Raw genomic sequence first — 57,671 nt, forward strand, 5'->3', positions numbered from 1 at the left:
GACCGCCTTGTAATCTTTCCATGATACGTATTTCAAGCTGTTACGCAGCATATGGATAATGCACAGCTGGATATGGGTTTGCGGGTATACGCTGTTAATGGCATCAGGAAAGCCTTTTAGTCCATCCACACAGGCGATCAGAATATCCTGCAACCCTCGGTTTTTAAGCTCAGTCAGGACATTCAGCCAGAACTTTGCACCTTCATTCTCAGCCATCCACATGCCGAGCAGTTCTTTCTGTCCATCAAGATTAATGCCTAAGGCAAGGAATACAGCCTTGTTGATAACACTGCCATTATGACGGACTTTAACTACAATACAGTCCATATAGACGATGGGATAGAGTGCATCCAGCGGACGGTTTTGCCATTCAGCGACTTGCTCCTTAACAGCATCAGTCACCTTGGAAATAAGCGTTGGCGATACATCAGCATCGTACATTTCTTTGAAAGTAGCCACGATTTCACGGGTAGTCATGCCTGTTAGCGGCAGTGTAAAAATGACCCCCTAATGGCATTTAAAAACTGACCCCCTTGGTTAATATAGCGGTCATTTTGGACTGCTCAACATGTTAACTTTGGAGCAAGCAGTGACAATCCAAATACTTCATCAACAAGGTAAATCTATTAAAGCCATTAGTCGTGAACTGGGGGTGTCCAGAAATACCGTACGTAAATATTTACGGCAAAACACCACACCTCAGTATCAGCGTATACAGCCTAGAATAAGTATCCTTGACCCATATAAACCCTATTTACTCCAACGTGTAAACGCAGCTCATCCTGAATGGATTCCTGCTGTTGTGCTCTACCAGGAAATTTTAAGGTTGGGATATCCAGGAAAGATCAGGATCTTGAGGGAATATCTTGCAACATTAAAACCAGTTGCTCAACCGGAACCGATCATTCGTTTTGAAACCCAACCTGGCCAACAAATGCAGGTGGATTTCACCACAATTCGACGCAACAACACGCCTTTAAAAGCCTTTGTCGCAACATTAGGGTATTCCAGAGCGACTTTCGTGAAATTTTATGATCATGAACGTACGGATGCATGGATCGATGGTCTGGAAAATGCATTTCAGTTCTTTGCAGGAGTACCTCAAGAAATCCTGTTTGATAACGCTAAAACGATCATGATTGAACGGGATGCCTATCAGGAGGGGCAGCATAAATGGAACCCCAAACTGCTCGACTGCGCCAAGAAATACAGCTTTCGTCCTCGCGTATGTAAGCCCTACCGTGCACAGACCAAAGGCAAAGTTGAACGCTTTAATGGATACCTCAAATCAAGCTTTATTGTGCCATTGAAAGCAAGCCTGAAGACTTCGGGTTTACTGTTAGATGTTGATGTCGCCAATGCCCACATTGGCCGGTGGCTGCATGAAACCGCCAATCAGCGGATTCATGCCACCACGCAAGAAAAACCGGCTGTTCGACTGCAACAGGAGCAGCAAAAATTTACGCCATTACCGCAATCAGATACAGGTTCCAGCACTGTACCTGTTGCAGCAGCACAGCATGTCATGCCCTACGAGAGTTTGCAGCATCCCTTATCTGTATATGACCAGTTGCTGGGAGTTTCCTGATGAATCTGCAATACGACCGTATAGAGCAGCTTTGCCAAAAGCTCAATCTGCCTGCCATCGCATCACAATGGTCACATCATGCACAACAAACATTAGGTCAGGATGGAAGTTATGCCGACTTTGTTGAAGCGATCTTGACGCATGAATATGCTGCCAGGCAACAGCGCAGCCAGCAGGTACTGATGAAACTCTCAGGCCTGCCTCAAGTCAAAACCCTGGAAGACTATGATTTTAATTATGCCCTAGGGGCCCCTAAATCACAGGTGATTGAACTGTTCAATCTGAGCTTTATTGCTAGAGCAGAAAATGTGGTGTTTCTCGGGGCTAGCGGAGTAGGAAAAACGCATTTATCTATGGCATTAGGCTATAAGGCCATCATGAACAATGTCAAAACCAAGTTTATTACCGCCGCCGATCTCATGCTGCAACTAAGTACAGCCTACCAGCAAGGTAAATTGAAAACCTATATGCAACGTGCGGTACTGGGACCAAAGTTACTGATTATCGATGAAATTGGTTATTTACCGTTTGGACGTGAAGAAGCGAATCTGTTCTTTAACGTGATTGCCAAGCGTTATGAAAAAGGCAGTACGATATTGACGAGTAACTTACCCTTTAGCCAATGGTCTAAGTCGTTTGCGGATGATGTTACGTTGACCGCTGCGATGTTAGATCGGCTATTACATCACTGTCATGTGGTACAGATATCGGGTGAGAGTTATCGTTTGAAGGATAAAAAAAGAATAGGGATTCAGCCTCAGGTTGAAATTTAATACGAGATCAAAGGGGTCAATTTTACTTTGCCATTTGTAAGGTGAAAGGGGTCAATTTTAGAATGCCGTTGACAGCGGTTCTGCAAGACGTTCGAGATCATCGTATTACCCAAGTCCGTGCTGCTGAAATCCTGAATCTTTCCACCCGTCAAATTACCCGGTTATCCGCATTGAAAGATTGAAAGGATCAAACGATGAAATTACGCAGCCTGACCTTCCGCTCGTTTTTGACTGCGGACCTGATGATTGGCTTGGTGCCTGTCGTGAGTGCAGCCGACCCGGTGAATGAACGCATCGAGGGCTTAAAAGTGAAACAATGAAAAGTTATCATTCGATAAATCTCGTTTAGTCTCACTTTTGAGCCAATAACGAACAAAACCATCTCACTAAGTTATCCTTTAAGCCCTAATTTGGTTCCCACTAAAAACAAGTGGGGACTTAATCTATGTACAAGATCCTCAAGTGAGTACTAAAAGGTGCGATCAAATACCCTATCATTTTGAACTGGAAAGCTCTTCAGCCAACTGCTCAGCCTGTTCCAATACAGTTTCTGTTGCCAATAAAGCCATATCAGGTGGATAGCCATACTTCTTCAGTAATCGCTTTACAATCACTCGTAGTTTAGCTCTCGCAGCTTCCTTGATCGTCCAATCCAAAGTGACATTCTTACGAATGGAATCAGTGAGTACGACTGCAAGCTCTCTCAATATGTCTTTCTGCATCAATTCTCGAGCACTGTCATTGTCTGCTACTGCTGAGTAGAACGCATATTCGTATTCAGTCAGGTTGAGTTCTTCAGCCAGTTTGTCTGACTCCTGAATTGTCTTAGCTAACTTGATCAGTTCATCAATGACTTCTGCTGCAGTAAGCACCTTGTTCTGATAACCCTTAATTGCTGAACTCAACATATCCATAAGCTTCTTACCTTGGGTGACACTGCGCTGCTCTCGCATCTTGATCTCATCACCAAGAAGTTTCTTCAGTGTCTCAAGGGCAATGTTCTTGTGCTTGTAGCCTTTCATTTCCTGCATGAACTCATCAGAGAGAATGGAAATGTCAGGCTTCTGGATTCCTGCTGCATMAAAGATGTCTACCACCTGTTCAGTGACAAGTGCCTGGTCAATGGTTTGTTTGACCTTGGTTTCTAATTCAGCATTGCTTAGGCCTGAGATCTTGCCCGATCCATCACTAAACTTTGCAAGTCGTGCTTTGATTGCTTGAAAGAAAGCAACCAATGGTGCAACTTCCATCGCATGTGGGTGTGGTACAGCTAATGCGAATGCCTGTGACATCGCTGTGACTGCTGTCAGGAAGCGAGTCTTCCCTTCTCCTTGATCTACACCAAGGATATGCTCTTCCGCTTCTAAAATGATGTTGAGCTTACGAGAAGTATCTGCAGTGAAGTACTCTTGGTAGTTGAAGCCATGCAAAATGCCATCAAGCACTTCTAGCTTTTCTTGCAGGATCGTTGCAGCTTCATCCTGCACCAATGCAGGATCACCTTTACCACCTGCTTCTGAGTAAAACGATAAGGCTTCTTTCAAGTCAGATGCGATACCAAGATAGTCCACAACCAAGCCACCAGCCTTGTCTTTGTAGACACGGTTGACTCGTGCAATCGCTTGCATGAGGTTGTGACCTTTCATTGGTTTGTCGATGTAAAGGGTGTGCATACTTGGGGCATCGAAACCAGTCAGCCACATATCACGAACAATAACGAGTTTGAGCTTATCATCATTGTCTTTCATACGATCTGCTAAGCGTTGGCGCTGTTGCTTGGTAGTGTGATGTTTAGCAATCACCTCACCATCTGAAGCTGAGGCAGTCATCACAACTTTGATTACACCATCATTCAGATCATCACTGTGCCACTCTGGTTTGATCTTTACAATCTCGTTGTAAAGGTCTACAGCGATCCTGCGAGACATGCTGACGATCATGCCTTTGCCTTGGTTTGCATTGGCTTTAAGACGCTGCTCAAAGTGTTCTACGATGTCCTTTGCAATGGCTTTGATACGTTCTTTACTGCCGATCAAACCTTCGACTCTTGCCCACTTCGCACGTTCTTTTTGAGTTTGGTTTAAGTCATCTTCAGTAAACTGGTCATCAAAGTCTTCAATCAGCTCTTTGCCTTCCTCACTGATGGCAATCTTAGCTAGGCGGCTTTCATAGAAGATACGAACAGTTGCACCATCCTCCACTGCTTGCGAGATGTCATAGATATCTACATAGTTCCCGAAGACTGCAGGTGTGTTTACATCCGTCTTCTCAATTGGTGTTCCTGTGAAACCAAGGTAAGTAGCATTAGGAAGTGCATCACGCATGTACTTGGCAAAACCATAGACAGTACGTTTACCGACAACCTTGCCATCTTCATCTTTGACATCGACTTCCTTGGCATTAAAGCCATACTGAGAACGATGTGCTTCATCTGCAATCACGACAATGTTGGTTCGGTCTGACAGTTGCTCGTAGACGCTAGTGCCATCATCCGGTTGGAACTTTTGGATGGTGGTGAAGATCACGCCACCTGAACCCACCTTGAGTAACTCTTTGAGTTCTTCTCGGCTGTCTGCTTGTCGTGGTGTTTGTCTAAGGAGTTGGCTTGATGCAGCGAATGTACCAAAGAGCTGATCATCTAGATCATTACGATCTGTGATCACAACGACTGTTGGATTATCCAAAGCCAAGACAATCTTGCCTGTGTAGAAAACCATAGACAAAGACTTACCTGAGCCTTGGGTATGCCATACCACACCGGCTTTCTTGTCACCGACTGCTTGTTGCTGTACCAATTCGAGCTTACTTCTACCTTGATGTTGCATGGCAACTTCTGCTGATTTCGAGTCCGAGTTCACTGCAGACGCACGAATAGTCGAGAGGACTGCTGCATTCACTGCATAGTACTGATGATATGCAGCCATCTTCTTGATGGTCTTAATGGTGATTAAGCCATTGGTATCCTCGTGCTTCGTTGATTCATAGACAATGAAGTGTCGAATCATGTCGAGTAGTGTGACTGGATTCAGTAAACCATGAATCAGGACTTCTAGCTGTGCTTGTGTCTTCTTGGCTTTGGTTTGACCATTGTTTGTCTTCCACGCCATGTAGCGACTGTAGTCTGCTGAGACAGTACCTGCTTTCGCCTCTAAACCATCAGAGATGACGTTGAAAGCATTGTAGGTAAACAAGCTAGGGATTTGGCTTTGATAGGTCTGTATTTGCTTGTATGCGCCATCTACAGTAGCATTTTCATCAGTAGCGTTCTTGAGTTCAATGACTACCAATGGTAAGCCATTCACATACAGGATCAGGTCTGGTCGTCTTGTCCAACGATCTTCTTTGATGGTGACTTGGTTGATGACTAGAAACTCGTTATTGGTTGGGTTGTCGAAGTCGATCAGCCAAGCATATTCACCTTGAGTGTTGCCATCTTTACTGACTTCAATGTTTACCCCTTCGGTCAACAAGCGATGAAATGCTTGGTTGTTACTGAGCATATCAGGGGAGTGCAGATTGGTGACTTGCTTCAGTGCTTCAAGGCATTTGTCTTCGCTCAAATGAGGATTTAGACGTTGTAATGCTTCAAGCACTTTGGCTTCTAAGATGACCTGCTTATAGCTTCGCAGAGGATTGCTTCCCTTGGATTCAATCTCAGGACCATACACATAGGTATAGCCCATTCCCTCCAGTTGCTCTATCGCCATCAGCTCAATGTCTGATTCGGTCATCTTAGTCACTTGATTATTTCCCCCTAAACTTATCCATATAACCTGGACTCATTAATTTTTTATATGATGTAAAGCTAAGAAACCTTATTCATCGTCCTGCACGTTATAGCCATACTTCTGCACAGCATTCTCAATAGCGCCCTCAAACTTATGGCAAACATATAGATAGAGTTCAGCATCTACCATCAGTACTCCAGGAACACCTAAACCATCATTGAGTGGAATCAGAGTCTTTTGTGAACCAATCTGAACTGTTGGTCGTTGGTATGAGCAATTCACAGTGACTTTATGTGGCGATCTATTCCAGTCAATTTTCTTGGCTTCCCACTCACGACTACCGCCCAGCAAGGTGACTTGAATCTTGGACTCAGTCGCTGTCTTATTCAGTTGTTTGTAAGAGACAAACTTGGCGACTGAACAAGGAGAGTGATAACAGGTTTCTATGACTTTACCTTTTTGTATGCCGCTATGATTGAATTTAGCCGGTGCTGCTTGAACGGTTGCAGCAAAGCTAACTACAGCAATCAAGCCAAATCCCATTTGAATCATGCGCTTTATCATTCTGTTTTTCCTCTTTGTTCTCTTTTACTTAATCCATTGGAACTACAATCTTGTTCACTTTCCAACTCAAACCATCACGAACCATTTTGACAGTGACGGCTTTGGAATCATTTGGATCTTGGATCACAACCTCAAAGTCACTGTATGAGGTATAGCGAGTTTTGTACTCTGCTTGATCTTCTTCTTTGGTTTCAGTTGCTGAAGTTCCCTGTGATGACTGTGCTGCATCCTTTAGGTCTTTGCCTTGCAACATCAAGGTCATCCCTTCAGGTGTGACAAAACCATCAATCATCTTGTCTACCATGGTAGATGCAAGCATGGCACCTAGTGCTGCGAAACCATCATCTTTATGGTTTGCCATCTCTTTCATCATCATGGCGTTCATTTGGTCTTTGAAGCTCTGACGCACACTTGGATAGTCGATGTACTTGGACACCTTTTCACTGTCACCCGCTTGTGCAGCATTCTTGATGTTATTGATGACAATGTATGGCGAAGCATACAAGTAGCCACAGATCACTACGACTAAGGCAATGATTGCCCCTATAATTTTTTTATTCAATTCAGCCCCCTGAATGTAAAAAAGGTGAAGCCATCAAATGACTTCACCTTAAATGTTATGCGACTTCTTCTGTTTGGTATTGGACTCTGACTTCGCCGCTCATCAGCTTAGGAAGCAAGGTGTCTCGTAGTTGTTCAAGTGTTTGGATTTGCTTTTGATTGGCAAAAATCTTTGCAAACTGTTGTCCAACTATTCGGTCAAACTCTTGCATTATCTCTAAAGGAGGTTGAGCAAAGTTAAAGGAACCAATGGTTGTTGGTGATGTATGCTTGACTGAAGTTCCAGTACAAGACCCTACAATAAACTGCTGATAAACGTCCTGTTTCATTAGCATGTAAAAGAAGAACTTACTTGCGTTAGTAGCATGAAATAGCACCTTACCTACACGTTGATTATGCAGGTACATAACTTCTTTAGGATCATGTAAAGGGATGAATGCAGGATACCCTAATGTATCGCCCTCTTTACTTAAGTCAGTCATTGTTACGACAAAATCAAGTTCATCAAAAATGTAATCCTCAGGAATTACATCACTAGAATAGTACTTAAATTTTGCTGACTTAAATCCACCACCGATCTCAAAATTACCTGGAGTCACAAGGCGATATTTAGTCTTTTCAGGTGTAATAGACTCACCTTTAAAAGCATAACCATGCTTAACCTTGAAGTAATCAGCTAAAGTAACTTCCTCCCAATCCTCTTTCGCTTCCTCAATAAACCATTGACGAAACAGTGTTTCAGCCATGGCTTCCAAGGTCTTGTTCTGACGATGCAGTAAGTCGATTTTGTCATCTAATGATGAGAGGACTGAGGCTATGGCTTTTTGTTCAGGTAGGGGTGGTAAGCTTAACTTGTATGACAGTATGGCTTCTTTGTCCCCACGAGGCATTTTAGCTCCTCTAGAGGTCAGTACTGTGTACTCAGTAAAATCTGGTTCACATAGCCTGTAATACAAATATTTAGGATCACATGTTTGCTTGGCTCTGAACACCAAGACATCAGCTGAGACAGTGCCACTAAACTCTGCAAACCACACTTTTTTGAAGTATGTTCTAATATTTGAAAAGAGAACATCATCTTGTAAGAATGCATTAACCATGCTTCCTGATGGTAATTTTTCAGCTTTAACTAATCCTCCAAAATTTGGAATCATATTTTCTGTTGAAACATAATTTTCCAAAGAGGCATTAACCATTGAAGTTTTTACACTTATGATATTACAAAGGTCACTAAGCTGTGATTCTACCCACTCACTCATACAACCACCTTTGCCAAGTTCTCAGTAATGGCTTGATTGAGCTTAGCTTCCTCAGCAAGCTGTGTCTCAAACTCAGTCTTTAATGCAGTGAAACGCTCTTTAAAGTCAAACTCATCTTCATCATCAGCTAAACCAACATAACGACCTGGGGTCAGTACATAATCAAGCTCAGCGACTTTCTCAAGAGGTACAGATGCACAGAAGCCTGCAACATCTTCATACTCACCACCTTTGTTACGCCAGTTGTGGTAAGTGTCTGTGATCAGCTTAATGTCTTCATCAGACAAAACTTTGGTTCTGCGGTTAATCAGATGACCTAGGTTACGCGCATCAATGAACAGAATCTGATTGCTACGATCTTGGTATTGGCTTGAGTTAGCACGGTCACGACGCATAAACCATAAAGCAGCAGGAATCTGTGTATTCAAGAACAGCTTGGCAGGTAGGTTCACAATACAGTCGATGACATTGGCTTCTGAAACCAAGGCTTTACGAATCTCACCTTCACCACTGGTCTTAGAGGTTAATGCACCTTTAGCAAGCACAACGCCTGCCTGACCTTTAGGACTCATGTGATACAAGAAGTGTTGCATCCATGCGAAGTTCGCATTGCCTGCAGGTGGTGTACCTAGAGACCAACGAGCATCACCCACTAACTGCTCACCGCTCCAATCAGAGACGTTGAATGGTGGATTAGCAATGATGTAATCCGCTTTCAGGTCTTTGTGTGCATCATTCAGGAATGAACCCTCAGAGTTCCATTTCACATGCTCTGAGTTAATGCCACGAATGGCTAAGTTCATCTTAGCGAGTCGCCAAGTCGTTTGGTTACTCTCTTGTCCATAGATGGAGATGTCATCCACTAAGCCCTGATGAGACTCTACAAACTTCTCAGACTGAACAAACATACCCCCTGAACCACAGCAAGGATCGAATACACGTCCTTTGTATGGTTCAAGCATATTGACCAACAGACTGACAATGGATTTAGGCGTGTAGAACTGTCCACCTTGTTTACCTTCAGCTAAAGCGAACTCACCAAGGAAGTACTCAAATACATGGCCTAGAACGTCAGCAGAGCGAGATTTCGCATCACCTAGTGCAATGTTACCAATCAGGTCAATCAGCTCTCCTAAGCTCGTAGGATCGAGATTCTGACGTGCATAGACCTTAGGAAGTACACCCTTCAATTGAGGGTTGTCATTCTCAATAGCTTCCATTGCATCATCGACCAACTTGCCAATGTTAGGTTGTTTTGCTTGGTTTAACAGGAATGACCAACGTGCGTTCTCAGGAACAAAGAAGACGTTGTATGCAGTGTATTCATCACGGTCTTCTGGGTCAGCTCCGGCAAACTCTCCTTCACCTTCTACCAGTAAGTTGTAGTGAGCTTCGAATGTGTCGCTGATGTATTTGAGGAAGATCAAACCAAGGACTACATGCTTGTACTCAGCAGCATCAATGTTCTTACGAAGTTTGTCTGCAGCTTTCCAAAGAATGACCTCAATGGGTTCTTGTTTGGTTTGCTTTGGAGTACGTGCCATGGAATTGTCCTGCAATGAATAGGTTATCTAGTTTTAGTTAAACCAATAGTACCCAATAATACGCTCGTGTGTAAGTATTGATACGTCATTTCTTGTCGTACAATTTAAGTATTAAAAAAGTGTAGCAAGTTGCTACACTTTTCAGACTAATCACAAACCCCACTTTAGCGATCGTTAAAGTGGGGGTATTTTCTAAACTTCTATCGCTTATTCATAGTGATTTATTTTTAAGCGTATTGATGGCTAAAAAATACAATAAAAATTAACTTCGATAAGTGCAAGGCGATTTTCTTCAAGTTTTGTGCTGTAACTGACAGTAAACATTGCTGCGTTACTTGCATAACAGAGACCCTGTAATTATTTTGCAACGGCAAAATTCGTTCAACAGTCTCCTTATCGGGACAATATAGATGCGCGACACGTTCATGAATGATATTTAGATCAATCGCTTTGTCTATTTTACGTATAAGATAATTTTTAGGAATAAACTCTTCTAGCGTAACCATATCAATTTCAGTTTGGGTGGTATAATTTTTCGCATGTGATAATTATAAAAAATTCTCACGTAAGTGTGAGAGTTTTATGAGCAAACTGAAAAGTGTAGCAAGTTGCTACACTTTTTCGCTTTTCTGAATAAGCTGTTTTAAAAAATCTTCTAGTTGTAAAAGACTAGCTTCATCAATTTCTGAAATTTTAAGAGAGATATTGAGCTGTTTTTGATTCAGTTTGATATTTCCAGCAACCTTACCATCATATTCGATTTTTCTTACCACTGATGTCGTGGTTACTTTTTCTGGATCTTGACTCAATAGTTTTTCAGCATAAGAAGTAACTTTGCTTTGCTCCAGTTTTTTTTCTTTTAATTTCTCCCAAGCACCGAGTAAAGCTGTTTCCGCCTCCGAAAGTTGCTCTATATGATCCGATAAAAATTTCTTGAACGCTGTTGCAGCAGTACGACCGACTAGACCTGGCTCCAAATCCAGGTCATTCAACATTGCTTTAGGCAGCTTTTCATACGATAGATATTTGTACATATCTTCGCGATTTAAACCCAATGAATTAGCTAAACGTTGCTTGTTCTTCTTCAACTTTTCATCAAGTGAGTTCAAACCAATAAAAATTTCATAATCTGTCAGATCTTGACGCTTTAAATTTTCAGCTAGGGTTAACAAAGATGCTTCTTCATCATTAGCATCAATGATAATGGCTTCAATCACCGACTTGCCGAGTAATTGATGCGCCCGTAAGCGTCGCTCGCCTGCAATCAGTTCATATTTCAGATTATCAAGTTTACGCACTGTAATGGGCTGCAAAAGGCCGATTTCATTAATAGAATCCGCCAGTTCTTTTAATTGAGAATCTTCAAATACTTTACGCGGTTGGTTGGGACTGCGACTGATATCCTCAATAGGAACATTACGTCTAAATTCTTTTAGCTCTTTAATATTGTCTTTCTGTGCTTGCTGATGTTTTTCTGTATTTTGTTTCAATTTTTGAGCTAAAAGCTCTTTAGTGCTTGCCATAATACTCTCAGGTTTAAACTTTCGCTACAATTTCATAAGCAAGGCTTTCAAAAGCCTTACGTACTTTTGAATTTTTTTCTACTTTCAAAAGTGGCTGTTGCAGAATCGCTGCTTGATTAACTTTAGTACTTTGAGGAATGGTAGTTTCTAAAATTTTGCCTACCTGTTTTAAAGCTTCATCCCGAATCAATTTACAAACATTCTGACGTTCATCATGTTTAATCAGTAAAGCGCCTAAAAGCTCTAAATTTGGATTAATACGTTTTATCTTTTCAAGATGGTTTAAAAGATCTGTTACCCCATACAGTCCATATTGTGATCCAGATTCGATAGGGATAATGACATGTGTTGATGATGCTAAGGCATTACTGGTTAATAGTTTAAGACTAGGTGGGCAATCAATTAATATGAAGTCGTAAAGATCTTTTAACAGTTCTAGCTTGATGCTTAATTCTTCTGAAGGACGAGGAGCTTCTTCTTTAAGCTGGTCTTCAGTTTTTCCTAAATTTAATGAGCCATAAATTAATGATACTTTTTCAAAATTTGTTTCTTCTTGTAATGCATCAGCTAATAATGAAATATCACCAACAAGTAATTCTGCTGAAGTAACAACAATTTCGCTTGGATGTTGGATCCCAATGTGTAAACTTGCGTTTGCTTGAGGATCTAAATCAATGACTAAAACTTTATTGCCAAGATTGGCAAGTTCAGAGGCTAGATGTACAACGGTCGTAGTTTTGCCACATCCACCTTTGTGGTTAGCAACCGTAATAATTTTTGCAGACATACGTGTCAGATGCTTCCGTATTTGAATGTTTAACAATATAAATAACTTTCACTCATCATACTATAGTTTTTAAATTTATAAATCTTATTTGTTTAGGTGTAAAACAACTTAAAAAACTAATTTTTAAATAAGCTAGCTTAATTAATAATTAGTATAATTATTTATTTAGCTAATTAATAATTAAGACTGTTTTTTTACTATATAAAACAAATGCTTATAAGTTTAAAAGTGGAGGGCTTGTCACCGTAAAGTGGAAGGTTTGTCACTCAAAGGTGGAAGGTCTGTCACTCAAAGGTGGAAGGTCTGTCACTCAAAGGTGGAGGGTCTGTCACCGTAAAGTGGAAGGTCTGTCACAAGAGTGGAAGGTTTGTCACTACTATTTTTAAAAAGGTTATATTTTTAAAAAAACCTTGCAAAAACAAATACTTAATTTGTTGATAAAGTTGGCTAAACAATCTTTAAGGGTGGAAGGTTTGTCACTATGTGTTAGCACCCTGTGGATAATTTTATTTTATTGGATATTTCCTGACGATTATCTATTCATTTATACCTTTCAAATCTAATGAAAGGTGGAAGCCTTGTCACATCTAGGTTTCTATCTGACATAGCATACCTAAATTTGGAAGAAATAAGTGAAAATAGGTATTTTGAACTGTTAGTTTAGGGCTAAAGGTGGAAGGTCTGTCATTATATGGTGGAAATAATATATTTTATTCCACTTTAATGACAATAAATCGTCAAAAATGCATATTTCTGATGACAAGCCTTCCACTCTTAGATTCTTGTGGTGAAAGTCTTGAAAGTTTTTCCACTTTTGTATATAAAAATAGAATTAAATATATAAATATCACGGTTATGACAGAATCAGAATCAGTGCAAGAAGAATTGAATCATATTCCTTACTGTATAGGCAATATTCGTCATAATGGCGTTGTTAGCACCAGTAACCGCTTAATTCGCCCAATTGAGTTATCAGCCAATGAATATAAGGCGCTCCTATATGCAATGGCTGTTGCAAATTATAGTGAGAAAAATAGGGTAAATGGTGAAATCACTGAACAAACCTATATTTATCTGTATAAGGATGATTTGGCAGATTTACTAGGATTGAATAAACGCAATTCGATTAATGTTGCAATAGACCGGATTTATAAAGAACTTTCATCTAGGGTGGCTCATTTTATTATTGAGGAACCTACTGATGATGGTAAGAGAAAGACTAAAAAAGTACATTCTGTCGTTCCTATTATCCGTGAGTTAAGATGGGAAGATGATTCTAAAAATGCCATTCAGATTCGTTTTACCAGTGAGGTGTTACCGTATTTCACGCAGTTGGCTGGGGGGAATTTCACCACCTATCAATTGAAACATCTGTTTGCCTTGGATTCTGTTGCTAGTATGAGTCTTTATACGTATTTCATTAAAAATGAATTCAAGTACGCAAGCCAAAAGAGTTATGAAGTCCCAATGCTTTTAGAAAACTTGAAAGCTCTGATTGATATTAATGAAACTAAATATGATCGCTGGGTAGATTTTAGACGCTATGTATTAGATAAAATAGTTGCAGAAATTAACGAAAATACAGATCTACAACTAGAGTATGAAACCATAAAAAAAGGGCGCCCAATTGTGGGTGTGAATTTTAAACTGCATCAGCGTATTACTGATAAAACACTAAATGAAACTGCTGTAATTGAAAAAATTTATCTTGATGTTCCATTTGAAGATAATGCATTAGTAAAAGAATTGGGGGCAAAATTCGATACGAATGTACGTTCCTGGTACATTTTTAATAATGATGAAAAGTATTCGCAGTTCAAGAAGTGGTTTAAAAAAATTGGTTGTCTCACTGACTCTCAAGCAAATATTGTTATTAATGACACTTTATTCCAAATGGATTTTGCTGAAGTTGGTATGAGCTTGAATGACTTTAAACGCAATATGAAGCATAAACTAAAAAATAATCCGGAATTTGTACAAAGTATTCGTGATAGACTGAATGATATTTTTGGTAAAGAGCTTGTCTAAGGAAATGTGTAGCAACTTGCTACACATTTTTTAATGTATCACTGAAGAATTCAAGTACTAAGCAAAATTGGATACAAAATATCTGTGGTGTATAGCTGAATGAAAAATATTAAAACGAATAGATTATTTTTTAGATTTTACATTTTGGTTGTTCCTCATATATTTTTGGAGAAAAAAGTTTTTCAGTGTTCAAAAAATGGTGTGGTTAAGGGGTAAAGATCAACTAAGTTTTAAGTATATAGTTGAATTTAGATAAAAAATTACTAAATACTTTTATAGCCTTTATATAAAGCGGCGGATCATGAATAATATTAAAATAGCCTAAGCTTATTAGCTTTGTTGTAAAAATTTACTCTGAGATACTTCTTGAGCTAGATATTTGATGCTGTTGCGTATAGCCACAAATGATAAGCTAAAGACCGTTTTAGCTAAAGATGATGACGATCAACTTGGCGATACCATTGATTTGTAAGTGTCCTCTAAACTCTATGCCAATCTTTTAATTTGGATCACTTTGTATGTCGGCAACTTTTGCAGTACACCATTTAAATAGGCATACAGATCTAGACCATTCAACTTTGCTGACTGGATCAATGTCATGATGTTAGCAACTCGCTGACCACTGCGCAGTGATCCAACATACAACCAGTTCTTACGACTTAAAGCCCAAGGGTGCATTTGGTTCTCCACCAAATCATTGTAAATAGATAGATTACCATCATCTGAATAGCGGCTTAAGGCTTGCCAGCGCTTTAGAGTGTAATTGATTGCCTTAGCGGTGGTAGAACTTGATGGCACCATCAGATGATGTTGGTTGAGCAATTCATATAGTTGTTGCATCACTGGTTGACTATGCCGTTGCCGGTATTCGCAGCGTTGTTGCGCTGTACCGTCGGTCTTGTGCCTTAACTCTGCTTCTATCGCATACAATTTCTGAATCAGCACCAGTGCCTGTTCAGCAATCTGACTTTTCCCAGTGATATGCAGTTCATGGAATTTACGACATGCATGTGCCATGCAACCTACTTCAATGATCTGACCTGATTTGAAATGTGCTTTATAACCACTGTAATCATCACAGACCAGATGTCCCTGCCAGCCATTCAGGAATTCTTCTGCATGCAGACCTGAACGGTTTCTTGAAAGTCATAGATCACCCCCTTGCTGCAGCACCACCTGTTTTAAGGCATTGACCAGAGGTTCAAGTGTCTACACCACAGCGACCAATCCAATCTGACAGGGTGGATCTAGATAGATCTACACCTGCGCGCAGAAAGATCTGTCGCTGACGATACAGCGGTAAGTGATCAGCATATTTGGATACCAGCACATGGCTAAGTAACTCAAGTGTCGCAATACATTTATCGATCACATAGGCAGGCATCGTTTGCTGAGTCAGGGTGTCACATTGATCACAAACCCATTTACCACGCACATGCTGTTCTTTATAGAACTGCGCTGGTCTGAAATTCAATTTTTCACTGATATCTTCGCCGATACGACGCAGTGTGCACCCACAGATGTATTGCGTTGATGCAGATTCATGCTCAATACGTACGGTTGCTAAATGATCTGGGAGTAGTCGACGTTTATGTTTATTTATCCAATGAGCCGTAAAACACCCTCATTTATGGAGGTGATATAAGGCTCGATTTTTAATTCTAATGAGGTGATTGTTGTTGCTCGATGTATTGTTTAATAATTTCTAATGGCGCACCACCGCAACTTGAAGCAAAGTAACTTGGCGACCATAAAGAATCACCCCAAAGTTTGTTTTTAATTTCAGGAAAGTCTTTTCTAAGGTGGCGACTAGATAGACCTTTTAAGCTATTCACTAAATTTGAAATAGCAACTTTTGGTGGGTAATTAATTAATAAATGAACATGATCATCCTCCCCATTAAATTCAATCAATACAGCATCAAAATCCAAGCCCGATATTGGCAATAGTCACCAACATAATATACATTAAATTGTATAAATTGCTGTGTATATAAGTACAATGAAATAAACAACTTACGTTTTCAAATATTTTTTATTGGAATTAATTTTTATTAAGATCGTTTAATTGTGGTCACATAAGTTTTTAAAAATTTACCAAATTATCACCAACATAATTTTGTGATGATTAATTAGGTAAACCGAATGGTAAAAAATCAGGTTGATGGAATTATATATGGCCAGCCTAGGCTTTTATCAGCATTAATTAACTGTATAACCCCCAAAAAAAATTAAAACAGACACTCACCATTAAAACTTAGGTGTAGCACGAGAGTTAAGCAGTATCCGTTACGATGATTTATTGAAGTCATTTTATTTCTAACTGCAATTGAGCAGGCCTACCAATGCAAGCCAGATGTAAACAAAATTTAAAAGCCGGTAGTGCTTTGCCTTGTTTTAAGGAATATAGCTGTAAGCGTGCATTATTTTCTTTTGTTGTTGGGTAACCTTCTAGTTTCTGATTTGCCTTGGCAAGTTTGAGTAGATTCGGCGTAATTTCTTTGTTTAAAAAATTAACCATATCTATTCCAAGTAAATGCCACATGTTGGCAGGAAACAGATCTTTGGCCGCATAGTAGAATTTTTCCAGATTCTGAATATTTTTCCGCGTTGAATGTAAACCTGTATGTGAAGCAGTTACGTGATTAATAAAGAATTCTAAGACATACCTAATATTTTCAGGTGACTTTTGATAGCAGGCTTGTAGATAGTTAAAAAAATGTGTGACCAATAAAAGGTCCTCATTAGTATCAATCATTGACGGTTTGATGTATTGCAGTTCGGTTATATGAAAAAGTCTTGGATTGTTTTTTCTAGATTTAAGTTGTTTGAGTTGGATTGCATTGTCATACCAATACTTGATGAGCTCATGAGATAGGCAAAGTTCTTGTGCTACGCGCTCCGTATCATATTTGTATAACTCTAATAAGCAGAGTGCCTTATAAAATAGATCAAGATCGATTTTAGATTCTGGAGTCGCGACAAAATAGTCAAAAATACAATGTTCTTGCGTTTGATTTACCTCTAATTCTGCATGTAGTGTGTGAGCATTGCTCGCTATCCATTTTTCTTGATTGTTTAGAAGGAGTTTACAGAGCGTTGTAGCATGCATTTCAAAATTGAATTCAGACTGATCATTGAGCGATTTTAGAAAATGTAACTCTTGTGTTGAATTGCTTATCCCCAGCATTTTCTTAACCAAACCATTGCTTAGTAATGGGCGATATTTGGAAAATTGATAACCTGCAATAAAGTAAGCTACATGAATATAACTTTTAAAGGTCTCGATGGGTTCGAGATGCCCCAAAAGATGTGCGATGATAATCCAATGATTTTGATCAATTGAATTACGTAATAACTCAGCCCTGAGCTGATTATATTCAACTTCCGTATAGTCTGTGAGGCTATCAGACAAAAAATGATAATCACATTTAAAAATTAATGCTAAATGATTTGCTGCAGAATGTCTAAATGAATGAAATGTATAGTGATGTTGCTTGAATAACTGATCCATAAAATTTTTAAAGGGTGCAGTCAGCATGTGCTGGCTGAGTTTCTTATTCTCATTGAACTGACTGAATAAATAATCATTCGGTTTTTTTGTTAACCGCTGTTTGACAACATATTGATGAAATTGTTGATACTCAGATGCTTTGAGTAAGCAATACACGGGCACGCTACGTTGCGCGCTGTCAGTCTTTAATCTGTGTTCATTGCCTATTTTTTCTGACCCATATGGCTTGACCAATAATGATATTCTGTTTAATCCTTCAGTATCTTTGATACGTAAACCAATCATTTCATTAATTCGCATCCCAGTTCTGTAAGCAAGCGTATAAATAAGACTAAGATTTTCATAGTCATGTTGAGAGATGATATTTTGTAGATGTGCTTGTTGAAGTTTTTTGATTAACAGTTGAAATGTGACTGGGCTGATAATACGTGTGCGTGGTCTGGTTTGTTGATCCAGCGTCTCTAAAGTGAATGCTGGGGCATCGAATAGTTGTTCTTGAAATTGATGAAAACGTTTGAGTGTTTTTACAATTTGAGCAGCCGATTTTTTAACAGTATCTTCGAGCAGACTTTCAGCAATACAGTTATTTTGATAAATCTGTGCATATATTTTTTGCAGGCGTGTTTCTTCATCGTCCTCAGAAAATTGATATTGTAAAGAATAGATTAGCCAAGGCTCACCAATTCGAGTGTAGTATGTGTAAATTGAGCTTTTGGCTAACTGGCTATTGTTGGAAATGATTTTAGCAAAAATTGTAGCGCAAAAATCAAATCTCTGAGCTAGCAGATCTATATCTTCTTGAGGTGGTTTAAAGAGACTAATTAACCACAGGGTGATTCGTTTACTGTATTCATTAAAGAGTTTTGCATTCTCCATACAATAATCGATCATGAGTTGATAGATTGGGGCATCTGTTTGGCGAAGACGAATAATTTTTAATAAGTCTTTATGAATTTTTAGTACATCTTTTAGTGCATCTTGCTCATGATGCAAATAAACAGTTTGTGGAGGTAAATTCTTAGACTGATGAATGACTTCAGTAGTGAGCTCATGCTTATATTTAAATTTTGGTTGCACAAAACGCTCAAACTCTTGTTCGGGTAAACCACAACTGAGTAAATTCCCGATGAGGCATTCAGAGAGCGCCGGATCTATATCTACGTTGGGAAGCTGTAACCAGTTGTAGCGAGCATGCTGAAGTAAATGCGATAAGCTATTTTTTTTAAMCTTTTTCTTTATTTTTCGAAAGATATACTCAAGATAGCCCTCTACGGGAAGATGAACATGTCGAATATCTCTCAGAGTAAAATGTATTAGCCACAGACGTGTGACGGGGTCTGGAATAAAATTTCTAGATTTTCGAACAGTATATTCATCAATAAAAATATCGCCATAATGATTAGAATGGGATTCTAAAAAAAGAATATTAAGGTCTTTATAATGGCGTACTTTTACTGGATTTCTGAGGTGTTCAAGCAAGGCATTAAGTTCAGCTTTTTCATTTAAGCCACCAAATAGAATGGCAGACAATATAATATTGCCCACGATTTCCTCATTTGAGAATGAGTCACAGCTTTCAGCCAATTCCCAATAATTATAAAGCTGTTGTACGAGGTCATTTATTTCATGACCATCGGCATTCCAGCTCATGGTCACGATAGGCTTATCTCTTTTAATATCTAAAACAGCATGAGGCAGCTCTAAATCCAAGCGATGCTGAGCATTTAACTCTTTGATGTAATCTTCAAAAAAATCATATGCAAACTTGATCCACTTTTTACTCGTAGAGTTTTTCTTGATGTGGCTATAAACCTCGCCGTAATCACCTAGCAAATGTGGATTCTGATCAAACTGCTGTTCTGAAAAATATTTGCGGAGTGAAGCATGAACTTCATTTTGAATTTTTTGTTCATTTAATTGTCGAGTAAGTTCTCGTTTCTTTTCGGCAAACAGTTGATCTGCTTTTTTAAGCGATGAGGACATTTAAATTCACTCCAATAATTTCAAAATATTCCTGCATTTCATTTAAATGTGTTGCGAGCGCGCGATATTGGTTCAGAGACAAACTAGAAAATGGATGTGCGGCTTCCTGTTGGAAGGCTTCATGTCCAAAAAGTGCAAGTATTAAAGGCTCGGGGATTTGTTTGTTGGTGAGAAAGGCACGTGTTGTATGGCGGTGCCAGTTGGGATGTGCTAACCCAACTTCAGGATGAAAGTCACGCACATTGGAAGGTGTAAGCGGAGTGAGTGTGCCATTTTGTAAAAGATTTAACAGAGGCTGTTCATTATTAAATATGGCATCAATTTGGGCTGAGATTTCGCGGTTAATCGCCATGTAATGTTGTTGGATATGTTCGAGGAAACGAAGATATTTCTTTAATTCACCGATGAGAAATGCACAAAGTGGAATCAAGCGTCCAAAGCCACGTCTACCACCGACCTCTTTGTCAGACAGCATAATTGTCTGTTGCTGAAAACTTATATTATTCAAAAAACCTGGAAAGTCCCGAACAGGTCGTGCAGCGGTAAACAAAAGTAGGATATGCCACATCCAAATGCTATAAGCATTAAAACTTTCTACCCAGTCGTTATCTGAAGTCGTATAAATTTTGGTGTAAAGATAGAAAAGGATGTCCTTTATGACATTTTTACTTGGTGCTTTTTGGCTACCAAAGCAGATGGACTGATCACTATAGACAATATCACCGTAGTCATTTTCAGCGAGCTGTGTACATAGTTCAGATAAAACTTTGACATAATTTTTTTGTAATTTATTTACATTGTAATGGCAGTAAGAGCTTGAAGAAGAGTGACTTGCATCTACACCAGTGATGATGTCAGCAAGTTGCCTATTGCCTGTTTTTTGCAAAATAACATGATGCAGTAATGAGCTAGTTTTTGATAAGTTCAGCTGAGGAATTTTGACTTCATCTTTTATTATTCTAATTTTTTTCTTTAGCTCATCTTCAGTGATGATTGGTTCTGCTTTGATACGATCAATAAAGTGATTTGGGATAGGGATATCTAAATGAACGGTGTTATTGATCAGTGACTCCGGATATTCAAACGTTGCATCTTCAAAAATGCTGAATTTGGTTGAGAGATAGTATTGGTCACTTTGCAATTTAATGACTTGGCGATGATTTAATCTTTTTACACGCCTTTTTTGAAAATTTAACCAGTCTTTAAAGCCAACGCCTGTGATTAAGCAAAGTAATACAACGAGCACGCTTTTATCATTATGTTTTTTATCATCATGATACAGGTATGTAATTAGGTCAGAAATAGTATAAACACTTGGGAGTAAACAACTTGCAGTGAGCAAATGATCTTGTCGTTGCATATGTTTTGGAATTAACGAAAGTGCCATACGTTGGGCATTTTTAGAATGTCTGGCAAGTGGTGTAATCTGATCTGCTTGAACAATAACAGAGGGGTCTTCTTGCTCGTCAAGGGCTTGCTCATTAGCTAAACCTCTATTACTTTTTTTAGTCTCAATGATTTCGTTAATAGTTCCATCGGTATCCCATGTACGATATTGCAGTTTACTATCTACACTTGATTTGGCAATTTTTGGACGGCTTTTTAGTACATAATTGAATGCAATACGTAATTCATCACAGAAATTTTTCTGAAAATCATTTAGTTCTTGATCTGCTTCAGGTTGAAGAGCAGACTCTACAAATTGCTCTAATGATAGAAATAAAGCAGGGAATTTAAGAGTTAAGAATGCTTGATAATCTAATGCGTGAGCATCTTTTTTTTTTGCAAAAAAAGACTTGTTTGCAACGCGGAAACGCTGAAATAAGCGCTTAATCGTATTGAGATGCTCTGTATGTTGTTTTTCAAATAAATCTGGTTTGATCTGAGGCAATGCTAATAAATATAGTGCTGCTTTAAGGACGAGCACATTCCAGGTGAGTAGTTCCGTGTGAGCATGATAAATGCTGGCAATACTGTTGATGTAATACGTGATTGGGGAATCACCAATTTTAGATTTTCTAGACGCTTGGAGAGTAGCGGGAATGCGAGGTGGTGAACTTGTAGAAATATCAGATTCAATCTCACTGAGAACAAGCCCCTTAAGATAATCTGAGCAGTCATGGTAAACCAATAGATCTGCGATAAAGTTAATATGTGCATGAAGACACAAATCCTCTGCATTAAAAAGCTTTTTTAATAAGTCTGATAATAAAATTTTGGGTTGAGGAAGGGGCTTAGTTTCACTTTCGTGCATATGAACAATTCCAAAAATCTGTTGGATTTGGTGAAAAATCATTTTGATTTAAATAATGATCGACGACTTTTGATTGCTTGCTGACTTCGTCAAGTAGATGCTGGCGACGTGCATGGATTTTTCTGTTTCTATTGTGGAGTTGTGTATGGCTAAAATTGAGTAACTTACCAAGCCCCTCAAGACTGAGCGTTTTATGTGCTTTGAATGAATGTAAGCGATTAAAGTCGAGTAAAACTTCAGTCGAAATATATCGGTTGATCGCTTGCTGAAGATGCTGCGGATTTAAATTGTGTATATCAAAAGTATTTGCTTGCAAAAAACTTAAGAATTCAAAGCTTGCATAGTGTTTGAGTTGTTGTTGTAAGTTGGCATCAGGTGGGAACGTATATACATGTAATTCCTGAGGTGAAGGCGGAAGCTTCATGTGATGCAGGTACAAATCAAAATTATCAGCGATCCAGAAATTGGATATTCCTGCTATAGACCAAACATTGAGTTTGTTTGATGCTAAACGAAAATGAGAAGTTAATCGTAGAGCTCGAAAGGCCATGTGATAGCAGTGATGAATGCCAGCAAAATCTGGATGAGTGTTTAATGCGAGTTTAGAAAGATCTCGCTTGAAGATAATTTTGGGGTTATCAAAATTAAATGAACATTCAGAAGTTACTTGTTTACGCGTTCCACGGCACATATTTAGATTATTAAAATATAACTATGATACATTTCTACTATTTAACTGTTTACTTTTCAAGTAATCTAACGGTATTTATTGTGTAAGTGTAGAAAAGTAGACACAATTTATAGTTTTGGTGTGCATAATTTAATTTGGTTCTATTTTTATTAGTAATATTTTTAAGCTATTACCGAGGTTGGGATTGATTGATTGTATGGCTGTGATTCCTGCTACAAAGTAGTAAAAGTTAGATCATAAAAATTAGGGCTAATTCAGCAAAGTTGTGCACTAAACTTGATTTGGTGTATCAGTCTTTTTTTGTAACGTCATGACGCCATGGGACTTATCTTTGATTGGAATGCTATGGATTGAGGCAATGGGGTCTACATGCAAAAATGACAAAACTTACTTCATGTAGAAGAATTTTCCCCTACAACACAGCATGTTGATATAGACAAGCCTGTATCAGTTGTTCCTAGCACTAGCATAATGAATACTTAATTACTAGTCACTTACTATTAAAGGGGACATTGATTACATAGATAGGTTTTAGAAAACGAATGTGCCGAGGTTTGCTGCAAAATGTCTATAACTGTGTGATGTTGGTGATGGGGATTAGGGGGTAGTGGAAGCTAGAAGTAATGGTGTTCTAATTTTAGAAGTTGGAGCTGAGATTTCTAAACCAATGTGGTTATTTATTGTTCTAATTTAGCCAATTTCCGGCAAAGTCCAAAATTTATATTCTCCATAATGATCCTATCTGCTTACTGTTGAGCAGGGTAAATATCAAACAAGGAGATAAAAAATGAGTAAAGCTGGCTGGCCAAGTACCACAGAAAACCCTTCAGGTGGTGGTCGTGATAATAATCCACCTAAGCGGTAAGTAGGTAATATGATGATAAAAGTATTGGTTTCTGAAGCGAACGGAAAATACCTATACGAGCCTAAAACTGTGGCTGAAGTTGAGCATATTCTAAGTGCTGTTGTTGTTCTATTAAGACAGCCGATTTATTCACTCGGTTTAGGCTGTGTGATTAATGTGTTTAGAACAGCCCAAGCTTTAAATATTGGGCTTGAAATTGGGGCAGAGAAGGAAAATTGGAGTTTTATTCTTCGTCCTGAACATAAATTTAACCCAAGCGCAGGGCGTGCATTTGAGGATAACGCTCTGCTTTCATTTTTTTAATCGAATTACCTTGGATTTTATGGATGTCGAGTAGATTTTTAAGTATTTGATCTGCAATTTTATTTTTCCAATCATCTTCTGGTTCTAAAGTAATCGACATGAGTTTCTCCTAGTTCATTGTGTAGAAGCTTAATCAACAGTCCTATAGGTTATATGATTTTGAAGTTAGTTTAGATTGTTTCAATACGAGTATGATACTTAAATTTCGATGATCAAATTTTCACTAAACCCATTTTTTCCTTGCTCTTGTGGATAGCCTAAAGGATTGATCACTAATCTACATCCGTCGACTACAGCATCAACTGATGTATGCGTATGCCCTGAAATCCAAAGTTTAAAGCCTTTAACATCCAAGTCATTTATAAAATAAGGATTAAGGGCTGATGCAACAGGATGTTTACCCCAATACGGATCAAGACAGGCTAAATGAGGAGGGAAATGGGTAATGACGATTACATTGTCTAGCCCTTTAAACTGCATAATATTTTGATGATATCGTTGAAATAGTGCAATGTAGTCATCCGCTGTTATAGTTCGATTATCGCTACTTATCATGATTTGATCAAAATCATAAATAGATTGTTCAGCATCTTCTTTAAATTTTTGCAGTTCGTTAGTGGTTGTACGAGTTGAGTTGGAACGAAAGTTCGTAAACAATGTACCGCCAACAAATATTTTATCCTGTATCTTGATATGGTTGTCATCAAGCAGAGCATTTTGAGGATAATTTTCTCTTAAAAAGTCTACGACTAAATTGTAGTTTGAGCAGTAATAATCATGATTACCCAGAACGAAAATAAAGTTTTTATTCAGGTTTTTACATGTTTCTGCAAACTCAATAGCGCCACTTAGACGATTCGAAAAATCCCCAGCGTGAATGATAAGATCTGCATCTTTTGACAATTGATATTCTGAATTATGTGTGTCAGACAAGATTTGTAGTTTCAAATGGCCTCCTAAACCTTATCAGAAAGATAACATGAGCAGATTTGGTTTTGAATAGATAAAGACCTAAATAAAATGTGTGCTTGAGCCTATTGCAAAAGTCATAAATGACTTTTGTTTTAATAAAGGAGTAAATGATGAATAGTGCAATAAAGAGTTTTGAAAGAGGGTGTAAATAATTCTGTGTAAATGTGGTTTTAAAAATACTAGGTTACACGTTCTTCAAATATGATACTAAAACGATTCATGGCAGCTTTCCAATTCTGAATGACATCGTCCATTTTTTTGCTTGCTGCCATAATCGCTAAATATACCACTTTTTTCACAGAATCATCGGTTGGGAAGATTTTTCTTTTCTTGGTGGCATCAATAACTTAAATCCCTCTTGTTCTAATCCATAGTAGAGCGTCATAAGCAATACGATCCAACATTTCCCAAACAAACGAATTTAACAGTTGGTCGAGTTGGTTGGTCTGCATGGGAAATCAATCAATGGATTGAGTCTAAGTTGGCGAGTCATTGATGATGGGGAGCTTCGGCTCCCTTATTTTTTTAGGAAAGTCTAATTATATTTTTCCTTTCTTATAACTTTTGCATCAAAAAGTTATTTCGATATGTATTTTAGTACTATCTTGATAAATATTGAACATAATTGTTCAATATGTTATTTTGTCTCTACAATCGTACATGGAATTAATAAAAAATTTAATTGCACTTTTATTTATGAATGAAGAGAAAAATCAAATGGTTATTAAAAAACAAATTGCTATATTTTTTAGTATTTTTGTCATTTCAAATACATATGCAAATGATGAAATTGTTGGTAAATGGAAAACAATTGATGATAAAAGTGGTGTTGTACGAGCTATAGTGCAAATTTATAAAAATACAGATGAAAGTTATGCTGGAAAAATTGTAAAAATACCCCAACCTTGGCAATAGTCACCAACATAATTTACATTAAATTGTATAAATTGCTGTGTATATAAGTACAATAACATCAATAACTTACGTTTTAAAATATTTTTATTGGAATTAATGTTTATTAAGATCGTTTAATTTTGGTCACATAAGTTTTTAAAAATTTACCAAATAATCACCAACATAATTTTGTGATGATTAATTAGGTAAACCGAATGGTAAAAAATCAGGTTGATGGAGTTATATATGGCTGAACCGTACCGGGTTTGTCGGAGACTTTTTTATTTAAGTTAGGCCACCTGACCTAACGGGTTAATCTTATGCTGCTGTTAGGGTCTAAAAATAGCAGTTTTGAAGGGCTTTATCGAGTGATTTTTTCAACACTCTACGCAATTATGGATATCATAGTATCCACTTTATGTTTTATTTCGCTATAATGGATATAACTGTATCCATTTGGTCTTTGCGGATGAATTTTACCTTACTTGATGATACCGATGTAAGCCAAGCTTATGCGGCTTATTTACGTGAGTTACGCAAGCAGGCAAAGCTGTCGCGCGCTGCATTGGCTGAGCGAAGCTGCGTACCTGCGGCCACCATTAAGAAATTTGAGCTGACCGGGCAAATTTCATTTCGTCAATTGCTGTTGCTATGGCAGACACTTGATTCGCTAGATAGGCTTTATCAGCTCACGCAACTTAGCAAAGAACGCGCTGCTATACCCATGAGTATTGATGAGGTGCTAAAAGATGAGTTTTAAACCGATTCAGAAGCTTAATGTTACTCGTACGCTAAGCTCAGGTGAGCAGATATCTGTTGGAGTCTTGGCGCAGAATCGGCAAGGCGTTTTTTTTCAGTATACTGACGACTATTTGCAGCAGTTTGGCAATTTATCACCGTTTACCTTGCAAGCGAATACGCTAGTTCAAGCCGCACCTAAAGCGCCGCACCAAGGTGTACATGGCGTATTTGAGGATTGTTTGCCCGATGGCTGGGGCATGTTGTTACAAGATCGTATTTTCCGGCAAAAGGGCATCCTACCTAATCAATTAACGGCGATGGATAGACTGGCCTTTGTCGGTGATAAAGGCATGGGAGCGCTGTCTTTTGCTCCGGTGTCTGAGTTTTCAGCCACGACATACGCGGACATTGATTTAGCAACCTTGGGCTTAGAAGCACAAACGCTGTTCGATGCTTCAATGTCAGATTATATGGATGATAATCACGATGAGTTAGATGGGCATACGCAACAGGTGTTGGCCGCATTAGTCGCCGGTGGTAGTTCGGGTGGAGCAAGGCCTAAGGCGCAGATTTATATGCCTGCAGGGGAAACTCAGCATTGTCGAACCTTTGCTCAGCCTGGAGATGAGGCTTGGCTGATTAAGTTTACCTCGAAAAATCTCGCGCTCGGGCATGAAGAAGGGTTGTGTGAAGCGGTTTATTTGCAAATGGCCGAGCTTGCCAAGTGCCAACCACCAGTCTGGCAACTCATTGAAGCACCAACTACAAGCGGTGCGTCTGCCTGGTTGGCGCTTAAGCGTTTTGATTATGTCACGGAGCAGGCCCGTTTAAGCGGTAATCGCAGTTCAGGTCGCTTGCATATGCACAGCGCTTGCGGGCTGCTGGATGCAGACTTTCGAACGCCAAGTTTAGATTATATTGACTTGATCAAAGCCAGCCGTCAGTTGTGTAAATCTCCTGCTGCTGGGCAGCTGCAATTTCGCCGTGCCGTTTTTAACCTGCTGTCGTCTAACCAAGACGACCACAGTAAAAACTGGGCGTTTTTGCAAGCGGATGACGGTCAATGGAACCCTGCACCTTTTTACGATGTTACCTACAGCCCACATCCATTCAACGAACACGCCACTGCTTTCGGCGGTTATGGCAAAGCGCCATCGCTTAAGGTGATGCAAAAACTTGCTACTAGTGCTGGCTTTGCGAATTGGAATGATGCAAAGCAAGTTATTGAAGAAGTCGCAGAAGCCATCAGCCAATTTACGTATCTTGCCAAGCAACAAGGGATCAGTAAAACAACAATGTCCGTGATTGCTAAGACATTGGAGCAGCGTAAACAAGAAAATGCAGCGCTTTTTCTATAACAATAAGAAGGGACAGTAATGAAGCTCGGCCGAAACGATCCTTGCCATTGTGGCAGTGGTAAAAAATTTAAACGTTGTTGTATGAGCAGCGTTTCCAAGCAACATGCCCAAGTCTTCGATGATGTTGAAACCATGCTGGCAATGAACCCAAATTTGAGTCTTGATGAACTCAATGCCGCTTTGCAGCACAAAGTGCAAGAACGCAATCATCAACCTCATCCCGATTTTTGTGGCGTAACGCCAACGCAAATGGCCAATTGGCTTTATGCGCCTTTTGATGAATTAAAGTGGGTGACAATTTGCACTCCCGACTCTCTTTCTGCCAGCCCAATAATGCGTTATCTAGCCCTCATTCTTGATGAGGCCATGGCGCAAGAAGGCTCCTTCAAAGCCACGAGTAAAGGCAACTTACCGGCTAAGTTGGTTAAACAGGCCAGTGAGTTATTGCCTGAGTTTGCCGTTGCTCAATTAGAACGTAGTATAAGCATCAGCGAGTTTTCGGGCAGCAATGAAGACAAATTTAATGCCTTGCACTACACCCGAGTGCTTGCCGAAATTAGCGGTATTATTTATCGGCGCAGTGGCCGCTACCATGTAAAAAAATCAGCGCAAAAGCAGTATCAAGCGCTAGGCATACAGGCCTTTTTCAAACCTATGTTAGAGGCCGCTATCAGCAAATATAACTGGGGTTATTTGGACAGTTTCGAATACGATGTCGACTTGCGCACTTTTTGGTTGTTTATGCTGTGGCGTATTCAAAGCCACAACAGTGTGGAGCAGCTTGTGAAAGAGGTGATGACAGCTTTCCCTAATCTATTGCTGGTATTCCCTACGGATGATTACTTCTCGCCAGAAAGAAACTTAAGTATGCTCATCGAATCACGATTTATTGAGCGATTTTTGCAGTTTTGGGGATTTGTAACGATTGACCCAAGACGTTATATAAACGCTGAACAAGTCGCCAGAGTGATTCAGGTACAGCCTTTGTTAAAACAAACTTTTCAATTCACAATAAATAAATAGCAAGGTCACCGTGAGCGAATTTCAATACTATAAATTTGAGCGTCTGGATGGGTATTTAGATGCTAAAGCACGTCAAGCACTCAGAGCCATTTCAAGCCGTGCCGAGATCAGCGCTACGGCCTTTCAGGTGTATTACACCTACAGTGATCTAAAGGCCGAGCCTTTTGAGCTGATGTTAAAATACTTTGATATCGGTTTTTACTATGCCGATTGGGGCTCAATCGATGTATACATCAAGCTACCAGCAGGAACGCTTCCAGATGCGTTACTTGGCTTTTCAAGTGATGGACTTCATGTTCACGAAAACGATGAGTGGCAGTTGCTGATTTTTTCCCTTGAGGAGTGTGATGAGTATTTTGACGATGAGCATGCTGACGACTTTTTCCAGCATTTAGCCGCTTTACGCGGCGGGTTAATGCAAGGGGATTGGCGCCTTGTGTACTTAATGTGGCTCAAAGCGTTTGATTTTAATGATGGCGTTGAGCGAGTGCCGTTAATTCAATTCGATTTTGAGCACCTCAGGGAAGAGGAGCAGGCGTTTGCTGCGCTGTATGATATTCCCTTAGCATTGGTTAAGGCGCTCGCCATGGTGCTGAGCGAACAACCCAGTCACCAAGCCAAACAAACTCAGCTTACGCTTGATGCGTGGATCCATAATCTCTCGCAAGCAGAGAAAGACACGCTATTACGCACGTTGTTTGAGCAAGGCCAGCTAACCCGTCACCAAGCCTTAGCGCTGACGCGAAAAGAACCTGTCAACACAGACGAGATCTATCAATACTGGTTAACTTCCGCCGTCATTTCTCCTTTCATTGAGCAAGCGCAAAGTCAATTACAGCAAGAGCAAGCCGCAGCACTCGCAAAAAAATTAGCTATCGAAAAAGCGGAAAAAGAAAAAGCGTTGACGGATATCTACAATCAACGTGAGCACTACTGGCAGCAATCACAAGAGCAAGCGGATCGAACTTGCGCCAGTGGTTACGATGCGGCATCACGCTATCTGCATCAGCTGTTTGAGGCCTATCAGTTCAAAGCTGATGAAGCGGCGTTTGAACAACGTTTTAAGCGCTTTGTTGTGGCGAATAATAGCCGTAAAGCACTGTTAAATCGCTTGAGTGATTTGCTTTAAACGATGAGGCGATAGGCTGGCCAAATGACGTTAGCAAAAAACCGATTGAGGGTTGGTTGAAAGGTTGTAAGCCCACCAAAGGTCTACAAATTGTTACCTATGAAGTCACTTTGTGTAGACCTCGGGGCCTAAGTAACGCGCTTTTACCATCTCTGTGGTAAATACTGCGTGAAATACAAAGGCATCACGATATTGGTTTGCTCTAATGCGGATGAGCCTTGTGTACCCGTTAACTTAAAGGTTTTACTTGGAGTACATTTTTCAACGTAGGATGCCAACGATTTTGCTCTTGTACGTTTACCACTTTTGACCTCCACAGGGACGATATCGCCTTCATCGGTCGCCAAAATAAATTCGATTTCGGCACGGGCGTCATTCCATGAATAGCTTGGGTCAACGCCAATGGCAGTGAGCTCTTGTTGCACAAAGTTTTCAGCCACATAACCTTTGTATTCATAGTTTTGTTGCTTAATTTCTTTATAACTGCTGCCGAGCATATGATTAAGCAGACCCACATCAAACAAAAACAGTTTCACCATATTTTCTTTTTTATAGGCCGCTAACGGAGATTTCGGCAATCCTTCAATAGGGTAGTTTGGCAAAGCTAGGCGGCAGCAGTTAAGCCAATGGATCGCGGTTTCAAAATCGCTATAACGAGATTTACGCTCATGCACATGCTTAAATTTAAAGCGTTTAACCGACTCATCGCTGACAAGTGATAGCTGGGCTGGAATGCTATTAAATACCGATTCAATCAGTGTGGTGTCGACCTTGCCCGCGTACTTACCAAAATCGCGGCGATAACCTTCCACTAAATCGGCATGAATTTTTGTGACTTTTTCAACACGCTCTAGAATGCTTGAATCCTTATACTGATACCAAGCAGAAACGGCTTCCGGCATACCACCAGTAAAAAAGTAGTCAGTGAGTTTGTCCATCAATTTGGTGTGTACTGCCGGTGTGCTTGCTTGACTATCAAACGCTTTGATCAGCGCTTGCTCGTTGGATGCGTAAATAAATTCTTGGAAGGTCAGTGGTCGTAAATTGTATTGTTCTACCTTGCCCACAGGGAAGGTGTTGAGCAAACCAATATTCGAGCCGCTGGCAGCGACAAAATAGGACGGTGCTTTTTCAGCAAAGTACTTTAGTGAGGTAACGGCACGTTCACATTCGCCAATTTCATCTAATATCAGCAGATCGGTTTCTGGGTTGAACGCTTGGTTGGTTAACAACTCAATATTCATTACTAGCTCGTCAGGTGACAGAGAGCCATCGAACGCTTCTTTGTAGGCAGGGTTTTCAAGGAAGTCGATACGAAGGATGTTGGCAAAGGTATTCCCAAATAACTCTTGTAGCAGATAGGTTTTACCTGTTTGTCTTGCACCATCGATCAATAATGGCTTGCGCACCGGTTGATTTTTCCATGTTATTAGGGCGTTTAGTAAGTTGCGCTGCATTGTCATTTCCCGCCAATTAAGACTGTTAACTGCCTGTAGTATAACTCAGCCTACACTTTTACGCGCAGAAAAGTGCGGAATTTTACATTTTTATGCGCATAAAAGTGTAATTTGATGACCTTTGGCATTCAGGGATTCACATCATCGCCTTGGCCAACGCGCAAGCTAAACCTAAAAGTAGGATATAAATCCAATTATATTGAGTAAAGTGGGAATATAGTCCCTTTGGTTGGTGATATGGCTAAGCGTGACTTACACAATATATTGTTTCCAAAGCAGCGTAAAATCCTGACGCAGTTTGGTGAAGACTTGCTGTTGGCGATGAAAAGACGTGGTTTTACCAAAAAGCTACTGTGTGAACGTACTGGTTTTGATCATAAAACCGTGAATTAAGTCTTAGCCGGTGATCCGGGCGTTGCCATAGGCACTTACTTAAAGGTGATGGCCGTTCTTGGCATGGAAAGCAACTTTGCAGAAATGGCCGCCCATGATGAAGTGGGTATCAAGCTGCAAAACATAAAATTGCTGGAAGGTTCAAGATGAGCCGTGAAATCGTTGAAGTCTATGCCGACTGGCAGCCAATTGAAGCACCTTTGCTAATAGGGCTGCTTTCTTACAGCGATTCAAGCCGAGGTGGCGTGTTTAGTTTTGCCTACGATAAAGCATTTTTAACCTCAGCCTATCGCTTGCAAATTGATCCCATCCTGACCCTCCACTCCGGTGTACTCTAAAACGATGAAGTCGATAAAAGCTTCCGCGCATTTCTTGATTCATCGCCTGATAGATGGGGGCGTATTTTAATGCAGCGGCGTGCGGCGATTGAGGCGCGCAAAGGCATTCGAGCAACAAGTCGATTAAACGAATTGGATTACCTGCTGGGCGTAAATGACTCTTACCGGATGGGTGGTATTCGATTTAAGCGAACAGGCTCGAATGCTTTTTTGGACGACAATTCTGAATTTGCTGCGCCGCCAATGGCTTCTTTGCGAGAGCTAGAGCATGCAGCAATGCAGATTGAAAAAGACGATAACATCGACAGTGACGAGTATTACCGCTGGTTGAAAATGCTGATTTCTCCAGGCTCATCATTAGGTGGTGCAAGGCCCAAAGCTTGTGTCACAKATGAACAAGACCACTTGTGGATTGCTAAGTTTCCCAATTTAAACGATACCCATGATGTGGGCGCGTGGGAGATGGTCTGTTATGAATTGGCGTTAGCGGCAGGTGTTGACATGTTTCCAAGTGAGATGAGGCAATTTTCGTCACAGCACCATACCTTCTTAACAAAACGGTTTGACCGCGACGGTGACAAGCGGCTGCATTTTTCGTCGGCCATGACACAGCTTCAATACTATGATGGTGAACAATCTCAAGGTGCCAGCTACTTAGAGATTGCTGAATTTATTTCCAATTGTGGAGCACAAACCACAGCTGATTTAGCTCAGTTTTGGCGTATGGGGGTAAAGGCATGGGGAAGTGTTTAATGAAGTGCTGCTGTTTATTTTGGCTTGGTATTTGGTGAAGGGATGTTTTCTAATTTCAATGAAGGTTGCTTGTTACTGTTGTCATCAATGTACTCAAGGGCGTACCTCATAGCCTTGTAGCTTTTCTCGCGTTTTTTAAACATGCGTTGCAGCATAGGGAGAGTGCAGTCCACATAGTCGTGAATAGTGACTTGTGTTTTGCCTTCCGATTCACGATGAATACGACCGGCATATTGAGCCAATGTTCCTTTCCATGAGATGGGCATGGCCAAAAACAACGTATCCAGTCTTGGTAGGTCAAACCCTTCGCCTACATATTTTCCTGTTGCGACGACGACTTGAGCCGATTGCAGATGATTGTCAGCGTTCTTGCGTTCCGCAGCTTTCATGGCGCCTTTAAGTACGACAGTGCTTATACCCATTTCGGTAAGTCGTGAGTGTATGGATTCTGCGTGCTCTCTACGCTCTGTAAGGACTAACGGGTGTCCGCCATTTTGAACACACTCGTAGGCGTCTGAGACGATTTTTGAAGTGCGCTGCTCATTATTGACGAGCCAGCGGTAGGCATCGCTTATTTTGGGGCGCTCATCTGTTTTTATAAGCTCTGCTGCTGGTACATCGTAGAGCTGATGAATCATCACGGTTTGAGTAAATTGCTCATCAGGGCTTTGTTTCACTTTGTAGCGAATAGGCCCTGCCGCCATAAAAATGATCTTTTGATGACCATCTTGGGCACTGTTGCAAATAGGCTGACATGATAAGCTAAATATCTTATTTATTTCGAGATACAGCAGATGAATCCCTTCCACGGTCGGCACTTTCAAGGTGAAATCATTCTTTGGGCTGTTCGTTGGTATTGTAAATATGGCATCAGCTATCGTGAACTTCAAGAAATGCTCGCTGAACGAGGCATAAATGTGGATCACAGTACAATTTATCGTTGGGTTCAGCGTTATGCTCCAGAAATGGAAAAACGCTTACGCTGGTATTGGCGTAATCCTACAGATTTACATTCATGGCATATGGATGANGGCACTGTTGCAAATAGGCTGACATGATAAGCTAAATATCTTATTTATTTCGAGATACAGCAGATGAATCCCTTCCACGGTCGGCACTTTCAAGGTGAAATCATTCTTTGGGCTGTTCGTTGGTATTGTAAATATGGCATCAGCTATCGTGAACTTCAAGAAATGCTCGCTGAACGAGGCATAAATGTGGATCACAGTACAATTTATCGTTGGGTTCAGCGTTATGCTCCAGAAATGGAAAAACGCTTACGCTGGTATTGGCGTAATCCTACAGATTTACATTCATGGCATATGGATGAGACTTATATCAAAGTGAAGGGGCGATGGACTTACCTGTATCGTGCAGTTGATCAACGGGGTCATACGATTGACTTTTACCTTTCCGCTAGACGGAACAGTAAATCAGCCTATTGTTTTTTAGGAAAGATCTTCAATACGGTGAAAAAATGGCAAATTCCACGGGTCATCAATACAGATAAAGCACCCACATATGGACGTGCTTTATCACGGTTAAAACGGGAAGGTAAATGTCCACCAGACCTTGAGCACAGGCAGATTAAGTATAAAAATAACGTGATTGAATGTGATCATGGCAAGCTAAAGCGGATCATCAGGGCCACATTAGGATTCAAATCTATGAAGACGGCTTATGCCACAATTAAAGGTATTGAAGTCATGCGTGCACTACGTAAAGGACAAGCATCGTCATTTTATTATGGTCAGCCTCAGGGTGAAGTGTGTCTAATCAACAGGGTTTTCGGTCTCTAAGCACTTTTTAAAGGGAACATCATCGACTCAAATCTCTATTTGCAACAGTGCCACTCTGAATCTTCAAATACTTTATGTTTGATCATCGCTGTTTGTCGATGCAGCGCCGGACCCTCATGTAAAACTAAATGACCGAGCTCATGTGCTAATGTAAAGCGAGCTCGGCCATGCATTGGATCATTGGGATCATTCAATGCCTCATAGACATCTTCACGAATGACCAATTCACCTTTGTCTGGATTGGTAGCAGCTTCGATAGGTCCTAACACTTCTTTTTCAAGAATGTCATAATTGACCCCTAATGTGGTTGGTAAAATATTTTCAATTAAATCAACCATATCAATCTTTTCATCAGCACTAAAACTTAGTACTTTAGTTCGAAATTTAGTTGCTACTGCACTAATTTGAACTTTCGATAAAGGGTCAACCTTTACCCCTCGACACTGTCCGCCAGACATCTCTACTCCTTAGTTTTCCATGAGAAATTTTCTCAGTTTGTCAAAATCAATTGTGTTGTTATCTACCTTACGAGCGAACATGATTGCAATTTCTGCGTCATGATCATTCTCAACTTTGATAGATACCTCGCTGAGAGTTTTACTAGCTGCTGCATTCAATTCCAAAGATTCAGCATCTGAAAGGTTCAAAATTTCAGAAATTTTGTTAATTAATCCAGGATTAATTGCCTTTCGTCCTGTCTCGACACCAGATAAAAATGCAGAAGTAACACCCAAACCATCAGCCATATTCTTTAAGTTAACGTCATGATCAATTCTGAGTTTTCTTAAAGTTTTACCGAAATCTGTAAGTGTGACTGCCATAATGATCTCCGTAGTACGCTGAAGCCAATCATCAGCGAAACTTTTATGTTGTAATTATAATTATATCCAAAATAATAAGGTTTATCAATCCCCATAAATAAATTTACCTCAAGGTAAATATAAATACAAGTAGTTATTTCAAAATATTTTTTATCGATTTAGTTATTAGAAGGACTACACTCTATTTAACATAAAATCTCTTATTCGAAATTCATCTGTTAGAAACCATTTAAAGTGTCTGTATTCTCACCATTAAAAATGTCTGGTTTATGATGATCTAAATAACTTCTCAGGATATGACTCTATGAACGACACTGAAAATCAAAAAAAACTCCCATTCTCAGAGGATGAATTACTCGAAAATATAGATGAATATAAAGCACATGCAGATGAAATTGCTGTGCTTACAGAAACCGAATTCGATTATTCATATTTCAAACACTCTACTCCATTTTTTCAAAAATAAATTAATTACAGTAGAGACAAAACCCTTGCTACATAAGGTTTTGGAGTCGTTTGTCTAAAAATAATCATAGAACAACCCAGAGCCTGTTTATTTCCTCTTTGTATCCTTAAACGGATAAGATTTTAGAAAAACCGATGGCTCAGAATTAAAAATCATTTAACTTTTATTTGTAATTGTAAACCGAAAGTATCGAGTAATTTCTGCATGGATTTCAAAGTAGGATTGCTCCCTGGTTGCTCCATTTTTTGCAGTGTCTGTGGCGCAATCTTAGTAATTTTAGCCATATCATTCAGTGTTAAATGTAGCTCTGTTCGAATAAATCGAGCAACTTGATAAAAAGGCCAGTCTGGATGATTATTGATGGTTTCAAGCACAGATAGTCTTTTTTCCATTTGTTGAATAGGGGTCAATGGTTTAAAACGTTTATCCATGGCTGATCTCCTCCAACTGCTGGCAAATATTGATTATTCGATATTGGCTATTTTCCAGAATTTCATCCGCTAATTGAAGAGCCTGCATCTTTTCTAACAGTCCCCGATAAATTGGTAACTGTTCAATTAATAAAGTTTTAATTTCTTGTGGATCAATCGAAGTGCTTTCAGCTATCTGCTCAATCACAGAACTCAAAAGTGGCATACCACCATGATCATCTCTTTCCCAGCGAGTGGTGCGTGCAATACTATCTGGGTGTAACCACATTGGTGCAAAATCAAATAATGGTGAGAGCTGAATATTTCCATTATTAAAGCGTTGAATTGCCGTATTGCGGGTATGGTTATCTTTGTTGCCTAAGGCAACATTTGCGAGATCACGCTTCAAATACTCAAATATTTCCTGCTTTGGTTTGGTACAAGCCTCCATAAGCAGGGTACATATTTGATTATGGGTCATTCTAACCCCAAAGCCCGCCTTCCCACCTAAGGATGCAAGGCTTTCCTGAGCAATTCTTTCAACTTTGCCATTAATTACTTTGCGATCAAATCTTGGAATAAACAAAGTCTTGCCATGTAACTCAAGATCCCGGTGTACACGTAGTTGCAAGTACTGAGCGACTTTCATATACAAAGCTTCGTTCATCAGGATTTTATTCAAATTTTGATCACTGCCGCGGCTAAATTTCACCAACCAATGCTGCTTAACTTGATCATCTAGAAGAGTATGATCTAGATAGAAAAGGTCATCATAACCTTGTGTTAACAACAATTTTGGCCACTCACCCTGAATACCAGATGAACCAGCAATAAAAAGTCCATAAGATGCGAGTGATTCAATAAACTTTTCTTTACGTTCAATAATTTGGCTTAGGCTAAATCCTCGATTCTGCAGCTTTGGGAAATGACTCTGTAACCATTCATGGGCCTCTTTGACTCGCAGATTCCCAATTGGATTTCCTGCGCCTGCTTTTAAAAGTGCCCAGTCTGCTTGCTCCTGAACATTCTCAGAAAAATCAAGCTGTCTTAGTAATTCTTTGCGGCCGTATCCTTGAGGTAATAGATCCATAAGAAATGCTGGCCAAGTTGATTCCAATCTATTTTGAACGTTCACTGGTAAGTCATAAGCAAGCGCATGACCATCTCTTAGATCCATATATGAAATAGCATATTCGAACAAATATGATGTACGTGTAGCTGCCTGCCATCCAGCATTTTGATCATCCGTAACCTCAACCAAAGCACAGTCATGCCATTCATAGTCTTGGTAGATTTGCAGTGTACAGTATTGCTTCATAATTTTATTAAAATAGTAAAATATAATGGTTTTATTGATTATATACCTATTTTAATATAATAATATACTTAAACTAAAAATCTCAGTGATCACTCTAGGTGTCTAAGCAGAACTTATACATTTCTCAAAATTGCAATAAACTCATCTGATTTACAGTAGAATTGATCAATATTGGGTTAAATCTCACCTCCTTATATTTTAGCTATCCTTTACATCATGTCAGAACGTCAACAACTCAGCCTTAGTGAATACCTTGCCACTGTACAGGAAGTCATCCAGCTGACTTTTGATGGGGCAGTGTGGGTCAAGGCTGAGATCCGTAATTTAAGTATTAAAGGCGGTCACTATTATCTTGAGTTGGCTGAGAAAGATGAAGAAAGCCATAAGGTGATCGCTAGTTGTAAAGGCACCATTTGGAAATTTACGGCACAAAAAATAATTCTAAAGTTTGAACGAGAAAGTGGTATTGAACTGTCGAAAGACCTGAATGTACTGATCAAGGTCAAAGCTAGATTTGATCCACAATATGGCTTCTCGGTCAATATCGAAGATATCGACTCTAGCTTTACTCTAGGAGACATCGCCAAACGCTATCAGCAGATTCTGCTGCGACTGACTGAGGAAGGCCTGCTTAATAACAATAAACAGTTGCCGGTACCCTTTGATATTCAGAATGTCTTGGTCATTGCACCGGAAAATGCTGCAGGGTTAGGTGATTTTAAAAAAGATGCGGATGCCCTGGCTCAGGCTGGTGTCTGTCATTTCGTTTATCATTCAGCAACTTTTCAGGGTAATACTGCTTCTGCCAGCATCATTCAGGTTTTGGGTAGTGCCTTAAGACGGTGGGCTCAAGATTACTCGATAGCACCAGACCTTATTGTGATCATCCGTGGAGGCGGAGCCGTGAATGACCTAGCTTACCTGAATGATTATGATCTGGCCGCACTGCCGTGTAAAAGAACTGTGCCGATCTGGGTCGGTATTGGCCATGAGAAAGACCGCACTATTTTGGATGAAATTGCACACCGTTCCTTTGATACCCCAAGTAAAGTGATCGCAGGGATCCGTAACCTGATTGTGGAGCGGGTCAATGAAGTTAATACTGCTTTGCAGACCATCAAGCTACTGTCACAGCACCAGTTGATCGCTTACCAAAGCCAGAATGACCAGTATCTGAAAACTATCAAAACTCTGACACATAACCAGATCAATGAAGCCCAGCGTAGCGTTGATATGCTTAAAAGTGATACTCAGTATCTTGCTCAACAACAGATTAAACTAGCTTCACAGCAGGTGGAGTCATTGATGAGGGAAACCTTGCTACAGAATCCTCGTAATGTGATGGCCAAGGGCTATGCAATTGTCCGTAGCCAAGGCAAAGCCATCCGTTCCATCCAGCAGATTACTGACCAGCAATTACAGATAGAACTTAAGGATGGCACCATTGATGCCACCGTGACACAGGTAAACGCACATGAACAATGAAGAACTAAGTTTCAAGAAAGGTTATGAAATTCTCAAGAAAAATGCCGAATTTCTTGAATGTCAGGAAGAACCGGATATTGATAACCTTATGGCGATCGTTGAAGAGTCCATGACTGCCTATAAAGCCTGTAAGTTACGTATTGATGCTGTGCAACAGGCGTTGAATGACACCTTTAAAGAATAAAAATTCTAGGTCGAGAAAAGTCTAGAATGTTCTAGAAATAAAGGACATGAGATGGTGAAAACTGACAGTTAACCCAATAAATTTGCTTGAGCAGAGTTTTATTACTAACCACCTTTTCCTCGAGAGTAAATTACTATAAATAAAAATATAGGCAAATATATATAAACAATCTAATAGACTTCTTGCGTTAGTCAAAATTTAAACAGCCCAAAGCTACATTTTATAAGGTTTTAGCCAATTCAAAAATTAGGTAAAACGATACTTTCGCAAGAGGTCTAATATTGGGGGTATATTTGATAGTTTTTTTTAATTATGAACAATCTAGTAACCGAGCTTAAACGCATCGAACAAGACCTTGCTAATTTTGTATCTCCTGAAAACAAAGATGGCTTTGTTAAAGAGTTTGCATCTTGGGTATATGCTGAATGGTCAAAAAATACTTTTTATGACCATTATTATGTTGATGTTGGATATGACTGCTCTTCCCACCCCGAAGCTACCAATAAATTGCTTGCTGATGAGTGCCGAACCTATGCGGAATTTCTCTGTACACGACAAATTTCACAGAACCCTTATCCTATCAGGCTTCTGCCTTCTTAAAATTGCCAAAATTTCCTTAAACTCTTCTTTTTTCCCAAAACCAATTAAACGCTGAATCGCCATTTGAACATAGTCTAAACCATAGCGAAATAAACTCATTGAGAGTCGTCCATGCTTCTTTATTTTTGTTACAGCTGCTATGATGAATGAGATCGAAAACTGAAATCCCCCACTAGAATTGTTGACTGGAGTCAAAATGAATAAAAAGCGGCCGGTTAATCTTGATATTCGAACCATTCAGCTTCCTCTCACGGCGCTTACATCGATTCTGCACCGGATTTCAGGAATTATGCTCTTTATTTTTCTGGGACTGATACTGTATATGCTGAGCAAATCGTTGGAGTCAGAAAAGGGTTTTAATGAAGTCAAGGAGATTTTTTCTTCACCTTTCGGCAAAGTTAGTTTCTGGTTGGTATACTCTTCATTTATTTATCATCTCGTAGCCGGAATTCGACACCTAGTTATGGATGTGGGTGTTGGTCATACTTTGAAAGGCAGCAATCGCGCCTCTACTATTGTTTTAGTAGTGTCGGGTGTTTTAATGGTTGCTGGCGCCGTATGGATTTGGTAGCTGTGGAGTCGTAATGCGTATTTACAAGGACTAAAAGCGTCCTTTAAAGCTAACTTACGAAAGTATTTATAATCGACGGTTCACGCTTAAACGGTTGAATCCTTTCGGGCTTCCGAATAGCTGTTAGCTGAAAGCTATCATGAGCTAAGTTTTCTGTGCATCATCAAATGTGTTAATGGGAGCGCCATAGTACTAGGTACAAATATGGCTCTAGGACAATGTTAGATGTTTTGGATTTTGAGGCGGATCGCTCTTATCGAAGATCGTCTAATTCGCTCTGAAGCGCAGGTTTTTTGAAACTATCACCTGGTTGGCACACTGTGCGAATCAACATCAGATATGAGAAAGCCAATCAGGTGAACACTACCCTCGAGGGCTCATCTGTCCAGTTAAAGCCTCGAGTCTTTCTGGGTGCGCAAAAGACAAGAAGGTTATATGGGAAAATTATGAGGCCTGGATACCATGCGTCATGGGCGTGCCGATGCTGTGAGTGACAGAGCGAGAAGCAAGTGAAAGTCCCTGAAGTAGGGGCGGGATGCGCCCGAGTGGCATTTTTTGTCTTAAGGTAGATCGCGTAGCTGTTCTTCAGAATAATCTTCAGAGCGTTGACGACAGCCATCGCTGTGCATTCCTCAAGAATAGAATGTGTCGGAAGGGTGGCGTCATTGGTGTTAGTCATCGCTTAGGATTTCTCAATCTGGCTTACACGGGCGCCTGTACCGATATCCCCGCGGATGGCGACGTATCGATGTTGAATTCCTCGCCAGACGAAGTGCAATGAGCTGCGGCTATAGGCTTGCGCAGCCTTAGATAGCCGGCCGTCGCAGGCGCGCCGGTTGGCCGGGATCTTCTTCTGCCCGTCAGGTGTCCGGTCGGAACTCCAGCACGAACGCTACGACCTTTTCGGCGGACATTTCGCACGGCTTCAACAATGTCCTATCTGATGTAACGCGGAAGAGGTTGAAGCTGACAATGTCAGTCCCGTCCAACTCCCTGGCGAACAGACTGTTGCGACGTCCGTCCCCAGATCGCCGGACGATCAAGCTGAAACGCCGGCCTTCATAAGTCCCTTCTCTGTATCCCTCCGCAAGCTTCGCGAAAGCGGCATCGAACTCGGAATGCTCCATGTCATCCATCCTTATTGATAGAACAGAGGCGCGGCGGGTGCGAGACCGCCAGTGCCGGGTCGCGCTAAGGTGCCGGGCAGATTCCTGCAGCCGACGAGGCCCGGGGTGGGCAGGATAATTGAGATGTCGGCGCCCGCATGGCTATCAGCGAAGTCGTCCGTCCAGTCTGCTAGGCAACGTCCACGCCTTTCCAGAAAGCGATGTAATCCCGGATACCCTCGGCATCCGGAGTGGGGGCGGGATAGGTCCAAGCGGCGTTCACGTTGAGCGCGTCACCCGCGCGAACATGAAAGAAGCGCGCGGCGCCTTTGATCGGACAGACAGATGTGTGCGGGCTCATCTCAAGCAGGCTCAGGTCGACTCCTGACGGTGGGAAGTAGTGATTTCCCTCGACGATGACTGTTTCGTCGCTTGTGGCGATAGTAGTGTCTTTCCAGATGGCTGAGACCAACGGACTCTCCTTTTGTATTCATCAACCGGCGAAGGCTCGCGGGCTGGCTGCCCCAAGCCGCACCTCCTCAGGTGGCAGGCGGGTTGCGCCCGAGAAGTTTGTCGAGCTCGCCTCTGACATCGAGCGCGAATAGCTCATCGGAGCCACCGATAAGGGTGCCATTGATGAAGATCTGCGGCACGGAGCTTCGCCCCGACGCTTCCGCCATGGCCTGCCGGTGAGCCGGATCCGCCTCAATATCGAGCTCCTTCCATCGCACGCCCTTTTCCTTGAGGAGCGCCTTCGCTCGGCGGCAGAACGGGCACCAATTCGTGGTGTACAGCAATACATCAGTTGTCATATTGCATCTCCGGCAGTTGCACGCGGATCGCTGTCATGGCGTTGATCTCCAATTCGCGGCGTTCAAAGATGGCGACTGCACCTTGGCCGACATCGGAGCAGATGCTGACGATTGGCCGCTATCCAGGCGACATGGCCCAAAGTGCTTTCACCGCCAGGCAGAGGCCGCACGCGCCTCCTGTAGCGCCGAGCCGATGCTCTAAGGTAACCGAGCCTCGATTGGGACGGAAGCGGTCCCGCTCGAATCGCCCATCATGCTGGTCGAGCATATCAGGACGACGGATAGTGCAGGAACTTTCAAATTGAGCTTGATGTCGAGCCAGGTATCGCGAGCGAAGGCGTTCTAGAGGCCGGGGGGTACGAAGACTGTGTTCGGCAAAACGGTTCACGTTGATCGCCAAAGCTTCCCAGGGCGCACGTCTACGATCGGCGCGACGTGAGATAGCTCGCGCCGCTAGCCCCCGTAGCGCTCCGTCTTGATGATGGAGGCGTCCAAGCCCGCCAGCAGCGCGCTATCGGTTGCGATGTTGACGAATCCGTTAGACCCGCAGACGAACACTTGCGTCGGCTTTCCCTGAAGCCTGGTTAGAATTTCTTGGACCATCATGCCGTCGATCCGTCGCGCAAAGTCCGATGCGCGAACCGGTTTCTCGCGCGTAATCGCGAGCGCCAGGACGAACGCCGGATCGCTGATTTCGATGCAATGAAGTTCTTCTGAGAAGAGAACGTCCTCGGCGGTTCGTGCGGACAGGAGCAACGCTGTCGGAACGGCTTGGGCCAATGCGCGGCGCTGCCGGATCATTGCCATCAACGGCACGAGGCCGGAGCCTCCCCCGATCAACAGAACCGGATCTATGGCAGGCTCAGGCCAAAGGAAATGGCCACCGAGCGGACCGCGAACTTCGATTTCGTCACCAATCGCCGCGATGTCGTGAAAAAACGGCGAAACTTCGGCATCCGGCATGCGCTCGATAGCTATCTCGACGATCGGGGTCGAAACTGCCGATGACGCGATCGAGTAGCTGCGCATTGCACTGTAGCCGTCGGGCGCGGTCAGCCGGATATCGACGTGCTGACCTGCGGTGTGCGCGAACGGCTTGCTCAACCGAAGGAAGAAGCTCTTGATACTCGGTGTTTGCTGGATGATGTCGTCGATCACGCATGATTGCCACGAACGGACTTGCGCTTCGTTTTCAGTCATGGGTGTATCGTTGTTCGCGCCACGGATCGCCGTAGATGTGATAGCCGTGCAGCTCCCAAAAGCCGGCCTCGTCACGCGTCGTGAATTGCAGCGCATTCACCCATTTGGCGGATTTCCAGAAGTAAAGGTGCGGCACTAGAAGACGCGCCGGCCCCCCATGATCGCGGGAAAGTGGCTTGCCCGCATAACTGAGGGCGACCATCGCTTTCCCGGAAAGCAGATCCGTCAGAGGGACGTTTGTCGAATAATTATCGTAGCAGTGCGCCAAGACGAAATCGGTAGGCCGATCAAGCTCTGCATCTGCAAGGATGTCTTCAATGAGTACACCCTCCCAAACGGTATCCAGTTTGGACCAAGAGGTGACGCAGTGAATATCCTTTGTCACCTGGGTCTTTGGTAGAGTGTTGAATTCGCCCCAATTCCACGTTTTGACGGGCTTCGGACCAATTTTGACTGTGAATTTCCAGTCGGAGGGCTCTACCCTCGGCGTAGGGCCGGCCGACAGAACAGGGAAATCCTCCACCAGATGCTGACCTGGCGGAATCCGATCGGACTGGTCGCCTGAACCGCGACCGGTGAAACCTCTGGTGACCATAGTGACCCCTCTTGCTCGATACGGCAGACCGAAGCCGGCCTTCATTTCAGTACTCTGCGTAAAGCATTTGCCCGCACATCCGCCGAATAAGCCAATCGACTAAAAATCAGATACAGATGCTCTATCATCGTAAAAAATCGCGTATCGAACATAGCGTCAGGCCAGCATGATTCCCAATACCCAATGGCTATAGGGTAGATAACCCCAAGGCTGCGTACGCTGATCTGCGGTATGCGGAGCGGAAGTTGCAGGTTCGCTCTCAAACGGATGGGCAGCGTGCAAAGCTCAAGGCTCACCAGCGCATGGTTGCCCAGTTCGCGCTCGCCGGCAGCTTGAGTATATTAAGGACGAAATGTCGATCTGATCTATTCTGGCTTCAGGAAATAGGGAAAATAAGGTCGGACGTTCGCGCACCGTCGCGACGCGCGATCATCCACTAAGCTTCTGTATCGGGGTTGGAGGATCAGATGAACGAGATCGAACGACAAGCGCCTGAGCTGCGGGTGCAAAAATGGATTGGCAAAGATGGGGAAAGTATCGCGCCGTTCAAACTGTCAGATATCGGGCCCGGCCCGAAAATCTTGTTTGCCTTCCAGCATTGGTGCCAAGGTTGCCATTTGCATGGGTTTCCGACGCTACAAAAGTTGCATGCAGCGTTGAGCTCAAAAGACGTGGGGTTCGCAGTGATCCAGACCGTCTTCGAAGGAACGCATGAGAATACCTTCGAGAAGTTGCGCGTGAACCAGCTCAAGTATGAGCTTCCTATCGTTTTCGGTCACGACGAGCAACCGACCGGCTCGCCGTTTCCAACCTTCATGGAAGACTACCGCACACGAGGAACTCCGTGGTTTACGGTTATCGACGCTGGCGGTAGCATTGTTTTCTCGGACTTCCATCTCGACGCGGAGCTAGAGTATGGCTTTTTGCGTGTGCGCTGTGAAGATTGTCATCACGAGCGTTTGGTCGCTTTCAGCTGCAAACGGCGTGGTTTCTGCCCCAGCTGCGGTGCCCGCCGGATGGTGGAGAGTGCCGCACTTTTGGTGGATGAAGTATTTCCCGCAGAGCCTATTCGCCAATGGGTGCTGAGTTTTCCTTTCCAGTTGCGCTTTTTGCTGGCCCGTTACCCGGAGCTGATGGGCAAGGTCTTGAGCATCGTTTACCGTATACTCTCAACCCATCTGATTAAGAAAGCGGGTTTTACCAAGGCTACGGCACAAAGTGGATCGGTAACGCTCATCCAACGCTTTGGCTCCGCGCTGAATCTGAATGTACACTACCACATGCTGTTTCTCGACGGGATTTACACCGAAGACGGCCATGGTAAACAGCGCTTCCATCGGGTCAAAGCGCCGACCCACGATGAGCTGAATACCCTCGTCCACACGCTTAGCCATCGCATTGCTCGCTGTCTGGAAAAGCGAGGCGTATTAGAGCGCGATGCCGAGAATACCTGGTTGACTCTGGAAGAGGAGGAAGGCGATGTGCTGACGCAACTGCAGGGCGCATCAGTGACCTATCGCATCGCCACCGGTCCTCAGCAGGGGCGCAAGGTCTTCACCCTACAAACCTTACCGGGGCGAGAGAATCAGGCCGACACCAACAGCCGAGTGGCGAACTATGCCGGCTTCTCGCTACACGCCGGTGTCATGGCCGAAGCGCATCAGCGAGATAAGCTTGAGCGCCTGTGTCGCTATATCAGTCGGCCAGCGATCTCGGAAAAGCGTCTGGCATTGACCGCCAATGGACAAATCCGCTACGAGCTCAAAACCCCTTACCGCAATGGCACTACGCATGTGATCTTCGAACCACTGGATTTCATTGCCAAGCTAGCGGCTTTGGTACCCAAGCCTAGGGTCAACCTTACTCGATTCCACGGGCTTTTTGCACCGAACAGCAAACACCGCGTTCAAGTAACACCCGCTAAGCGGGGCAAAAAGCCCGATCAATCGGAAGGTCTCGATACTGGCTGGTGTGACAAGAGCCCCGCAGAGCGCCACCGCGCTATGACCTGGATGCAACGACTCAAGCGTGTTTTCAACATCGACATCGAGGTCTGTGAACACTGCGGTGGCCAAGTCAAAGTGATTGCAAGCATTGAAGACCCGAAGGTGATTGAGCTGATTCTTAATTACCTCAGGCAGAAAGCCGCTAAGGTTGACGCTGCCAAACAGCACGAATTGCCGCCAGAGCGAGCCCCGCCACTGACTCCCAGCCTGTTCGACCCATCGCAGACTTGCCTATTTAATTGACGCGCCTAAGTTCTCAATCCATGCACTGTCAGCCTTTGCGGCAGGCCGGTGGGGCAACTGTCGGCTAGAGATCCATTCGCCAGGCACTTTTCGGTCAAATCGACCAAAATACGACCTGCTTTAGGCGCTGTGAAGCTAAATTCTGGGGCTTAGGCAATAAAAATGAGCAGCAATTTCGGGTATGATACTTCAGCTTAGGGGTGAAAAGGTGCTTTATACTTCCTATACTCAAATCTATATCTTTAATGCGTAGTTGTAATAACTCTGTCAATCTCATGCCTGTGCCATAGAGCATTTTAGCCATTAACAGATGAATACCTGATAAATGTTTAAAAACGGACTGAACCTCTAGGTGTGTTAATGCTACAGGTAATCTTTTGGGTTTATTGGGTCGATTTAATTCTAGTAACCAAGGTAGCCCTACGCCAAGTACCTCCTTATATAAGAAAAGTAATGCTGAAAGTGCTTGATGATGTGTAGATTGTGAAACATTTCCCACGTTCACCAAATGTGACAGATAAGATTCCACTTCCAATCGACCCATCTCTTGTGGATGACGCATTTGATGAAAAATTACATAGCGTTTTATCCAACCACAATACGCTTGCTCAGTTCGATAACTCATATGCTTATAGCGTATACGTTGTCTAACTAAATCGAATAGTTTTGGGTGCTGAGTTGTCATCATATTATCCTTGTTATTTTTTTTGTTTAATGATAATTTTAGTTTAAATAAATCAATGCTTTTTGTTGTATTTTTAATCAAATAGGTGTCTTATGCAGCAAGTTTTTTTTCATCTTATGTGTCACCTCTGCCGCATAAGAGTAGTTGGGCGTCTTCATCCAATCTGTGAGGCTTTCATCCAATGAAGAAAGCAATCCTTCTCGTTGTGTCTCATGTGTGCGTTCTCGCGGCGGGCTTCGCGCTTGGTGTCTATGCGCTTCCTATCCTTACCGCCCCTACTGCACCCACGCTAGCCGAAACCTCGCTAGCAGCGAGCCAAAGCATCTACAAGGGGGAGTTCCGGCGCGACCTCAAAGACAGTGACGCCCTCCATTGGGGGCAAGGCACAGTGAACGTGGGCTCAAAGAGCATTGCGTTCACCGGCAAGCTAGCGCCTGGCCCTGACTACAAGCTCTACCTATCTCCTGAGTTCGTGGAAACGGAAAAAGACTTTGCACGTCTGAAGCCGCAGATGAAACGCATAGGCGATGTTCGTACCTTCGAGAACTTCGTGGTTCCTGTGCCTGAATCAATAGACGTCTCGCAGTACAAAGCCGTCATCGTCTGGTGTGAGTCTTTCTCACAGTTCATTACTGCCGCTGAATACAGGTAGTCCATGCTCAGTGCAAAGACGCCCAACACTTCCATCGAGAGGGACGTCCAAGGGCTGTCGCCCTCGGCCGCCCCTCATGTCAAACGTTAGGCAATAAAACTATGTCATCATTTTCAGACTCTAAGGCAATCAGTGGCTACGCAGAAAACGCTACATTCGATGATCCCACAGAGCGACTAGTGAAGCAACTTGAGCAAGGTTAATCGTTGGAAGGTGGGCAATCATCCTGATTGCCACCCATCCCCTGATGCCCACTACAGGCGTTGCGCGCTGTAACTCTGTTGATCAGCGTGCGAAAACCCGGATCCGGATAGGAGGAGCGTCAACGATTGAATCAATCCGTTGGGAGAGGGCGGCTCCGCTCCGTCAGCTCGGCAATAGATAACCCATTCTCGCCGAGCAACTCTCTGATCCGATCGACGATATGAGCCCCTAGCGCCGCTGTCTTGGTCCCCCCCACAGATTCCCAAGATGCGAGTTCACACGCCGATACCTCGTGGTCAGCGCCGAAGTGCTTCTGTCGGTATGTCACCGCCGCCCTTCAATGATAAAGGCGCGGTAACGGGAACCGGCAAAGCGTTGAGCAGCGATGGTTTGGTAGGCGGGACTGTCATACCAGTCGCGAGCGGCCTGCATCGTCGGGAAACGCAAGATTACGGCCCCTTCGATGGGCGGCCCCTCCAAATGCTGGATCGCGCCATAAGCGGCGAGAAAGGTAACGTCGTGACCATCGAACGATGGTCCGACGCCTGCAGAATAGGTTGCGAGTGCATGTGGGTCGCTGGTTTCTTCCCGCGTAAAGACGACGAACGCTTCCATCATTAGGCCTCTCAAAGGTTGGATCTGTTGGCCATTACCACCGGTGATGGCCTCACAGTCGTCAGGCTGGCAACTGGAACCCGATTTTCATGAGTGCCTCGACGCACGCATCCTGATCCTGCTGATAGTTGCCTCCGGAGATGCCTATGCCGCCGATCAACTTCCCATCCTCCAGAATCGGATAACCGCCGCCGACAGCGACCATCCGAGGGCGATAGGCTAGCGGCGCCACTTTTGGATCGTTGGTCACATAGTCGTTCCAGACATGGGTCGGGAACCCAAACGAGGCGGAACTCCAGGCCTTGTCGATGGCAACATCGACGGTAAGGAACGGCGCATCGTCGGTGCGCTCGAACGCGCGCAGGTTACCGGTGGCGTCGACGACGGCGACGGCAGCCGGGATGCCGATGGCACGGGCCGCAGCGAGCGCCGCGTCGATGAGGGCGACTGCGGTTTCGCGGTTGATCGAGGCGGTGGCAATAGATTTGGTCATGGGATTCTCATCGCTGGGGCATAACCCGTTCGGCTTTTTGAGGTTGGACAAGATGTTTGGCGATCGCGGTCGTTAGAAGCCTTCGAGGACGATCTTGCCTTTAGCCGCGCCACTTTCGATCAGTGCATGCACCGTCTTCAGATTGGCGGCATTGATCGGCGACAGTCGCCGGGTCAGCGTCGTGCGGATTTTGCCGTCGTCAACCAGCGCTGCCATCGCATCCAGAATCTCGCCCTGCTCATTCATGTCGGGCGTGCCGTAGATCGACCGCGTGAACATCAGCTCGTGGTGGATCGACACCGCCTTGCGCTTGAAAACCATGATATCGAATGCCTTGGGATCGTCGATCAGTCCGAACCGTCCTTGTGGGGCGATCAGTTCGGCGATGTCGGCGACATGTTGCTCGGTATGTGTGGTCGAAAAGACGAAAGCGGGAGCACCGATGCCGAGTTCGGCGATCTGTGGCGCGAGCGGACGAGAATGGTCGATGACGTGGTGAGCTCCAAGCCCTCTTACCCACTCTTGGGTTTCCGGTCGAGAGGCTGTGGCGATGACGGTGAGGTCCGTGCGCTGTCGCGCGATCTGGACGGCGATCGACCCAACCCCGCCCGCGCCACCGATGATGAGGATCGCCTCCGCCGCACCGGGTACGGGCTTCGCCACGTCCAGGCGGTCGAACATCGCCTCCCAGGCCGTCAACGTCGTCAGCGGCAGCGCCGCCGCTTCCGCCCAGGAGAGCGACGCAGGTTTGTGACCGACAATCCGGGCGTCGACGAGATGGAACTCCGCATTGGTACCGGGCCGTGTGATCGATCCGGCATAATAGACCTCGTCGCCTAACTCGAACTGCGTGACGTCGGGGCCGACCTCGCGCACAATCCCGGCGGCATCCCATCCCAGCACCTTCCAATCGCCATCTGCCGGCGGCGTGCTGTTGCGGACCTTGTAGTCGACCGGGTTGACCGAGACGGCCTTCACCTCAACCAGGATATCGTATCCTGCAGCGACAGGCCGAGGCAGATTGATGTCGACCAGCGCGGCATCCGCGGCGATGGGTCCCGGAACCTTGTAACCAATGGCTTTCATAAATGTCTCCAGCTTGCTTGATCGGATGACGCGAATGCTCGTTAGTCAACTTCTTCTACATTGAGGTCCCGACTCTTGAACTGGGTCGCGGTAGCAGATTTCATCGAACACGTCGATCAACAGGCCTTTATGCTCTGTCGCCGGATCGGTGATCGCGTAGATGTTGGAGGCATCTTCGCCGTCGTCCCCGCTCTCGAGGCGCAACGCCGCATCGACGCGAATGCTGCATGCATCGAGGGTTGACCCTAGTTCGAGATCGACGAGATTGCCGTCCTTGACGCGGTATTCGCGGTCATAGCCGTTGGCGATGAATGACTGGACTGCTTCTAGAACGTCGGTCACCTGGGAGGTCATGGAAGCACCTTCATCTTGAACTGGATTGGACACGCTCGCGCACAAAGCGCGCTGTGACTCGGCGGACGGAGAAGCTCGCGAAGTGCGTTACTCATAGCCACTTGGCCTTCTTGAAGCGCATGAACAGGAGAAGGCAGAACACCGCTATCACTCCGAGCACGACGAAGTAGCCATATGGCGTGTCCAGTTCCGGCATGTGCTTGAAGTTCATGCCATATATTCCGGCGATCGCCGTCGGGACCGTCAAGATCGCCGCCCAGGCCGCGAGCTGGCGAGTGACCACACCGATCCTTTGCGCTTCCAGAAGGCTGCTGGCCTCGAAGACCGTGGACAGGACAAGCAGGAGGCCGTCGACCATGGACTGCACGCGGTGGACATGGTCCGCGACGTCGTGGAAATATGGTGTCATTTCGGCGCTGATGCAGGGAAAGTGGCCGCGAACGAGCTTTCGCACCAGCTCGGCCATAGCCCCGAGCGTGCGCTGGAACCGCGTGAGTTCGGACCTTAGTTCGAAGATTCGCGCCACCTCTTCTGGCCCGAGGAAATCGTGCAGCGACCGTCGCTCCATCGCCAGGACGTCGTCCTCGATCATTTCGAAGATGGGCAGATACTGGTCGACCACTCGGTGCAAGATCGCGTGCAGCACATAGTCGACACCCTTGCCGAACTGCGTCGGCGATGCCTCGAGTTGCTCCCGAAGTTTGCCCAGCGCTCCGGCATTGCCGTGCCGCACGGTGATAAGGTGATTGTGACCGGTGAAGATCGCCATCTTGCCGTAGCTGATCCGGTCGCCGACCAGCTCGGCGGTCTGGGCGACGACGTACAACTCATCGTTGTAGACCTCGAGCTTGGGCGGGCACAGCGGGTGCATGGCGTTGTCGATCGCCAAAGGATGGAGGTTATACGTCGTCTGGATCGCGCTGAGTTCGTCTGCGGTGGGCTCGCTAAGCGCGATCCAGCAGAAGCCCGAGCGATTCTCGTTTAGTTCGACGTGCTCATCGAGCCTGATTTCACGGACTCGCTTACCTTCGTTGTAATAATATGCGGCGATAATGGTCATGCAGGCCTCGCAGGAATTCGCAGGCCACGCTGTACAGCCGGTCGCGCCAGCCCGCGTTCGAGCCATGCCTGCACGTTCGAATAGCTGCTTAGGCCGAGGATGTCGCCCGCTGCGTAGAATTCGACCAGCGCATTCACCCAGCCAAACGTCGCAATGTCCGCGATCGAGTAATCATCGACAATCCATTCGCGGCCCTCCAGCCGGTGATCCAGGACCCCGAGAAGACGCCTGGATTCATCAACAAAGCGCTGCCGAGGTCGCTTGTCCTCATAGTCCTTGCCGGCAAATCGCAGGAAAAAGCCTAGCTGTCCGAACATCGGCCCGATGGCCGACATCTGAAAGAACACCCACGCTAGGGTCTCGTAACGCTGGCCTGGTTCGGTGGAGATGAACTGACCCGTCTTGTCGGCCAGATAGAGGAGGATCGCACCGGATTCCCATAAGGCGATGGGTCTACCGTCAGGGCCAGCCGGATCGATGATCGCCGGTATGCGTCCGTTCGGGTTCAGCGACACGAACGCCGGATCCTTCGACTCGTTGTTCGAGATGTCGATCAGGTGGGGCTCGTACGCCAGGCCAGTCTCCTCAAGCATGATCGAGACCTTGACGCCATTGGGCGTAGGGGCTGCGTAGAGTTGCAGGCGATCGGGATGAGATGCCGGCCAGCGCTGCGTGATCGGAAAGGACGAGAGGTCTGGCATAAATCTGCGATCCTGGTGTTGCGATGGCGACTGACTGGAACGAGCCGTCACTCTGAAGTAGGGTTCGATGACCGCGTCGCTGAACGACGCGGTCACGAAGATTGCGGACCGGACCGGCGCAGTGGCAACGGCAGTGAAGCCTATTCCGCCGCGGTCCCGGCCGCTGGCTGTACGTCGTCAACCTTTTGGCGCTTCGGAAGCACCCAGCCGGGACGGACGAAGTGGCAGGTGTAGCCGCCCGGGCGCTTCTCCAGATAATCCTGGTGATCGGGCTCGGCCTCCCAGAACTCGCCGACCGGCTGGACCTCGGTCACCACTTTGCCATCCCACAGCCCCGAGGCATCCACATCGGCGATCGTATCCTCGGCGACGCGCTTCTGCTCCTCGTCGACATAATAGATGCCCGACCGGTAGGAGAGCCCACGATCATTGCCCTGGCGGTTCAGCGTCGTCGGATCGTGGATCTGGAAGAAGAATTCCAGGATGTTCCGGTAGCTCGTCACTGTCGGGTCGAAGACAATCTCGATCCCCTCGGCATGCGTGCCGTGATTACGATACGTGGCGTTCGGAATATCGCCGCCCGTGTAACCCACACGGGTCGAGATGATGCCGGGTCGCTTGCGGATCAGATCCTGCATGCCCCAGAAACATCCTCCTGCGAGAACAGCGCGCTGATGCATGTTAAGCCTCCTCTACTTGATCGAGATATTCACCGTATCCCTCGGACTCCATCTCGTCGCGCGGGATGAAGCGAAGGGACGCTGAGTTGATGCAGTACCGCAGACCGCCGCGGTCGGAAGGACCATCGGGGAACACATGGCCGAGATGACTGTCTGCGTGTACTGACCTGACCTCCGTCCGGACCATGCCGTGTGCGCTGTCCCGCACCTCGTTCACGTTTGCCGAAACGATCGGCTTGGTGAAGCTGGGCCAGCCAGTACCCGAATCGAACTTGTCCGTCGAAGCGAACAGTGGCTCTCCCGACACTATGTCAACGTAGATGCCAGGCTCCTTGTTGTCGTTGTACTCGCCCGTGAAGGGCCTTTCGGTGCCCGCCTCCTGGGTAATTCGGTGTTGCTCGGGAGTCAGGTGGTCGATTGCTGTCTGTGACTTTTCAAACTTCATTACAGTCTCCAATACTTATCTAGAGGGCCAGGCACGCTACCGCTAATTTTTTATGTCTCCTGATTTGCTCCTACAATGGTAGTGGGATGGCAAACGAGGTTTTACTAAGTGTTGGAAAATTAGAGATTTAAATTTCGCGTCTATTAATTCTAGCGCAACTGAGTGGTTAAGCAAGTACGTAATCAGTAAATATTAAAAAAATAACACAAAAGCACGATTATATAATACAGTGTCAGTGTTTTATGATAATCAACAACGCCTGTTTAGATGCTGGTAGATGCGAATTTTTTGGCGTACAGTCAAAATTTTCTGATGGTTGCTTAGTGTGTTGGCGCTGATGGAAAATTGACCCACCCTGCCGATTGAAATTTGACCCAGGGCGGATTGCTGATTTTGTTACCAGCAACTGTGGATAAGTCTACCAGCGCAGCTGCTGTTGCCCCCACTCCTTCGCTAGCCCAGTTCAGTTGTTTAAGACCTGCCACACGCAGCCATGTAGCAGGCCGTCGTCGCCATGAAATCAGAACGGCTCATCGTCCTCCGGTTCCTGGCCGCCCTTACGCTTTCGCTCCCGTGATTTGATCTTGGCCTGGGCCGCCAAGCTACTGTGTTGCAGGCGATAGGACTCGTTACCGGTTTCGACGATGTGGCAGTGGTGGGTCAGCCGATCCAGCAGGGCGGTGGTCATCTTGGCGTCGCCGAACACGCTCGACCATTCGGCGAAGCTCAGGTTGGTGGTGATCACCACGCTGGTGTGTTCGTACAGCTTGGATAGCAGGTGAAACAGCAACGCACCGCCGGCCTGGCTGAAGGGCAGATAACCCAGTTCGTCGAGGATGACCAGATCCATGCGCAGCAGAGCTTGGGCGATCCGCCCGGCTTTGCCGTCGTGCTTTTCGCGCTCCAGCAGATTGACCAGATCGACCGTGGAGTAGAAGCGCACGCGCTTGCCGTGCCGGGTGATGCCGGACACGGCCAGCGCAGTGGCCAGGTGGGTTTTACCGGTGCCAGGCCCACCGATCAGCACCACGTTCTGCGCGGTGTCGGTAAAGGCCAGACTGGCCAGTTCGCTGATCAAACGAGCGTCTGCGCTGGAGGCGCTGAAGTCGAAGCCGGCCAGGTCGCGGTGCATCGGCAGCTTGGCCATGTTCATCTGGTGGCTCACCGAGCGCATGGCGCGATCTGTGTGCTCTTGTTCCAGCAGGTGTTCGAGCAGCCACTTGGACGAGGCTGTGTTCGACTCACCCTGCGCAGTCAACTCCGCCCAGGCCGTGGCCATGCCGTGCAGGCGCAGCTCCTTGAGTGATGTGTGCTGAAAAAACAGGAGGTTTTAACTTGGTAAACTAAACACACTCATCAGGAGTTTACCATGAGCAAGAAACACAAGACTTACACCACAGAATTTAAAGCTGAAGCCATCAAATTAATTGAAGCCAATCAAGGCAATGTCTCGGAAACAGCTAGACAACTTAGCATTTCAATGCAAACTCTTTCAAATTGGAATACCAAAGCAAAGGCTGGAACTTTAGCAGGTACAAAACAGTATTCACCTGATCTAAACGCTCTACTCGAAGAAAATAAAAAACTCAAACAACAGCTCAAAATAGCTGAAATGGAACGTGAATTTTTAAAAAAGGCAGCAGCGTACTTTGCCAAAGAAAGTCAGTAAGGTACGCCTATATGAAACAAAAAAGATATTCTTTTCCAATTACCTTAATGGCTCGATTACTTCATGTTTCAGTTTCATGTTTTTATGATTGGCTCAAGAGAGGCGTGAGCAAAAGAACGATTCAACGAAATCAACAGACGATATTGGTGAAAATAGCCCATGAGGAGACAAGGCAGAGCTATGGTTATATTCGATTAACCAAATACTTACAAGCTCAGGGCATAAAAATGAGTATGTACGCTGTACGTCAGATAAAAGCGCTGAACCACCTGTATTGTAAGCGACACAAGCGTTTTAAAAGGACTACGAATAGTGACCATAATCGAGCGATCTATGAAAACCTGCTGGAGCAACAATTCTCAATGACTAGACCAAATCAAGCATGGTCAAGTGATATTACGTACATATGGACTGTTGAAGGATGGCTGTACTTAGCAGCGGTAAAAGACCTTTACACGAAACAAGTGGTTGGCTATAGCTTAAATGAGCGCATGACAGCACAGCTTGTTTGTAATGCGCTAAATATGGCTATTCACAATCAAAAACCAACCAAAGAACTGATTGTGCATTCAGACAGAGGAAGTCAATATTGCAGCCATGAATATCGAAATATACTTGAGCAATATGGTTTTCAAGGTTCAATGAGCAAGCGCGGAGACTGTTACGATAATGCACCGATTGAAAGCTTTTGGGGAATACTGAAAAATGAGTTAGTGCATCATTACAACTATCAAACCAGAGAAGAAGCCAAAGCAGATATTATAAAATACATTGAATTATTTTATAATCATCGAAGAATTCAAAAGGGTTTGGGTTTTAAGACACCAAATCAAATGGCCGAAGACTTTTATAAGTTGGCTGCCTAGAATCTCCCAAGGGAAAGTCTCCTGATAATTCAGCGTATATCATTAACTTTTTAAATCTAAAAAACAGGAATTTCATTTATGTCTAAACACTATGATTATATTGCGATTGGCGGAGGCAGTGGCGGTATTGCATCAGTCAATCGTGCTGCCATGTATGGTAAGAAATGTGCACTGATAGAAATGGGTGATATTGGTGGAACCTGTGTCAACGTAGGATGTGTTCCTAAAAAAGTGATGTGGTATTCAGCTCAAATTGCCGATGCGATTCATAAATATGGTCCTGACTATGGCTTTAATACAGAATTGAAATCCTTTAACTGGAAGAAATTAGTTGAAAACAGACAAGCCTATATCAGCCGAATACATACATCGTATGACACAGGACTAGCTAAAAATAATGTTGATGTCATTCGAGGTTTTGCAAAATTTTTAGATGCTCAAACAATTGAAGTAAATGGTGAAACGTACACAGCTGACCATATTTTAATTGCTACGGGGACTCAAGCATTCAAACCTGAAATTGAAGGTGCTGAATATGGTATTGATTCCAATGGTTTCTTCGGATTAGAACACTTACCGAAGCGGACTGCTATTGTTGGTTCTGGCTATATTGCTGTGGAATTGGCAGGTGTTCTTAATGCATTGGGTTCGAATGTACAATTATTTATTCGTAAACATCAGCCTTTGCGTGGATTAGATCATTTCCTTGGTAAAACACTATTAGAGAATATGCGCAGTGAAAATATTAACGTGCATACTCATAGTCAGATTAACAAAGTGACTAAAGTTCAAGATAACTCACTTGTATTACACCTAGAAGATGGTACAGAACATAGTGTAGATTGCTTGATTTGGGCAATTGGTAGAAAACCTGCAACTGAAGCGATCAATCTTAATAAGACTCAAGTTCAATTGAACGAGAATCGCTTTATTCATGTTGATGCATATCAAAATACAACACAGTCTGGCATTTATGCAGTGGGTGATATTACAGGTAAAGTCGAGTTAACACCTGTTGCTGTGGCAGCGGGTCGAAGACTGTCTGAACGTTTATTTAACAATAAGCCAAATGAACATTTAGATTATGAAAATATTCCGACTGTGGTGTTTAGTCACCCACCTATTGGAACAGTTGGATTAACCGAAGATCAAGCCATAGAAAAATTTGGTAAAGATGCCATCAAAATTTATAGTTCTTCCTTTACATCCATGTATACAGCGATAACAGAACATCGACAACTCACAAAAATGAAATTAATTTGTGTAGGAACTGATGAGAAAGTGGTCGGAATTCATGGTATTGGATACGGTATGGATGAAATTCTGCAAGGCTTTGCTGTTGCTTTAAAAATGGGAGCAACTAAAAAAGACTTCGATAACACTTTAGCAATTCATCCGACTTCTGCTGAAGAATTCGTCACAATGCGTTAATCATTGATCATCTAAAAGAGCATTTATTTATATATTTGCTCTTATTTTTATATTCTATATCCAAATTATGAACTTTCAACAACTTAGAATTA

General features: G+C 43.6%; 54 protein-coding genes and 8 pseudogenes. 24 read left to right on the forward strand and 38 right to left on the reverse strand.

Annotated features, from left to right (window positions below):
- The coding region (locus tag BJN41_RS02870) for an IS256 family transposase (RefSeq protein WP_264754236.1) at positions 1 to 501 on the reverse strand (501 nt) is incomplete at its 3' end.
- A gap of 67 nt (positions 502 to 568) precedes the next feature.
- Between BJN41_RS02870 and istA the strand changes: the two genes are divergently transcribed.
- The 3 genes from istA to BJN41_RS15945 all read left to right on the forward strand — a co-directional run bounded on the left by istA (position 569) and on the right by BJN41_RS15945 (position 2,681).
- Positions 569 to 1,588, forward strand: a complete 1,020-nt coding sequence (gene istA, locus BJN41_RS02875; RefSeq protein ID WP_070153118.1) for an IS21-like element ISAba8 family transposase — start codon at positions 569 to 571, stop codon at positions 1,586 to 1,588.
- Positions 1,588 to 2,361, forward strand: a complete 774-nt coding sequence (gene istB, locus BJN41_RS02880) for an IS21-like element ISAba8 family helper ATPase IstB (protein WP_070153121.1) — start codon at positions 1,588 to 1,590, stop codon at positions 2,359 to 2,361. Before istA ends, istB (BJN41_RS02880) begins: the two co-directional genes overlap by 1 nt.
- Positions 2,362 to 2,555: 194 nt before the next feature.
- Positions 2,556 to 2,681, forward strand: coding sequence for a hypothetical protein (locus BJN41_RS15945; protein WP_264754233.1), 126 nt, complete (start codon positions 2,556 to 2,558; stop codon positions 2,679 to 2,681).
- A 174-nt stretch (positions 2,682 to 2,855) separates the two neighbouring features.
- On the opposite strand, the gene BJN41_RS02885 is transcribed toward BJN41_RS15945, so the two are convergent.
- From BJN41_RS02885 to BJN41_RS02920, 8 genes are all read right to left on the reverse strand, one after another.
- Positions 2,856 to 6,092: a type I restriction endonuclease subunit R gene (locus BJN41_RS02885; protein ID WP_081406275.1), complete on the reverse strand. Its 3,237-nt coding sequence runs from the start codon at positions 6,090 to 6,092 to the stop codon at positions 2,856 to 2,858.
- A gap of 84 nt (positions 6,093 to 6,176) precedes the next feature.
- A complete protein-coding gene (locus BJN41_RS15595) occupies positions 6,177 to 6,653 on the reverse strand; it encodes a hypothetical protein (RefSeq protein ID WP_070153126.1) in 477 nt (158 codons plus the stop codon).
- A gap of 28 nt (positions 6,654 to 6,681) precedes the next feature.
- Positions 6,682 to 7,215 (reverse strand): DUF2939 domain-containing protein, encoded by a 534-nt coding sequence (locus tag BJN41_RS15600; protein ID WP_070153129.1) that lies wholly within the window; start codon positions 7,213 to 7,215, stop codon positions 6,682 to 6,684.
- A 55-nt stretch (positions 7,216 to 7,270) separates the two neighbouring features.
- The gene (locus tag BJN41_RS02900; RefSeq protein ID WP_070153132.1) at positions 7,271 to 8,473 is read right to left on the reverse strand and encodes a restriction endonuclease subunit S; all 1,203 of its coding nucleotides are present in this window, start codon (positions 8,471 to 8,473) and stop codon (positions 7,271 to 7,273) included.
- Positions 8,470 to 10,017 (reverse strand): type I restriction-modification system subunit M, encoded by a 1,548-nt coding sequence (locus BJN41_RS02905; protein WP_070153135.1) that lies wholly within the window; start codon positions 10,015 to 10,017, stop codon positions 8,470 to 8,472. The genes BJN41_RS02900 and BJN41_RS02905 overlap by 4 nt, the downstream gene beginning before the upstream one ends.
- Positions 10,018 to 10,244: 227 nt before the next feature.
- On the reverse strand, positions 10,245 to 10,523 hold the full coding sequence (locus tag BJN41_RS02910) for a hypothetical protein (protein WP_070153138.1): 279 nt from the start codon (positions 10,521 to 10,523) through the stop codon (positions 10,245 to 10,247).
- A 105-nt stretch (positions 10,524 to 10,628) separates the two neighbouring features.
- On the reverse strand, positions 10,629 to 11,540 hold the full coding sequence (locus BJN41_RS02915; protein WP_070153141.1) for a ParB/RepB/Spo0J family partition protein: 912 nt from the start codon (positions 11,538 to 11,540) through the stop codon (positions 10,629 to 10,631).
- Positions 11,541 to 11,553: 13 nt separating this feature from the next.
- Positions 11,554 to 12,327, reverse strand: coding sequence for a ParA family protein (locus BJN41_RS02920; RefSeq protein ID WP_070153144.1), 774 nt, complete (start codon positions 12,325 to 12,327; stop codon positions 11,554 to 11,556).
- Between the two features lie 855 nt (positions 12,328 to 13,182).
- Between BJN41_RS02920 and BJN41_RS02925 the strand changes: the two genes are divergently transcribed.
- Complete coding sequence (locus BJN41_RS02925; protein WP_070153147.1) at positions 13,183 to 14,355, forward strand: replication initiation protein; 1,173 nt, start codon at positions 13,183 to 13,185, stop codon at positions 14,353 to 14,355.
- 486 nt (positions 14,356 to 14,841) lie between these two features.
- Here BJN41_RS02925 and tnpC read toward each other — a convergent pair.
- The 5 genes and pseudogenes from tnpC to BJN41_RS15275 form a co-directional block, all read right to left on the reverse strand.
- Positions 14,842 to 15,955 (reverse strand): annotated as a pseudogene (tnpC, locus tag BJN41_RS02930) (IS66 family transposase); the annotation flags it as partial.
- Between the two features lie 61 nt (positions 15,956 to 16,016).
- Positions 16,017 to 16,283 (reverse strand): annotated as a pseudogene (gene tnpA / locus BJN41_RS02935) (IS200/IS605 family transposase); the annotation flags it as partial.
- 379 nt (positions 16,284 to 16,662) lie between these two features.
- On the reverse strand, positions 16,663 to 19,851 hold the full coding sequence (locus BJN41_RS02940; RefSeq protein WP_070153150.1) for a tyrosine-type recombinase/integrase: 3,189 nt from the start codon (positions 19,849 to 19,851) through the stop codon (positions 16,663 to 16,665).
- Positions 19,835 to 22,105, reverse strand: a complete 2,271-nt coding sequence (locus tag BJN41_RS02945) for a hypothetical protein (protein WP_070153152.1) — start codon at positions 22,103 to 22,105, stop codon at positions 19,835 to 19,837. The genes BJN41_RS02940 and BJN41_RS02945 overlap by 17 nt, the downstream gene beginning before the upstream one ends.
- Positions 22,092 to 22,796 carry a hypothetical protein gene (locus BJN41_RS15275; RefSeq protein ID WP_094069346.1) on the reverse strand — a complete coding sequence of 235 codons (705 nt, stop codon included), beginning with the start codon at positions 22,794 to 22,796 and terminating at the stop codon, positions 22,092 to 22,094. Before BJN41_RS15275 ends, BJN41_RS02945 begins: the two co-directional genes overlap by 14 nt.
- An 874-nt stretch (positions 22,797 to 23,670) precedes the next feature.
- Between BJN41_RS15275 and BJN41_RS15525 the strand changes: the two genes are divergently transcribed.
- Positions 23,671 to 23,964 (forward strand): hypothetical protein, encoded by a 294-nt coding sequence (locus BJN41_RS15525; RefSeq protein WP_227515208.1) that lies wholly within the window; start codon positions 23,671 to 23,673, stop codon positions 23,962 to 23,964.
- A 198-nt stretch (positions 23,965 to 24,162) separates the two neighbouring features.
- On the opposite strand, the gene BJN41_RS02955 is transcribed toward BJN41_RS15525, so the two are convergent.
- The gene (locus BJN41_RS02955; protein ID WP_070153157.1) at positions 24,163 to 24,912 is read right to left on the reverse strand and encodes a metallophosphoesterase family protein; all 750 of its coding nucleotides are present in this window, start codon (positions 24,910 to 24,912) and stop codon (positions 24,163 to 24,165) included.
- 203 nt (positions 24,913 to 25,115) lie between these two features.
- Positions 25,116 to 25,274, reverse strand: a pseudogene (locus BJN41_RS15805) (IS256 family transposase); the annotation flags it as partial.
- A 38-nt stretch (positions 25,275 to 25,312) separates the two neighbouring features.
- Between BJN41_RS15805 and BJN41_RS14590 the strand changes: the two are divergent.
- From BJN41_RS14590 to BJN41_RS02980, 6 genes and pseudogenes are all read left to right on the forward strand, one after another.
- A pseudogene (locus tag BJN41_RS14590) lies at positions 25,313 to 25,432 on the forward strand (AlpA family phage regulatory protein); the annotation flags it as partial.
- Between the two features lie 164 nt (positions 25,433 to 25,596).
- Positions 25,597 to 25,851 carry a DUF2147 domain-containing protein gene (locus BJN41_RS02960; protein WP_070153160.1) on the forward strand — a complete coding sequence of 85 codons (255 nt, stop codon included), beginning with the start codon at positions 25,597 to 25,599 and terminating at the stop codon, positions 25,849 to 25,851.
- 448 nt (positions 25,852 to 26,299) lie between these two features.
- Positions 26,300 to 26,590 carry a helix-turn-helix domain-containing protein gene (locus BJN41_RS02965; protein WP_070153163.1) on the forward strand — a complete coding sequence of 97 codons (291 nt, stop codon included), beginning with the start codon at positions 26,300 to 26,302 and terminating at the stop codon, positions 26,588 to 26,590.
- Complete coding sequence (locus BJN41_RS02970; RefSeq protein WP_070153166.1) at positions 26,580 to 27,929, forward strand: type II toxin-antitoxin system HipA family toxin; 1,350 nt, start codon at positions 26,580 to 26,582, stop codon at positions 27,927 to 27,929. Before BJN41_RS02965 ends, BJN41_RS02970 begins: the two co-directional genes overlap by 11 nt.
- 18 nt (positions 27,930 to 27,947) lie before the next feature.
- Complete coding sequence (locus BJN41_RS02975; protein WP_070153169.1) at positions 27,948 to 28,952, forward strand: YecA family protein; 1,005 nt, start codon at positions 27,948 to 27,950, stop codon at positions 28,950 to 28,952.
- Positions 28,953 to 28,962: 10 nt separating this feature from the next.
- Positions 28,963 to 30,081, forward strand: a complete 1,119-nt coding sequence (locus BJN41_RS02980; RefSeq protein ID WP_070153172.1) for a hypothetical protein — start codon at positions 28,963 to 28,965, stop codon at positions 30,079 to 30,081.
- 143 nt (positions 30,082 to 30,224) lie between these two features.
- Here the strand turns inward: BJN41_RS02980 and BJN41_RS02985 are convergent, their stop codons facing one another.
- Positions 30,225 to 31,538, reverse strand: a complete 1,314-nt coding sequence (locus tag BJN41_RS02985; RefSeq protein ID WP_070153175.1) for an ATP-binding protein — start codon at positions 31,536 to 31,538, stop codon at positions 30,225 to 30,227.
- Positions 31,539 to 31,775: 237 nt separating this feature from the next.
- Between BJN41_RS02985 and BJN41_RS16015 the strand changes: the two are divergent.
- A pseudogene (locus BJN41_RS16015) lies at positions 31,776 to 32,081 on the forward strand (transcriptional regulator).
- Positions 32,078 to 32,992, forward strand: a pseudogene (locus BJN41_RS02995) (type II toxin-antitoxin system HipA family toxin); the annotation flags it as partial. The pseudogenes BJN41_RS16015 and BJN41_RS02995, both read left to right, overlap by 4 nt.
- A 44-nt stretch (positions 32,993 to 33,036) precedes the next feature.
- Here the strand turns inward: BJN41_RS02995 and BJN41_RS03000 are convergent.
- Positions 33,037 to 33,831 carry a DEAD/DEAH box helicase gene (locus BJN41_RS03000; protein ID WP_264754235.1) on the reverse strand — a complete coding sequence of 265 codons (795 nt, stop codon included), beginning with the start codon at positions 33,829 to 33,831 and terminating at the stop codon, positions 33,037 to 33,039.
- On the opposite strand from BJN41_RS03000, the pseudogene BJN41_RS03005 reads away from it, so the two are divergent.
- Both BJN41_RS03005 and BJN41_RS03010 read left to right on the forward strand, forming a co-directional pair.
- Positions 33,817 to 34,050 (forward strand): annotated as a pseudogene (locus BJN41_RS03005) (IS6 family transposase); the annotation flags it as partial. The gene BJN41_RS03000 and the pseudogene BJN41_RS03005 overlap by 15 nt on opposite strands.
- 66 nt (positions 34,051 to 34,116) lie before the next feature.
- Entirely contained in the window at positions 34,117 to 34,821 is a 705-nt protein-coding gene (locus tag BJN41_RS03010) for an IS6 family transposase (protein WP_070153178.1), read from the forward strand.
- 35 nt (positions 34,822 to 34,856) lie between these two features.
- Here the strand turns inward: BJN41_RS03010 and BJN41_RS03015 are convergent, their stop codons facing one another.
- Positions 34,857 to 35,279: an ImmA/IrrE family metallo-endopeptidase gene (locus tag BJN41_RS03015; RefSeq protein WP_070153181.1), complete on the reverse strand. Its 423-nt coding sequence runs from the start codon at positions 35,277 to 35,279 to the stop codon at positions 34,857 to 34,859.
- Positions 35,280 to 35,288: 9 nt separating this feature from the next.
- Entirely contained in the window at positions 35,289 to 35,642 is a 354-nt protein-coding gene (locus BJN41_RS03020) for a helix-turn-helix domain-containing protein (protein WP_005175518.1), read from the reverse strand.
- Between the two features lie 304 nt (positions 35,643 to 35,946).
- Between BJN41_RS03020 and BJN41_RS15605 the strand changes: the two genes are divergently transcribed.
- Positions 35,947 to 36,108 (forward strand): hypothetical protein, encoded by a 162-nt coding sequence (locus BJN41_RS15605; protein WP_002046470.1) that lies wholly within the window; start codon positions 35,947 to 35,949, stop codon positions 36,106 to 36,108.
- 152 nt (positions 36,109 to 36,260) lie between these two features.
- Here the strand turns inward: BJN41_RS15605 and BJN41_RS03025 are convergent, their stop codons facing one another.
- Together BJN41_RS03025 and BJN41_RS03030 are read right to left on the reverse strand one after the other, a co-directional pair.
- Positions 36,261 to 36,539, reverse strand: a complete 279-nt coding sequence (locus BJN41_RS03025) for a helix-turn-helix domain-containing protein (protein WP_070153184.1) — start codon at positions 36,537 to 36,539, stop codon at positions 36,261 to 36,263.
- The gene (locus BJN41_RS03030) at positions 36,532 to 37,836 is read right to left on the reverse strand and encodes a type II toxin-antitoxin system HipA family toxin (RefSeq protein WP_070153186.1); all 1,305 of its coding nucleotides are present in this window, start codon (positions 37,834 to 37,836) and stop codon (positions 36,532 to 36,534) included. Before BJN41_RS03030 ends, BJN41_RS03025 begins: the two co-directional genes overlap by 8 nt.
- A 216-nt stretch (positions 37,837 to 38,052) precedes the next feature.
- On the opposite strand from BJN41_RS03030, the gene xseA reads away from it, so the two are divergent.
- The 3 genes from xseA (at position 38,053) to BJN41_RS15285 (ending at position 40,105) form a co-directional block, all read left to right on the forward strand.
- Positions 38,053 to 39,321, forward strand: coding sequence for an exodeoxyribonuclease VII large subunit (gene xseA, locus BJN41_RS03035; RefSeq protein ID WP_070153189.1), 1,269 nt, complete (start codon positions 38,053 to 38,055; stop codon positions 39,319 to 39,321).
- Entirely contained in the window at positions 39,311 to 39,505 is a 195-nt protein-coding gene (gene xseB, locus BJN41_RS03040; RefSeq protein WP_070153192.1) for an exodeoxyribonuclease VII small subunit, read from the forward strand. The genes xseA and xseB overlap by 11 nt, the downstream gene beginning before the upstream one ends.
- A 312-nt stretch (positions 39,506 to 39,817) precedes the next feature.
- Positions 39,818 to 40,105: a hypothetical protein gene (locus BJN41_RS15285; protein WP_070153194.1), complete on the forward strand. Its 288-nt coding sequence runs from the start codon at positions 39,818 to 39,820 to the stop codon at positions 40,103 to 40,105.
- Here BJN41_RS15285 and BJN41_RS14595 read toward each other — a convergent pair.
- Positions 40,067 to 40,231 (reverse strand): annotated as a pseudogene (locus tag BJN41_RS14595) (IS4 family transposase); the annotation flags it as partial. The gene BJN41_RS15285 and the pseudogene BJN41_RS14595 sit on opposite strands and share 39 nt — an antisense overlap.
- Positions 40,232 to 40,301: 70 nt before the next feature.
- On the opposite strand from BJN41_RS14595, the gene sdhC reads away from it, so the two are divergent.
- Positions 40,302 to 40,676: a succinate dehydrogenase, cytochrome b556 subunit gene (sdhC, locus tag BJN41_RS03050; RefSeq protein ID WP_005005993.1), complete on the forward strand. Its 375-nt coding sequence runs from the start codon at positions 40,302 to 40,304 to the stop codon at positions 40,674 to 40,676.
- 860 nt (positions 40,677 to 41,536) lie between these two features.
- On the opposite strand, the gene BJN41_RS03060 is transcribed toward sdhC, so the two are convergent.
- The 5 genes from BJN41_RS03060 to BJN41_RS03080 all read right to left on the reverse strand — a co-directional run bounded on the left by BJN41_RS03060 (position 41,537) and on the right by BJN41_RS03080 (position 44,389).
- Positions 41,537 to 41,803, reverse strand: a complete 267-nt coding sequence (locus BJN41_RS03060; protein ID WP_003464988.1) for a hypothetical protein — start codon at positions 41,801 to 41,803, stop codon at positions 41,537 to 41,539.
- Positions 41,804 to 41,972: 169 nt separating this feature from the next.
- Positions 41,973 to 42,254, reverse strand: a complete 282-nt coding sequence (locus BJN41_RS03065; protein WP_003464986.1) for a DUF427 domain-containing protein — start codon at positions 42,252 to 42,254, stop codon at positions 41,973 to 41,975.
- A gap of 67 nt (positions 42,255 to 42,321) precedes the next feature.
- A complete protein-coding gene (grxC, locus tag BJN41_RS03070) occupies positions 42,322 to 42,594 on the reverse strand; it encodes a glutaredoxin 3 (protein ID WP_005005995.1) in 273 nt (90 codons plus the stop codon).
- Positions 42,595 to 43,047: 453 nt separating this feature from the next.
- Positions 43,048 to 43,794, reverse strand: coding sequence for a ferredoxin reductase (locus BJN41_RS03075; protein WP_002118292.1), 747 nt, complete (start codon positions 43,792 to 43,794; stop codon positions 43,048 to 43,050).
- Positions 43,787 to 44,389: a sulfite oxidase-like oxidoreductase gene (locus BJN41_RS03080; RefSeq protein ID WP_003464980.1), complete on the reverse strand. Its 603-nt coding sequence runs from the start codon at positions 44,387 to 44,389 to the stop codon at positions 43,787 to 43,789. Before BJN41_RS03080 ends, BJN41_RS03075 begins: the two co-directional genes overlap by 8 nt.
- A gap of 467 nt (positions 44,390 to 44,856) precedes the next feature.
- On the opposite strand from BJN41_RS03080, the gene BJN41_RS03085 reads away from it, so the two are divergent.
- Complete coding sequence (locus BJN41_RS03085; RefSeq protein WP_372659268.1) at positions 44,857 to 46,638, forward strand: transposase; 1,782 nt, start codon at positions 44,857 to 44,859, stop codon at positions 46,636 to 46,638.
- Positions 46,639 to 46,732: 94 nt separating this feature from the next.
- Here BJN41_RS03085 and BJN41_RS03090 read toward each other — a convergent pair whose 3' ends face one another.
- Positions 46,733 to 47,404, reverse strand: a complete 672-nt coding sequence (locus BJN41_RS03090; protein WP_198054698.1) for a phage integrase N-terminal SAM-like domain-containing protein — start codon at positions 47,402 to 47,404, stop codon at positions 46,733 to 46,735.
- A 100-nt stretch (positions 47,405 to 47,504) separates the two neighbouring features.
- On the opposite strand from BJN41_RS03090, the gene BJN41_RS03095 reads away from it, so the two are divergent.
- Complete coding sequence (locus BJN41_RS03095) at positions 47,505 to 47,975, forward strand: DM13 domain-containing protein (protein ID WP_039048263.1); 471 nt, start codon at positions 47,505 to 47,507, stop codon at positions 47,973 to 47,975.
- A gap of 528 nt (positions 47,976 to 48,503) precedes the next feature.
- On the opposite strand, the gene BJN41_RS03105 is transcribed toward BJN41_RS03095, so the two are convergent.
- The 9 genes from BJN41_RS03105 to istB (BJN41_RS14605) form a co-directional block, all read right to left on the reverse strand.
- The gene (locus tag BJN41_RS03105) at positions 48,504 to 48,797 is read right to left on the reverse strand and encodes a DUF1330 domain-containing protein (protein WP_010591688.1); all 294 of its coding nucleotides are present in this window, start codon (positions 48,795 to 48,797) and stop codon (positions 48,504 to 48,506) included.
- 58 nt (positions 48,798 to 48,855) lie between these two features.
- Positions 48,856 to 49,287: a GlcG/HbpS family heme-binding protein gene (locus BJN41_RS03110; protein ID WP_005006001.1), complete on the reverse strand. Its 432-nt coding sequence runs from the start codon at positions 49,285 to 49,287 to the stop codon at positions 48,856 to 48,858.
- Between the two features lie 72 nt (positions 49,288 to 49,359).
- Entirely contained in the window at positions 49,360 to 50,373 is a 1,014-nt protein-coding gene (locus tag BJN41_RS03115; protein ID WP_002118279.1) for a zinc-binding alcohol dehydrogenase family protein, read from the reverse strand.
- Between the two features lie 45 nt (positions 50,374 to 50,418).
- Positions 50,419 to 50,727: a hypothetical protein gene (locus BJN41_RS03120; RefSeq protein WP_005006003.1), complete on the reverse strand. Its 309-nt coding sequence runs from the start codon at positions 50,725 to 50,727 to the stop codon at positions 50,419 to 50,421.
- Between the two features lie 91 nt (positions 50,728 to 50,818).
- Positions 50,819 to 51,787, reverse strand: a complete 969-nt coding sequence (locus BJN41_RS03125; protein WP_002118270.1) for a magnesium and cobalt transport protein CorA — start codon at positions 51,785 to 51,787, stop codon at positions 50,819 to 50,821.
- Positions 51,784 to 52,488, reverse strand: coding sequence for a glutathione S-transferase N-terminal domain-containing protein (locus BJN41_RS03130; protein ID WP_005006007.1), 705 nt, complete (start codon positions 52,486 to 52,488; stop codon positions 51,784 to 51,786). The genes BJN41_RS03125 and BJN41_RS03130 overlap by 4 nt, the downstream gene beginning before the upstream one ends.
- Before the next feature lie 140 nt (positions 52,489 to 52,628).
- Complete coding sequence (gene msrA, locus BJN41_RS03135) at positions 52,629 to 53,168, reverse strand: peptide-methionine (S)-S-oxide reductase MsrA (RefSeq protein WP_003464967.1); 540 nt, start codon at positions 53,166 to 53,168, stop codon at positions 52,629 to 52,631.
- Position 53,169: 1 nt separating this feature from the next.
- A complete protein-coding gene (gene msrB, locus BJN41_RS03140; protein WP_003464965.1) occupies positions 53,170 to 53,613 on the reverse strand; it encodes a peptide-methionine (R)-S-oxide reductase MsrB in 444 nt (147 codons plus the stop codon).
- A 520-nt stretch (positions 53,614 to 54,133) separates the two neighbouring features.
- Positions 54,134 to 54,892: an IS21-like element ISPst3 family helper ATPase IstB gene (gene istB, locus BJN41_RS14605; protein WP_074964445.1), complete on the reverse strand. Its 759-nt coding sequence runs from the start codon at positions 54,890 to 54,892 to the stop codon at positions 54,134 to 54,136.
- 90 nt (positions 54,893 to 54,982) lie between these two features.
- Between istB (BJN41_RS14605) and BJN41_RS03155 the strand changes: the two genes are divergently transcribed.
- Positions 54,983 to 56,148 (forward strand): IS3-like element ISAba22 family transposase gene (locus tag BJN41_RS03155; protein ID WP_085944217.1). Its coding sequence is split into 2 segments (ribosomal slippage): positions 54,983 to 55,241 and positions 55,241 to 56,148, totalling 1,167 coding nucleotides; the frame shifts between segments, so codons are not numbered across the junction.
- Positions 56,149 to 56,226: 78 nt separating this feature from the next.
- Positions 56,227 to 57,579, forward strand: a complete 1,353-nt coding sequence (gorA, locus tag BJN41_RS03160; RefSeq protein ID WP_002122354.1) for a glutathione-disulfide reductase — start codon at positions 56,227 to 56,229, stop codon at positions 57,577 to 57,579.
- Positions 57,580 to 57,671: the final 92 nt, after the last annotated feature.

The sequence above is a fragment of the Acinetobacter towneri genome (assembly GCF_001758345.1).
GTDB classification, from domain to species: domain Bacteria; phylum Pseudomonadota; class Gammaproteobacteria; order Pseudomonadales; family Moraxellaceae; genus Acinetobacter; species Acinetobacter towneri_A.

Bases quoted from the DNA above. Each gene is read 5' to 3' on its own strand.
- istA (WP_070153118.1), top strand. From the start codon at position 569: ATGTTAACTTTGGAGCAAGCAGTGACAATCCAAATACTTCATCAACAA.
- istB (WP_070153121.1), top strand. From the start codon at position 1,588: ATGAATCTGCAATACGACCGTATAGAGCAGCTTTGCCAAAAGCTCAAT.
- BJN41_RS15945 (WP_264754233.1), top strand. From the start codon at position 2,556: ATGAAATTACGCAGCCTGACCTTCCGCTCGTTTTTGACTGCGGACCTG.
- BJN41_RS15595 (WP_070153126.1), bottom strand. From the start codon at position 6,653: ATGATAAAGCGCATGATTCAAATGGGATTTGGCTTGATTGCTGTAGTT.
- BJN41_RS02900 (WP_070153132.1), bottom strand. From the start codon at position 8,473: ATGAGTGAGTGGGTAGAATCACAGCTTAGTGACCTTTGTAATATCATA.
- BJN41_RS02905 (WP_070153135.1), bottom strand. From the start codon at position 10,017: ATGGCACGTACTCCAAAGCAAACCAAACAAGAACCCATTGAGGTCATT.
- BJN41_RS02910 (WP_070153138.1), bottom strand. From the start codon at position 10,523: ATGGTTACGCTAGAAGAGTTTATTCCTAAAAATTATCTTATACGTAAA.
- BJN41_RS02915 (WP_070153141.1), bottom strand. From the start codon at position 11,540: ATGGCAAGCACTAAAGAGCTTTTAGCTCAAAAATTGAAACAAAATACA.
- BJN41_RS02920 (WP_070153144.1), bottom strand. From the start codon at position 12,327: ATGTCTGCAAAAATTATTACGGTTGCTAACCACAAAGGTGGATGTGGC.
- BJN41_RS02925 (WP_070153147.1), top strand. From the start codon at position 13,183: ATGACAGAATCAGAATCAGTGCAAGAAGAATTGAATCATATTCCTTAC.
- BJN41_RS02945 (WP_070153152.1), bottom strand. From the start codon at position 22,105: ATGCACGAAAGTGAAACTAAGCCCCTTCCTCAACCCAAAATTTTATTA.
- BJN41_RS15275 (WP_094069346.1), bottom strand. From the start codon at position 22,796: ATGTGCCGTGGAACGCGTAAACAAGTAACTTCTGAATGTTCATTTAAT.
- BJN41_RS15525 (WP_227515208.1), top strand. From the start codon at position 23,671: ATGATGATAAAAGTATTGGTTTCTGAAGCGAACGGAAAATACCTATAC.
- BJN41_RS02960 (WP_070153160.1), top strand. From the start codon at position 25,597: ATGGAATTAATAAAAAATTTAATTGCACTTTTATTTATGAATGAAGAG.
- BJN41_RS02965 (WP_070153163.1), top strand. From the start codon at position 26,300: ATGAATTTTACCTTACTTGATGATACCGATGTAAGCCAAGCTTATGCG.
- BJN41_RS02970 (WP_070153166.1), top strand. From the start codon at position 26,580: ATGAGTTTTAAACCGATTCAGAAGCTTAATGTTACTCGTACGCTAAGC.
- BJN41_RS02975 (WP_070153169.1), top strand. From the start codon at position 27,948: ATGAAGCTCGGCCGAAACGATCCTTGCCATTGTGGCAGTGGTAAAAAA.
- BJN41_RS02985 (WP_070153175.1), bottom strand. From the start codon at position 31,538: ATGCAGCGCAACTTACTAAACGCCCTAATAACATGGAAAAATCAACCG.
- BJN41_RS03010 (WP_070153178.1), top strand. From the start codon at position 34,117: ATGAATCCCTTCCACGGTCGGCACTTTCAAGGTGAAATCATTCTTTGG.
- BJN41_RS03015 (WP_070153181.1), bottom strand. From the start codon at position 35,279: ATGTCTGGCGGACAGTGTCGAGGGGTAAAGGTTGACCCTTTATCGAAA.
- BJN41_RS03020 (WP_005175518.1), bottom strand. From the start codon at position 35,642: ATGGCAGTCACACTTACAGATTTCGGTAAAACTTTAAGAAAACTCAGA.
- BJN41_RS15605 (WP_002046470.1), top strand. From the start codon at position 35,947: ATGAACGACACTGAAAATCAAAAAAAACTCCCATTCTCAGAGGATGAA.
- BJN41_RS03025 (WP_070153184.1), bottom strand. From the start codon at position 36,539: ATGGATAAACGTTTTAAACCATTGACCCCTATTCAACAAATGGAAAAA.
- BJN41_RS03030 (WP_070153186.1), bottom strand. From the start codon at position 37,836: ATGAAGCAATACTGTACACTGCAAATCTACCAAGACTATGAATGGCAT.
- xseA (WP_070153189.1), top strand. From the start codon at position 38,053: ATGTCAGAACGTCAACAACTCAGCCTTAGTGAATACCTTGCCACTGTA.
- xseB (WP_070153192.1), top strand. From the start codon at position 39,311: ATGAACAATGAAGAACTAAGTTTCAAGAAAGGTTATGAAATTCTCAAG.
- BJN41_RS15285 (WP_070153194.1), top strand. From the start codon at position 39,818: ATGAACAATCTAGTAACCGAGCTTAAACGCATCGAACAAGACCTTGCT.
- sdhC (WP_005005993.1), top strand. From the start codon at position 40,302: ATGAATAAAAAGCGGCCGGTTAATCTTGATATTCGAACCATTCAGCTT.
- BJN41_RS03060 (WP_003464988.1), bottom strand. From the start codon at position 41,803: ATGGAGCATTCCGAGTTCGATGCCGCTTTCGCGAAGCTTGCGGAGGGA.
- grxC (WP_005005995.1), bottom strand. From the start codon at position 42,594: ATGACAACTGATGTATTGCTGTACACCACGAATTGGTGCCCGTTCTGC.
- BJN41_RS03075 (WP_002118292.1), bottom strand. From the start codon at position 43,794: ATGACTGAAAACGAAGCGCAAGTCCGTTCGTGGCAATCATGCGTGATC.
- BJN41_RS03080 (WP_003464980.1), bottom strand. From the start codon at position 44,389: ATGGTCACCAGAGGTTTCACCGGTCGCGGTTCAGGCGACCAGTCCGAT.
- BJN41_RS03085 (WP_372659268.1), top strand. From the start codon at position 44,857: ATGAACGAGATCGAACGACAAGCGCCTGAGCTGCGGGTGCAAAAATGG.
- BJN41_RS03095 (WP_039048263.1), top strand. From the start codon at position 47,505: ATGAAGAAAGCAATCCTTCTCGTTGTGTCTCATGTGTGCGTTCTCGCG.
- BJN41_RS03105 (WP_010591688.1), bottom strand. From the start codon at position 48,797: ATGATGGAAGCGTTCGTCGTCTTTACGCGGGAAGAAACCAGCGACCCA.
- BJN41_RS03110 (WP_005006001.1), bottom strand. From the start codon at position 49,287: ATGACCAAATCTATTGCCACCGCCTCGATCAACCGCGAAACCGCAGTC.
- BJN41_RS03115 (WP_002118279.1), bottom strand. From the start codon at position 50,373: ATGAAAGCCATTGGTTACAAGGTTCCGGGACCCATCGCCGCGGATGCC.
- BJN41_RS03120 (WP_005006003.1), bottom strand. From the start codon at position 50,727: ATGACCTCCCAGGTGACCGACGTTCTAGAAGCAGTCCAGTCATTCATC.
- BJN41_RS03125 (WP_002118270.1), bottom strand. From the start codon at position 51,787: ATGACCATTATCGCCGCATATTATTACAACGAAGGTAAGCGAGTCCGT.
- BJN41_RS03130 (WP_005006007.1), bottom strand. From the start codon at position 52,488: ATGCCAGACCTCTCGTCCTTTCCGATCACGCAGCGCTGGCCGGCATCT.
- msrA (WP_003464967.1), bottom strand. From the start codon at position 53,168: ATGCATCAGCGCGCTGTTCTCGCAGGAGGATGTTTCTGGGGCATGCAG.
- msrB (WP_003464965.1), bottom strand. From the start codon at position 53,613: ATGAAGTTTGAAAAGTCACAGACAGCAATCGACCACCTGACTCCCGAG.
- istB (WP_074964445.1), bottom strand. From the start codon at position 54,892: ATGGCCACGGCCTGGGCGGAGTTGACTGCGCAGGGTGAGTCGAACACA.
- gorA (WP_002122354.1), top strand. From the start codon at position 56,227: ATGTCTAAACACTATGATTATATTGCGATTGGCGGAGGCAGTGGCGGT.